General features: G+C 67.5%; 53 protein-coding genes and 1 pseudogene (2 of these 54 running past the window's edge). 23 read left to right on the forward strand and 31 right to left on the reverse strand.

Annotated features, from left to right (window positions below; all coding sequences use genetic code 11):
- The 7 genes from J2X09_RS20315 to J2X09_RS20345 all read left to right on the forward strand — a co-directional run.
- On the forward strand, positions 1–359 hold the 3' portion of the coding sequence (locus J2X09_RS20315; RefSeq protein ID WP_204735089.1) for a branched-chain amino acid ABC transporter permease. Its footprint begins 571 nt before the window's first position; 359 of the gene's 930 nt are visible here — the last part of the coding sequence; its start codon lies off the left edge, out of view; the stop codon is at positions 357–359.
- 89 nt (positions 360–448) lie between these two features.
- Positions 449–1525 (forward strand): branched-chain amino acid ABC transporter permease, encoded by a 1077-nt coding sequence (locus tag J2X09_RS20320; RefSeq protein ID WP_204735090.1) that lies wholly within the window; start codon positions 449–451, stop codon positions 1523–1525.
- 93 nt (positions 1526–1618) lie between these two features.
- Positions 1619–2956, forward strand: a complete 1338-nt coding sequence (locus J2X09_RS20325; protein WP_204735091.1) for an ABC transporter substrate-binding protein — start codon at positions 1619–1621, stop codon at positions 2954–2956.
- A gap of 189 nt (positions 2957–3145) precedes the next feature.
- The gene (locus J2X09_RS20330) at positions 3146–3955 is read left to right on the forward strand and encodes an ABC transporter ATP-binding protein (RefSeq protein ID WP_204735092.1); all 810 of its coding nucleotides are present in this window, start codon (positions 3146–3148) and stop codon (positions 3953–3955) included.
- A gap of 109 nt (positions 3956–4064) precedes the next feature.
- On the forward strand, positions 4065–5318 hold the full coding sequence (locus tag J2X09_RS20335) for a phenylacetate--CoA ligase family protein (protein WP_204735093.1): 1254 nt from the start codon (positions 4065–4067) through the stop codon (positions 5316–5318).
- Positions 5319–5491: 173 nt separating this feature from the next.
- A complete protein-coding gene (locus J2X09_RS20340) occupies positions 5492–6478 on the forward strand; it encodes a tripartite tricarboxylate transporter substrate-binding protein (RefSeq protein WP_204735094.1) in 987 nt (328 codons plus the stop codon).
- Positions 6479–6561: 83 nt separating this feature from the next.
- Positions 6562–7578 (forward strand): Bug family tripartite tricarboxylate transporter substrate binding protein, encoded by a 1017-nt coding sequence (locus J2X09_RS20345; RefSeq protein WP_204735149.1) that lies wholly within the window; start codon positions 6562–6564, stop codon positions 7576–7578.
- On the opposite strand, the gene J2X09_RS20350 is transcribed toward J2X09_RS20345, so the two are convergent.
- Positions 7558–8271 (reverse strand): N-acetyltransferase, encoded by a 714-nt coding sequence (locus J2X09_RS20350; protein ID WP_310309166.1) that lies wholly within the window; start codon positions 8269–8271, stop codon positions 7558–7560. The two genes, J2X09_RS20345 and J2X09_RS20350, sit on opposite strands and share 21 nt — an antisense overlap.
- Before the next feature lie 329 nt (positions 8272–8600).
- Positions 8601–8924 carry a DUF1840 domain-containing protein gene (locus tag J2X09_RS20355; protein WP_204735095.1) on the reverse strand — a complete coding sequence of 108 codons (324 nt, stop codon included), beginning with the start codon at positions 8922–8924 and terminating at the stop codon, positions 8601–8603.
- Between the two features lie 182 nt (positions 8925–9106).
- On the opposite strand from J2X09_RS20355, the gene J2X09_RS20360 reads away from it, so the two are divergent.
- From J2X09_RS20360 to J2X09_RS20385, 6 genes and pseudogenes are all read left to right on the forward strand, one after another.
- A complete protein-coding gene (locus J2X09_RS20360) occupies positions 9107–11467 on the forward strand; it encodes a bifunctional salicylyl-CoA 5-hydroxylase/oxidoreductase (protein WP_204735096.1) in 2361 nt (786 codons plus the stop codon).
- Positions 11464–11922: pseudogene (locus J2X09_RS20365) on the forward strand (MarR family winged helix-turn-helix transcriptional regulator); the annotation flags it as partial. The gene J2X09_RS20360 and the pseudogene J2X09_RS20365, both read left to right, overlap by 4 nt.
- A 117-nt stretch (positions 11923–12039) precedes the next feature.
- The gene (locus J2X09_RS20370; protein ID WP_204735098.1) at positions 12040–12897 is read left to right on the forward strand and encodes an enoyl-CoA hydratase family protein; all 858 of its coding nucleotides are present in this window, start codon (positions 12040–12042) and stop codon (positions 12895–12897) included.
- A 13-nt stretch (positions 12898–12910) separates the two neighbouring features.
- Positions 12911–14104, forward strand: coding sequence for an acyl-CoA dehydrogenase family protein (locus J2X09_RS20375; protein WP_204735099.1), 1194 nt, complete (start codon positions 12911–12913; stop codon positions 14102–14104).
- Positions 14101–15750, forward strand: coding sequence for an AMP-binding protein (locus J2X09_RS20380; protein WP_204735100.1), 1650 nt, complete (start codon positions 14101–14103; stop codon positions 15748–15750). Before J2X09_RS20375 ends, J2X09_RS20380 begins: the two co-directional genes overlap by 4 nt.
- 11 nt (positions 15751–15761) lie before the next feature.
- Entirely contained in the window at positions 15762–16157 is a 396-nt protein-coding gene (locus J2X09_RS20385) for a RidA family protein (RefSeq protein ID WP_204735101.1), read from the forward strand.
- Positions 16158–16179: 22 nt separating this feature from the next.
- Here J2X09_RS20385 and J2X09_RS20390 read toward each other — a convergent pair whose 3' ends face one another.
- On the reverse strand, positions 16180–16404 hold the full coding sequence (locus tag J2X09_RS20390; protein ID WP_204735102.1) for a hypothetical protein: 225 nt from the start codon (positions 16402–16404) through the stop codon (positions 16180–16182).
- 75 nt (positions 16405–16479) lie between these two features.
- On the opposite strand from J2X09_RS20390, the gene J2X09_RS20395 reads away from it, so the two are divergent.
- Positions 16480–17082, forward strand: coding sequence for a hypothetical protein (locus J2X09_RS20395; protein ID WP_204735103.1), 603 nt, complete (start codon positions 16480–16482; stop codon positions 17080–17082).
- Positions 17083–17224: 142 nt separating this feature from the next.
- Here the strand turns inward: J2X09_RS20395 and J2X09_RS20400 are convergent, their stop codons facing one another.
- The 4 genes from J2X09_RS20400 to J2X09_RS20415 form a co-directional block, all read right to left on the reverse strand.
- Positions 17225–17473 carry a PsiF family protein gene (locus J2X09_RS20400; protein WP_204735104.1) on the reverse strand — a complete coding sequence of 83 codons (249 nt, stop codon included), beginning with the start codon at positions 17471–17473 and terminating at the stop codon, positions 17225–17227.
- A gap of 88 nt (positions 17474–17561) precedes the next feature.
- Positions 17562–19193, reverse strand: coding sequence for a VWA domain-containing protein (locus tag J2X09_RS20405; protein ID WP_204735105.1), 1632 nt, complete (start codon positions 19191–19193; stop codon positions 17562–17564).
- A 9-nt stretch (positions 19194–19202) separates the two neighbouring features.
- Entirely contained in the window at positions 19203–20003 is an 801-nt protein-coding gene (locus J2X09_RS20410) for a CbbQ/NirQ/NorQ/GpvN family protein (protein WP_310309170.1), read from the reverse strand.
- 2 nt (positions 20004–20005) lie between these two features.
- Complete coding sequence (locus J2X09_RS20415) at positions 20006–21046, reverse strand: aliphatic amidase (protein WP_204735107.1); 1041 nt, start codon at positions 21044–21046, stop codon at positions 20006–20008.
- Positions 21047–21180: 134 nt separating this feature from the next.
- Between J2X09_RS20415 and J2X09_RS20420 the strand changes: the two genes are divergently transcribed.
- On the forward strand, positions 21181–21657 hold the full coding sequence (locus J2X09_RS20420; protein ID WP_204735108.1) for a hypothetical protein: 477 nt from the start codon (positions 21181–21183) through the stop codon (positions 21655–21657).
- Between the two features lie 5 nt (positions 21658–21662).
- On the opposite strand, the gene J2X09_RS20425 is transcribed toward J2X09_RS20420, so the two are convergent.
- Complete coding sequence (locus tag J2X09_RS20425) at positions 21663–22574, reverse strand: LysR family transcriptional regulator (RefSeq protein ID WP_204735109.1); 912 nt, start codon at positions 22572–22574, stop codon at positions 21663–21665.
- A 102-nt stretch (positions 22575–22676) separates the two neighbouring features.
- Between J2X09_RS20425 and J2X09_RS20430 the strand changes: the two genes are divergently transcribed.
- Both J2X09_RS20430 and J2X09_RS20435 read left to right on the forward strand, forming a co-directional pair.
- On the forward strand, positions 22677–23696 hold the full coding sequence (locus tag J2X09_RS20430) for a Bug family tripartite tricarboxylate transporter substrate binding protein (protein ID WP_310309171.1): 1020 nt from the start codon (positions 22677–22679) through the stop codon (positions 23694–23696).
- Between the two features lie 4 nt (positions 23697–23700).
- Positions 23701–25380: an FAD-dependent oxidoreductase gene (locus J2X09_RS20435; protein WP_204735110.1), complete on the forward strand. Its 1680-nt coding sequence runs from the start codon at positions 23701–23703 to the stop codon at positions 25378–25380.
- Here J2X09_RS20435 and J2X09_RS20440 read toward each other — a convergent pair.
- From J2X09_RS20440 to urtA, 7 genes are all read right to left on the reverse strand, one after another.
- Entirely contained in the window at positions 25370–25711 is a 342-nt protein-coding gene (locus tag J2X09_RS20440; protein ID WP_204735111.1) for an FmdB family zinc ribbon protein, read from the reverse strand. The two genes, J2X09_RS20435 and J2X09_RS20440, sit on opposite strands and share 11 nt — an antisense overlap.
- A 110-nt stretch (positions 25712–25821) precedes the next feature.
- A complete protein-coding gene (fmdA, locus tag J2X09_RS20445) occupies positions 25822–27048 on the reverse strand; it encodes a formamidase (RefSeq protein ID WP_204735112.1) in 1227 nt (408 codons plus the stop codon).
- A gap of 39 nt (positions 27049–27087) precedes the next feature.
- Complete coding sequence (urtE, locus tag J2X09_RS20450) at positions 27088–27777, reverse strand: urea ABC transporter ATP-binding subunit UrtE (RefSeq protein ID WP_204735113.1); 690 nt, start codon at positions 27775–27777, stop codon at positions 27088–27090.
- Between the two features lie 10 nt (positions 27778–27787).
- Positions 27788–28531: an urea ABC transporter ATP-binding protein UrtD gene (gene urtD / locus J2X09_RS20455; protein ID WP_204735114.1), complete on the reverse strand. Its 744-nt coding sequence runs from the start codon at positions 28529–28531 to the stop codon at positions 27788–27790.
- A 16-nt stretch (positions 28532–28547) separates the two neighbouring features.
- Positions 28548–29756, reverse strand: a complete 1209-nt coding sequence (urtC, locus tag J2X09_RS20460) for an urea ABC transporter permease subunit UrtC (RefSeq protein ID WP_204735115.1) — start codon at positions 29754–29756, stop codon at positions 28548–28550.
- Positions 29757–29780: 24 nt separating this feature from the next.
- Complete coding sequence (urtB, locus tag J2X09_RS20465) at positions 29781–30695, reverse strand: urea ABC transporter permease subunit UrtB (protein ID WP_204735116.1); 915 nt, start codon at positions 30693–30695, stop codon at positions 29781–29783.
- 148 nt (positions 30696–30843) lie between these two features.
- Entirely contained in the window at positions 30844–32121 is a 1278-nt protein-coding gene (gene urtA / locus J2X09_RS20470; RefSeq protein WP_204735117.1) for an urea ABC transporter substrate-binding protein, read from the reverse strand.
- Between the two features lie 148 nt (positions 32122–32269).
- Here urtA and J2X09_RS20475 point away from each other — a divergent pair, with 148 nt between their 5' ends.
- Together J2X09_RS20475 and J2X09_RS20480 are read left to right on the forward strand one after the other, a co-directional pair.
- Positions 32270–35698: a hybrid sensor histidine kinase/response regulator gene (locus tag J2X09_RS20475; RefSeq protein ID WP_204735118.1), complete on the forward strand. Its 3429-nt coding sequence runs from the start codon at positions 32270–32272 to the stop codon at positions 35696–35698.
- Complete coding sequence (locus J2X09_RS20480; protein ID WP_204735119.1) at positions 35682–36614, forward strand: response regulator transcription factor; 933 nt, start codon at positions 35682–35684, stop codon at positions 36612–36614. Before J2X09_RS20475 ends, J2X09_RS20480 begins: the two co-directional genes overlap by 17 nt.
- Before the next feature lie 198 nt (positions 36615–36812).
- Here J2X09_RS20480 and J2X09_RS20485 read toward each other — a convergent pair whose 3' ends face one another.
- From J2X09_RS20485 to queE, 8 genes are all read right to left on the reverse strand, one after another.
- Entirely contained in the window at positions 36813–37154 is a 342-nt protein-coding gene (locus tag J2X09_RS20485) for an SEL1-like repeat protein (protein WP_204735120.1), read from the reverse strand.
- A gap of 24 nt (positions 37155–37178) precedes the next feature.
- A complete protein-coding gene (locus J2X09_RS20490; RefSeq protein ID WP_310309175.1) occupies positions 37179–38108 on the reverse strand; it encodes a hypothetical protein in 930 nt (309 codons plus the stop codon).
- 23 nt (positions 38109–38131) lie between these two features.
- On the reverse strand, positions 38132–39028 hold the full coding sequence (locus J2X09_RS20495) for a patatin-like phospholipase family protein (protein WP_204735122.1): 897 nt from the start codon (positions 39026–39028) through the stop codon (positions 38132–38134).
- A gap of 3 nt (positions 39029–39031) precedes the next feature.
- On the reverse strand, positions 39032–39964 hold the full coding sequence (locus J2X09_RS20500; RefSeq protein WP_204735123.1) for an alpha/beta fold hydrolase: 933 nt from the start codon (positions 39962–39964) through the stop codon (positions 39032–39034).
- A gap of 131 nt (positions 39965–40095) precedes the next feature.
- A complete protein-coding gene (locus tag J2X09_RS20505; protein ID WP_204735124.1) occupies positions 40096–41838 on the reverse strand; it encodes an ATP-binding response regulator in 1743 nt (580 codons plus the stop codon).
- Positions 41835–42494, reverse strand: coding sequence for a response regulator transcription factor (locus tag J2X09_RS20510; RefSeq protein ID WP_204735125.1), 660 nt, complete (start codon positions 42492–42494; stop codon positions 41835–41837). The genes J2X09_RS20505 and J2X09_RS20510 overlap by 4 nt, the downstream gene beginning before the upstream one ends.
- Positions 42495–42598: 104 nt before the next feature.
- Positions 42599–42973 (reverse strand): 6-pyruvoyl trahydropterin synthase family protein, encoded by a 375-nt coding sequence (locus J2X09_RS20515; protein WP_204735126.1) that lies wholly within the window; start codon positions 42971–42973, stop codon positions 42599–42601.
- Positions 42970–43605 (reverse strand): 7-carboxy-7-deazaguanine synthase, encoded by a 636-nt coding sequence (queE, locus tag J2X09_RS20520; protein ID WP_204735127.1) that lies wholly within the window; start codon positions 43603–43605, stop codon positions 42970–42972. Before queE ends, J2X09_RS20515 begins: the two co-directional genes overlap by 4 nt.
- A 625-nt stretch (positions 43606–44230) precedes the next feature.
- On the opposite strand from queE, the gene J2X09_RS20525 reads away from it, so the two are divergent.
- Positions 44231–45286: a helix-turn-helix domain-containing protein gene (locus J2X09_RS20525; protein ID WP_204735128.1), complete on the forward strand. Its 1056-nt coding sequence runs from the start codon at positions 44231–44233 to the stop codon at positions 45284–45286.
- A 251-nt stretch (positions 45287–45537) separates the two neighbouring features.
- On the opposite strand, the gene J2X09_RS20530 is transcribed toward J2X09_RS20525, so the two are convergent.
- On the reverse strand, positions 45538–47295 hold the full coding sequence (locus J2X09_RS20530) for an alkaline phosphatase D family protein (RefSeq protein ID WP_204735129.1): 1758 nt from the start codon (positions 47293–47295) through the stop codon (positions 45538–45540).
- A gap of 143 nt (positions 47296–47438) precedes the next feature.
- On the opposite strand from J2X09_RS20530, the gene J2X09_RS20535 reads away from it, so the two are divergent.
- Positions 47439–47642 carry a putative motility protein gene (locus tag J2X09_RS20535; protein WP_204735130.1) on the forward strand — a complete coding sequence of 68 codons (204 nt, stop codon included), beginning with the start codon at positions 47439–47441 and terminating at the stop codon, positions 47640–47642.
- A gap of 18 nt (positions 47643–47660) precedes the next feature.
- Here the strand turns inward: J2X09_RS20535 and J2X09_RS20540 are convergent, their stop codons facing one another.
- Complete coding sequence (locus tag J2X09_RS20540; RefSeq protein WP_204735131.1) at positions 47661–48563, reverse strand: LysR family transcriptional regulator; 903 nt, start codon at positions 48561–48563, stop codon at positions 47661–47663.
- A gap of 122 nt (positions 48564–48685) precedes the next feature.
- On the opposite strand from J2X09_RS20540, the gene J2X09_RS20545 reads away from it, so the two are divergent.
- The gene (locus J2X09_RS20545; RefSeq protein WP_204735132.1) at positions 48686–49129 is read left to right on the forward strand and encodes a PACE efflux transporter; all 444 of its coding nucleotides are present in this window, start codon (positions 48686–48688) and stop codon (positions 49127–49129) included.
- Positions 49130–49274: 145 nt separating this feature from the next.
- Here J2X09_RS20545 and J2X09_RS20550 read toward each other — a convergent pair whose 3' ends face one another.
- The 6 genes from J2X09_RS20550 to J2X09_RS20575 all read right to left on the reverse strand — a co-directional run bounded on the left by J2X09_RS20550 (position 49275) and on the right by J2X09_RS20575 (position 54949).
- On the reverse strand, positions 49275–50090 hold the full coding sequence (locus J2X09_RS20550; RefSeq protein ID WP_204735133.1) for a crotonase/enoyl-CoA hydratase family protein: 816 nt from the start codon (positions 50088–50090) through the stop codon (positions 49275–49277).
- Between the two features lie 2 nt (positions 50091–50092).
- Positions 50093–50722 carry a TetR/AcrR family transcriptional regulator gene (locus tag J2X09_RS20555; protein WP_204735134.1) on the reverse strand — a complete coding sequence of 210 codons (630 nt, stop codon included), beginning with the start codon at positions 50720–50722 and terminating at the stop codon, positions 50093–50095.
- Between the two features lie 113 nt (positions 50723–50835).
- A complete protein-coding gene (locus J2X09_RS20560; protein ID WP_204735135.1) occupies positions 50836–51810 on the reverse strand; it encodes a PDR/VanB family oxidoreductase in 975 nt (324 codons plus the stop codon).
- 47 nt (positions 51811–51857) lie between these two features.
- The gene (locus J2X09_RS20565; RefSeq protein ID WP_204735136.1) at positions 51858–52637 is read right to left on the reverse strand and encodes an SDR family NAD(P)-dependent oxidoreductase; all 780 of its coding nucleotides are present in this window, start codon (positions 52635–52637) and stop codon (positions 51858–51860) included.
- Between the two features lie 6 nt (positions 52638–52643).
- Complete coding sequence (locus tag J2X09_RS20570; protein WP_204735137.1) at positions 52644–53627, reverse strand: Bug family tripartite tricarboxylate transporter substrate binding protein; 984 nt, start codon at positions 53625–53627, stop codon at positions 52644–52646.
- Between the two features lie 47 nt (positions 53628–53674).
- Positions 53675–54949 (reverse strand): aromatic ring-hydroxylating dioxygenase subunit alpha, encoded by a 1275-nt coding sequence (locus J2X09_RS20575; RefSeq protein WP_204735138.1) that lies wholly within the window; start codon positions 54947–54949, stop codon positions 53675–53677.
- 152 nt (positions 54950–55101) lie between these two features.
- Between J2X09_RS20575 and J2X09_RS20580 the strand changes: the two genes are divergently transcribed.
- Positions 55102–55849, forward strand: the 5' portion of a protein-coding gene (locus J2X09_RS20580) for an IclR family transcriptional regulator (RefSeq protein WP_204735139.1). The gene runs 2 nt beyond the window's last position; only the first 748 of its 750 coding nucleotides appear in the window; its start codon is at positions 55102–55104; the stop codon is cut by the window's right edge — 1 of its three bases falls inside, at position 55849.

Consider the following 55849-nt stretch of genomic DNA (forward strand, 5'->3'; position numbering starts at 1 on the left):
AGGCGGCACAGTCCATCGGCATTCCGCTCAACCGCATCTGGGTGATCGTGTGGTGCGTGGCCGGGCTGGTCGCGCTGGTGGCGGGAATGATCTGGGGCTCCAAGCTGGGCGTGCAGTTCTCGCTGACCACGGTGGCGCTGCGCGCCCTCCCGGTGGTGATCCTGGGGGGCCTCACCTCGGTGCCCGGCGCAATCATCGGCGGCCTGATCATCGGCGTGGGCGAGAAGCTCTCCGAGGTCTACCTTGGCCCCTTCGTGGGTGGTGGCATCGAGATCTGGTTCGCCTATGTGCTGGCGCTGGTGTTCCTGCTGTTCCGGCCTCAGGGGCTGTTCGGCGAAAAAATCATTGATCGCGTATGAAATACGCGGGCAATGATTTTTCAGCAGAGGCTCACTTTGCGCAGCAAAGTGATGCCGTAGCCAAAAGATCATCGATCTGAAAGAAGAACATGTTCTATCGTGAAAACGGCCAGTTCAAGACCACGTACCGCGCGGACCAGCAGATCTTCCCGATCGCGCAGGACCGCTGGCTCATCCTCGGGCTCATCGCCTTCGCCTTCATCGCCGTGCCGATGCTGGCCAGCGACTACCTGATGCGCGCCATCCTGATCCCGTTCCTGATCTTCTCGCTCGCCGCCGTGGGCGTGAACGTGCTCGTGGGTTACTGCGGCCAGATCAGCCTGGGCTCGGGCGCCTTCATGGCGGTGGGCGCGTACGGTGCGTACAACTTCTTCGTGCGGGTGCCCGGCATGCCACTCATTCCGGCGCTCATCCTGGGCGGCCTGTGCGCCACCTTCTTCGGCATCCTGTTCGGCCTGCCGAGCCTGCGCGTGCGCGGCCTGTACCTGGCGGTGGCCACGCTCGCGGCGCAGTTCTTTGCCGACTGGATGTTCCTGCGCATCAAGTGGTTCACGCTGGACACGCCATCCGGCTCGGTGGCCGTGTCCAACCTGCAGGTGTTCGGTCTGCCGCTGGAGAGCGCGGCGAGCAAGTACCTCTTCTGCCTGGCGGTGCTCACCCTCATTGCGCTGCTGGCCAAGAACCTGGTGCGCAGCGCCATCGGCCGCGAGTGGATGGCGATCCGCGACATGGACGTGGCCGCCGCGGTGATCGGCATCCGCCCGATGTACGCCAAGCTCAGCGCCTTCGCGGTCAGCAGTTTCATCATCGGCGTGGCCGGTGCGCTCTGGGCCTTCGTCTACCTCGGTGCCTGGGAGCCTTCGGCCTTCTCGGTGGACTACTCCTTCCGCCTGCTCTTCATGGTGATCATCGGCGGCCTCGGCTCCATCATGGGCAGCTTCTTCGGTGCGGCATTCATCGTGGTGCTGCCCATTGCGCTGAGCCAGTTCCTGCCTTTCGTGGCGGGTCTGTTCGGCTTCGAAATCTCCACCACCGCGGTCTCGCATGCCGAGCTGATGATCTTCGGTGGGTTGATCGTGTGGTTCCTGATCGTCGAACCGCATGGACTGGCGCGGCTGTGGTCCATTGGAAAACAGAAGCTGCGCCTGTGGCCCTTCCCGCACTGAAGGGGAAGGTGTTCGCAAGTGCCCTGTTTTCCGAGGTGTTTGCGCGTTAACCGAGTGAGTGTGTTTCAACCTTTCAACGAGATGGAGACAGTAATGAAACTTCGCAAGATCGTCGTCGCCGCCACGCTGGCCATCGCAGGCTCCGCCTCGCTGGTCTCCACGGCCGCCCTGGCCCAGGCCAAGGAACAGTACCTGCCGGTGCTCTCGTACCGCACCGGCGCCTACGCGCCCAACGGCACGCCCACCGCCAATGGCATCGTCGACTACTACAAGCTGGTCAACGAACGCGGCGGCATCAACGGCGTCAAGCTGCTGGTGGAAGAGTGCGAGACCATGTACGACACGGCGCGCAGCGTGGAATGCTACGAGCGACTCAAGGGGAAGAATGGCGGCGCAACGCTGATCCACCCCTGGGCCACGGGCGCCACCTTCGCGCTCACGGAGAAGGCCGCGGTCGACAAGATCCCGCTGATCACCACCGGCTATGGCCGCAGCGAGAGCGCGGACGGCACCATCTTCAAGTGGAACTTCCCGCTACTGGGCACCTACTGGGTGGCGGCCGACGTGATCGTGCAGGCCATCGCGCAGAAGGAAGGCGGCCTGGACAAACTCAAGGGCAAGAAGATCGCCCTGGTCTACCACGACTCCCCGTTCGGCAAGGAACCGATTCCGCTGCTGCAGGAGCGCTCCAAGATGCACGGCTTCGAGTTGCAGCTGCTGCCCGTGGCCGCACCGGGCGTGGAACAGAAGGCGACCTGGTTGCAGATCCGCCAGGCGCGTCCGGACTACACGCTGCTGTGGGGCTGGGGCGTGATGAACTCCACCGCCCTCAAGGAAGCGCAGGCCACCGGCTATCCGCGCGAGAAGATGTACGGCGTGTGGTGGTCCAGTGCCGAGCCTGACGTGAAGGACGTCGGCCAGGGCGCCAAGGGCTACAACGGCGTCACGCTGCAACACGGCACGGACAAGAACGCGCCCGTGATCAAGGAGATCCTGGCCAAGCTGCACGACAAGAACAAGGGCACCGGTCCGCGCGACGAAGTCGGCGAAACGCTGTACCTGCGCGGCGTGGTGAGCGCGGCCATGGGCGTGGAAGGCATCCGTGCCGCTCAGGAGCGTTTTGGCAAGGGCAAGGTCATGACAGGTGAGCAGGTCCGCTGGGGCCTGGAAAACCTGAACCTGACGCAGGCCAAGCTGGACGCCCTCGGATTCAAGGGCGTGCTGCGCGGCCCGATCAGCACCTCGTGCGCCGACCACGTGGGCGCGGGTGCGGCACGCATCCACACCTGGGACGGCACCAAGTGGGGCTTCACCACCGACTGGATCGAAGCCGACCAGCAGATCATCAAGCCTCTGGTGAAAGCCACTGCCGCCAAGTACGCGACCGAGAAGAAGCTGACGCCGCGCACGCCGGCGGACTGCCAGAGTTAAACACCCCCGCCGCACTGCGCGCGACCCCCTCAAGGGGGCGACACCTCGGGCCGGCAAAGCCGGACCCTTGGTGTCCCTGGAGGGGATGCCGCGCTCCGGTGAGGTTCGTTTTCGCGGCTGGTTTTGCCAGCCGCCATTTGCAAGGCCGGCGTGCCGTGCCTTGCAAATGGTCCAGAAGGAAAGCACTTCATGAGCACATCCAACACCGTTCTCAACGTCAACGGCATCGAGGTCATCTACAACCACGTGATCCTGGTGCTCAAGGGCGTCTCGCTCACGGTCAGCGAGGGCCAGATCGCGGCCATCCTTGGCGGCAATGGCGCGGGCAAGACGACCACGCTGCGCGCCGTCTCCAACCTGCTCCGGGGAGAGCGGGGCGAGGTGACCAAGGGCAGCATCGAGTTGCGCGGTGAGCGCATCGAGAACCTGTCGCCGGCCGATCTGGTGCAGCGCGGCGTGGTGCAGGTGATGGAGGGGCGTCACTGCTTCGCCCACCTCACGATCGAGGAGAACCTCATGACGGGCGCCTACACCCGCAAGAGCAAGGCCGAGATCGCCGCGAACCTGGAGAAGGTATACGCCTACTTCCCTCGCCTGAAGACGCGACGCACCAGCCAGGCTGCCTATACCTCGGGCGGCGAACAGCAGATGTGCGCCATCGGCCGCGCGCTCATGACCAACCCCAGCGTGATGCTGCTCGACGAGCCGTCGATGGGTCTCGCGCCGCAGATCGTCGAAGAGGTGTTCGAGATCGTGAAGGACCTCAACCAGAAGGAGAAGGTCACCTTCCTGCTGGCCGAGCAGAACACCAACATGGCACTGAAGTACGCGGACTACGGCTACATCATGGAAAGCGGCCGCATCGTGATGGATGGCGTCGCCAGCGAGCTGCGCAACAACGAGGACGTGAAGGAGTTCTACCTCGGCATGGGCGGCGGCGAGCGCAAGTCCTTCAAGGACGTCAAAAGCTACAAGCGCAGGAAGCGCTGGCTGGCCTAGAGCTCCCCCGCGCCGCTGGCGCGTCACTCCTCAGGGGCGACGCCCGCGGCCCGGCAAAGCCGGTTCCGCGGCGTCCTGGTTTCAGTCACCTCACTCACACATTTCAGCCATGGCACAGACCGAATTCTTTGATGCACTGGAGGCGCGCCCGGCCGATGAGCGCGAGGCGGCGCTGATGGCCGCGCTGCCCGCGCAGGTGGCGCATGCGCAGAAAAGCGCGCCCGCTTTCGCCGGCCTGCTGGCGGGGGTGGACGCCTCCACCGTGGCCTCGCGCGCCGCGCTGGCGAAACTGCCTGTGATCCGCAAGCACGAACTGCTGGAGCGGCAGAAGGCGCAGCGCGCCACGGACCCATTCGGCGGCTTCTCGGCGCTGCGCTGGGGCCCGGGCATGAGCCGGGTGTACGCCAGCCCGGGCCCGATCTACGAACCCGAGGCGGCCACGCGCGACTACTGGCGCGCCGCGCGCGCGCTTTTCGCGGCGGGGTTCCGCAGCGGGGAACTGGTGCACAACGCCTTCAGTTACCACATGACGCCCGGGGCCTTCATCCTCGAGTCGGGCGCGCTGGCCGTGGGTTGCACCGTGTTCCCGGCCGGCACCGGCCAGACCGAACAGCAGCTGCAGGCGATCAGCGAACTCCGGCCGCAGGCCTATACCGGCACACCCAGCTTCCTGCGCATCCTGATCGAGAAGGCGGCCGAAGCCGGCGCCGACGTCAGCAGCCTGCGCAAGGCCTCGGTCGGGGGCGAGGCCTGCCCGCCCAGCCTGCGCGACTGGTTCGGCGAACGCGGTGTGGCGGTCTTCCAGACCTACGCCACCGCCGACCTCGGCCTGGTGGCCTACGAAACGCAGGCGCGCGAGGGCCTGGTGATCGACGAAGGCGTGATCGTCGAGATCGTGCGACCAGGCACCGGCGAGCCCGTGCCCGATGGCGAGGTGGGCGAACTGGTGGTGACCACGCTCAACCCGGCCTACCCACTGGTGCGTTTCGGCACCGGCGATCTCTCGGCCATCCTGCCGGGTGCCTGCCCCACCGGGCGCACGGGCCAGCGCATCAAGGGCTGGATGGGCCGCGCCGACCAGACCACCAAGGTGCGGGGCATGTTCGTGCACCCGTCACAGGTGGCCGACATCGCACGTCGCTTCCCGCAAGTGAAGAAGGCGCGGCTGGTGGTCAGCGGCGAAATGGCGAACGACCAGATGTGCCTGCGCGTGGAGGCCAGCGAGGCCGACAGCGGCCTGCAGCAGCAGATCGAGGCGGCCGTGCGCGACATCACCAAACTGCGCGCGCAGGTCGAACTGGTCCAGCCCGGCTCCCTGCCCAACGACGGCAAGGTGATCGAGGACGCGCGCAGCTACCAATAGCGGCACCCCGGAAGCCAGGAAACGCGCACAACACGACCGGAACTGACGCCAAACTGACTGAAAAGACCGGTGGCGAGGGTTTTCCCAGGCGTTGAGCTAAGTAATTTCCGCGATACCCGGCGAGGCCGCGCGCACTACCATGCGAGGGTTATCCAACCCTTAAGGAGCACCGTATGAAAAAGATCCTTGCACTGGCTGCCCTGACGGCGGCCGTGTCGACTGGCGCTTTCGCCCAGGCTTTCCCGAGCAAGCCCATCACCTTCGTGGTGCCCTTTGCCGCAGGTGGCCCGACCGACCTCGTGGCCCGCCGTCTGGCCGAATCCATGCGCAAGCCCCTGGGCGGCGCCAACATCGTGGTGGAAAACGCCGCCGGCGCTGGCGGCACCATCGCGGGCACCAAAGTCGCCCGCGCCACGCCCGATGGCTACACCCTGCTCGTCTGGCACATCGGCATGGCCGCCACCACCAGCCTGTACCGCAAGCAAACCTTCAAGCCCCTGGAAGACTTCGAGTACCTGGGCATCATCAACGACGTGCCGATGACGCTGCTGGGCACCAACAAGCTCAACGCCAACACCTACCGCGACTTCGAGGCCTACATCCGCGCCAACGGCGGCAAGCTCAACCTGGCCCACGCCGGCCTGGGTTCCGCTTCGCACATCTGCGGCCTGATGTGGCAATCGGCCGTGAAGCTGGACAAGTCCATGACCACCATCGCCTACCGCGGTACCGGCCCGGCCATGAACGACCTGATCGGTGGCCAGGTGGACGTGATGTGCGACCAGACCACCAACACCACCGGCCAGATCGAAGCCGGCCGCGTGAAGGCCTTCGCCGTGACCACCGCCAAGCGCCTGGACAAGCACAAGCTCCTGAAGGACTACCCTTCGCTGCAGGAAATGGGCCTCAAGGACTTCAACCTGACCATCTGGCACGGCCTGTACGCCCCGAAGGGCACGCCGCCTGATGTGCTGAAGAAGCTCAACGACGCGCTCGTGGTGGCCCTGAAGGACCCTGAGTTCATCAAGAGCCAGGAAGAGCTGGGCGCCCTGGTCGCCACCGACAACCGCGTGACGCCTGCGGGCCACAAGGCTTTCGTTGCCAGCGAAATCAGCAAGCTCAAGACCGCCATCGAAGCGGCCGGCCAGTTCGCGGACTGATTTCCGCACCGCTCGCCCGCAAGGGCGGCTCCATGCAAGCCGCCCTCGGGCGGCTTTTCTTTTTGTCACCCGAGGAGACCATGATGGACAGCAAGAAGTTTTCCGCATCGCGCCGCCACCACCTGCAGACGCTGGCCTCGGCCGGGGCCGCGCTGTGCCTGCCGGGCCTCGCGCTCGGCCAGGGCGCCTGGCCGAACAAACCGGTGCGCATCGTCGTGCCCTTCGCGCCCGGCGGCACCACCGACATCCTGGCGCGCGTGATCGCGCCCGAGCTGAGCAAGGCCTTCGGCCAGAGCTTCGTGGTGGAGAACCGGGCTGGCGCGGGCGGCAACATCGGCGCGGAGGTGGTGGCCAAGTCGCCCGGCGATGGCTACACCCTGCTCATGGGCACGGTCGGCACGCACGGCATCAACAAGTCGCTCTACGACAAGCTGCCATACGAACCGCAGAAGGACTTCGCACCGATCACACTCGTCGCGGGCGTGCCAAATGTGATGGTGATGAGCGCGCGTCGCGCGCAGTCGCTCGGCATCACCAGCGTGGCCGAGTTCGTGAAGTACGCCAAGGCCCACCCGGGCCGGCTCAACATGGCTTCCAGCGGCAACGGCACCTCGATCCACCTGGCGGGCGAACTGTTCAAGTCGCGCACCGGCGTCTTCATGACGCACATCCCCTACCGCGGCTCCGGTCCGGCGCTGACCGATCTGCTGGCCGGTGCGGTCGACGTGATGTTCGACAACCTGCCTTCGGCCATGCCGCACATCCAGTCGGGCGGGCTCAGGGCCTTCGCCGTCACCAGCGCAGTGCGTTCTGCCGCCCTGCCCGATGTGCCGACCGTGGCCGAAGCGGGCAACCTGCCAGGGTTCGAGGCCAGCTCCTGGTTCGGCCTGCTCGCACCGGCAGGCACACCCCCCGAGGTGGTGAACCGCATCCAGCAGGAAACCGCGAAAGCGCTGAACCAGCCAGCAGTGAAAGAACGCCTGCTGGCGCAGGGCGCCATTCCCAGCGGAAACACGCCCGCAGAGTTCGCGCGCCTGATCGACGCCGAGACCACCAAATGGGCGGCCGTGGTGAAGGCCTCAGGCGCCCGCGTGGACTGACGCACCACCCGCTCCGGCACAATCGGCCTCGGCGTGGAAGCGGGGCCAGTCCCAGCCCGCGCCGAGCAGCACCATGCGGGTGTGGAAGTCTTCCAGCGTGGCGACATCGATGTCGGTGCCCAGCCAGTGCAGGGTTTTGTCGATCAGCGACACGAAGCCCATCGGGTGCCGCCGCGACAACGATTGCCACAGGGCGTGCGCACCGGGCGACTGGCGCGGCCCGCTGATGAAACACAGACCCGCACCCAGCGCCCATTCGTAGACCCCGCGCGCCAGCCCGCGCCGCTGGTAGGCCGGCGCGTAGCGCGAGTGTGGGCCACGCAACATGCGGTCGGCGCGGCGGTCGAGCTCGATCAGGCGGTTGAACACGGTGTAGCCCGCCAGGCAGTCCTGCGCGGTGTCCTGCACATAGACGTAGTGCTCACCGTCCGCCTCCCGGTGGCGCAGCACCAGCCCCGGCCATGGTGAACGCAGCGTGCCGCAGCGGTGCAGGGCATCGCCCGGCGTGCGCAGGCGCCGCTGCAGGCGGCGCAGATCGGCGTCCACGGCCGCGATGGGCAGGTCCACATCAATGCGCAGCTCCGCCGGGCGCGTCCATGGCAGGCGCAGGCCCCGCGAGAAACGCAGCAACGGATTCGGGTGGGCAGGAACCCACCCCGTGGGGATGCCCCCACCCAGGACAAGGGATGTCATCGAAGACGCCTCCGGTTCGCAAGGGCCGATCAGGCCCGGGCGCGGTTCGCACGGAGCGGGGCCCGGCGATGGAAGGTGTGCGTTCGAGGAGAGAGGGTTATCGCCGGGCGGAGGAATGTGCGGCGAGCGGGCGCGGACCGAGCCAGGCCGCAGACCGGACCGGCATGCAACGAACACACGCCGGCATGCACGCGCTAGCGCGGCTCGAGGAGGCGTGGCTTCGTTGCAGGAACATGGGCGGCGAGTCTAGGAAGGCGGGTGGTGGCCGTCAACCCCGGTGCACCATGCCGCACTGCGGCGTGGGGTTGAACGCCAGGAGCGAAGAGGCGTCAGACGCCCCAGACAATCTCCACGCCGGCCTTCTCGCAACGCTGCAGCATCTCGATGAAGGGCGCCGCGCGCATGCGCAGGCTGACCGTGTCCGTGGGAGTGTCGTCGTCGTCCTGCCCCTCTTCTGTTTTCTGCCGCTGGCGCGCGGCATCGTCTGCCTCGACCGCCGCACGGATCGCCTGGATGGCACCGGTCATCTCGGCGGGCTGGATGATGCCCGGGCCGGACGTGCTCTTGCCCAGAATCTCGAGCATGCGTTGGCCATGCTGTTGCAGCATGACGAGATCGCCCGTTTCACGGGACTTGAATCGATAGACAGACATGATGCCTCCGTTGGTCTGAGGTGAAAGCCATTCTTGCACCGACGCGCCGCCAGAAACCAGCGGGTTTGTAGGACGCCTGTCCGGGGGGATGTAGGACAGATGGCCGGGGCGTCGCCCGCAGCGTGATGGGCTACGGGTTTACCCGATTGGATCGCTATATTTTAAGCCTAAACTAATTAGGCATGAAACCCTACACGTCACAGCTCCAGCGCGTTCTCTGCATCGGTGGGGGACCGGCCGGCCTGTACTTCGCCCTGCTGATGAAGCGCCGCGACCCGTCGCTCACCGTCACGGTGGTGGAGCGCAACCGGCCGTTCGACACCTTTGGCTGGGGTGTGGTGCTATCGGACCAGACACTGGCCAACCTGCACGAGGCCGATCCCGTGTCGGCCGCGCTCATCGGCGAGGCCTTCAACCACTGGGACGACATCGAGGTGTTCTTCAAGGGAGGGCATGTGCGCTCGGGTGGCCACGGTTTCTGCGGCATCGGTCGCAAGAAGCTGCTCAACATCCTGCAGGAGCGCTGTCTGGCCCTGGGGGTGAACCTGGTGTTCGAAACCGACGTGACAGACGATCAGGCGTTGGCCGCGCAATACGGCGCCGACCTGGTGATTGCCAGCGACGGCCTCAACAGCCGCATCCGCACGCGCTACGCCGACACCTTCAAGCCCGACATCGACACCCGCCGGTGTCGCTTCGTCTGGCTCGGTACGAAGAAGACCTTCGACGCATTCACCTTTGCCTTCGTGCAGACCGAACACGGCTGGTTCCAGGCGCACGCCTACAAGTTCGACGGCGATACCTCCACCTTCATCGTGGAAACGCCCGAGGAAGTGTGGAAGGCGCACGGCATCGACCAGATGAGCCAGGAAGACGGCGTGGCCTTCTGCGAGAAGCTCTTCGCCCCCTACCTCGATGGCCACCGGCTCATCAGCAATGCCGCGCACCTGCGCGGATCGGCCATCTGGATCCGCTTCCCGCGCGTGATCTGCAACACCTGGGTGCATCAGCAGGACATTGCCGGCCGCAAGATCCCCATCGTGCTCATGGGCGACGCCGCGCACACCGCGCACTTTTCCATCGGCAGCGGCACCAAGCTCGCACTGGAAGACGCCATCGATCTGGCCGACGAGTTCTCGCGCCACGCCAACGCGGACGTGGCCGAGGTGCTGCAGGGCTACGAAGCGCGCCGCAGTGTCGAGGTGCTCAAGATCCAGAACGCGGCGCGCAACTCCACTGAGTGGTTCGAACACGTGGACCGCTACACCGGCATGGAAATCGAACAGTTCGCCTACTCGCTGCTGACACGCAGCCAGCGCATCAGCCACGAGAACCTGCGCCTGCGCGACGCGAAGTGGCTCGAAGGTTATGAAAACTGGCTGTCGCAGCAGGCGGTGCCCGGTATGCCGCCGAAAAAGCACCCCACGCCGCCGATGCTGCTGCCGCTCAAGGTGCGCGGCCTCACCCTCAAGAACCGCATCGTCGTCTCGCCGATGGCGCAGTACAAGGCGGAAGACGGCGTGGTGGGCGACTACCACCTGGTGCACCTGGGCGCGCGCGCGCTGGGGGGCGCCGCGCTGGTGATGGTGGAGATGACCAGCCCCACGCCGGAAGGCCGCATCACACCCGGTTGCCCGGGTCTGTGGAACGACGCCCAGCAAGCGGGCCTGCGGCGCATCGTTGACTTCGTGCACGGCAGCAGCAGCGCGAAGATCGGCCTGCAGCTCGGCCACAGCGGCGCCAAGGGTTCCACCCAGCTCGGCTGGGAACAGATCGACGAACCGCTGGCCAGCGGCAACTGGCCCCTGCTCTCGGCCAGCGAGCTGCCCTACGGGGAACAGAACCAGGTGCCGCGTGCGATGACACGCGCGGACATGGACACGCTCACGGCGGCCTTCGTCGCGTCCACGCAGCGCGCCGCCGACACCGGCTTCGACTGGCTCGAACTGCACTGCGCCCACGGCTACTTGCTCTCGGCCTTCCTCTCGCCACTGACCAATCAGCGCACCGACGAATACGGGGGTTCGCTCGCCCACCGCTGCCGCTACCCGCTGGAGGTGTTCAGGGCGATGCGCGCCGTGTGGCCGGCGGACCGGCCGATGAGCGTGCGCATCTCCGCGCACGACTGGGCACCGGGCGGCAACACCCCGGACGACGCGGTCGAGATGGCGCGCCTGTTCAAGGCCGCCGGTTGCGACGTGATCGACGTGTCGTCCGGACAGACGACGCGGCAGGCGAAGCCGGTCTATGGCCGCATGTACCAGACCCCGTTCGCCGACCGCGTGCGCAACGAGGCCGGCATCCTCACCATGGCCGTGGGCGCGATCACCGAAGCCGACCACGCCAACAGCATCATCGCCGCCGGCCGCGCCGACCTGTGCGCCGTGGCCCGCCCGCACCTGGCCGACCCGGCCTGGACGCTGCACGAAGCCGCGAAGCTGCAGACCCGCGCCATCGAATGGCCGCGTCCTTATGAAAGCGGACGCGACCAGCTCTACCGTGAGATCGCCCGCCAGCAAGCCCTCAACGCGAACACGCCATGAACACCTCTCCGCTTGATCTTGAAGCCCGCGCCCACAGCGAACATGCGCACGAACTGCGCCTCTGGCTTCGGCTGCTCACCTGTTCGCAGCTGATCGAAAAGCGCGTGCGCGCCGGCCTGCGCGAGCAGTTCGACACCACGCTGCCGCGCTTCGACCTCATGGCCCAGCTCGAACGCCACCCCGACGGCCTGAAGATGAAGGAGCTCTCACACCGGCTCATGGTCACGGGCGGCAACGTCACCGGCATCACCGACCAGCTCGTCAACGAAGGCCTGGTGGAGCGCATGGGCGTGGACGGCGACCGGCGCGCGTTCCGTGTGCGCCTCACCGACCGGGGCCGCGCCAGCTTCGTCGACATGGCGCGCCAGCACGAGCTGTGGATCGTCGAAGCCTTCGAAGGCCTGAGCCCGCGCGACCTGGAGAGCCTCCACAAACTGTTGGGCAAGGTCAAGGAGATGAACTCCCCCGCCGTGCTTCGCACGCCCCCCTCAAGGGGGCGCCCCCTGCGGCCCGGCAAAGCCGGTTCCGCGGCGTCCCTGGAAAAGCCATCACACGCCGGAAAGGCTTCCTGAATGAAACACCCCATCCCCGATCACAACCCGATGCGCGGCCAGTACGGCCCCAAGGCCACGCCGGCCCCCACGCACTTTGCGTTGAGCATGGGCGACGATGGCGTCGCCACCGTCACCCTCAACCGGCCCGAGCGCAAGAACCCGCTCACGTTCGACTCCTACGCCGAACTGCGCGACTGGTTCCTGACCCTGCAGAAAGCCACCGACGTGCGCGCCGTGGTGCTCACCGGCGCGGGCGACAACTTCTGCTCGGGCGGTGACGTGCACGAGATCATCGGCCCGCTCACGAAGATGACCATGCCCGAGCTGCTGGCCTTCACGCGCATGACGGGTGCCCTGGTGAGCGCCATGCGCGCCTGCCCCCAACCCATCGTGGCAGCCATCGACGGCGTGTGCGCCGGCGCCGGCGCGATGATGGCCCTGGCGTCGGACCTGCGCCTGGGCACGCCGCAGACCAACACCGCGTTCCTGTTCACCCGCGTGGGCCTGGCCGGTGCCGATATGGGCGCCTGCGCGCTGCTGCCGCGCATGATCGGCCAGGGCCGTGCCAGCGAGCTGCTGTTCACCGGTCGCGCCATGACGGCCACCGAAGGCCACGCATGGGGCTTCTTCAATGCACTGCACGACAGCGCCGCCCTGCTGCCCGCCGCGCACAAGCTGGCGGCCCAGCTCGCACAAGGACCCACCTTCGCGCATGGCATGACCAAGACCATGCTGCACCAGGAATGGGCCATGACGCTGGACCAGGCCATCGAAGCCGAAGCGCAGGCACAGGCCATCTGCATGCAGACGCAGGACTTCCGCCGCGCCTACGAAGCCTTCGCGGCAAGACAGCGCCCGGTCTTCGAAGGCGATTGAACAGGACACGCACATGGTCGCCTTCGAGCACCCGCACGTGGAGCCGCCACAGACACAGTGGGAGCTGCCTTTCTTTGACAGCCACCACGGCGAACTGGCCTCGCGCCTCGCGGGCTGGGCCGCGCTGCAACGGGTGGACGAAGCCGACGACCGCGCCGCGTGCAAGGACTGGGTGGCGCGCCTCGGACGCGACGGCTGGCTGCGCTACTGTGTGCCGCAAGCCCACGGCGGCGCGCTGCCGGCGCTGGACTCACGCTCGCTCGTGATCCTGCGCGAGACGCTGGCCTTCCACTCGCCGCTGGCCGACTTCGCCTTCGCCATGCAGGGCCTGGGCAGCGGTGCCATCACGCTCGCGGGCACACCGGCACAGCAATCGAAATATCTGAGCGCCGTCGCCACCGGCGAGAAGATCGCCGCCTTCGCGCTGAGCGAAGCCGAGGCCGGCTCCGATGTGGCCGCCATGGCCACGCGCGCCACGCCGGCCGCCAGCGGCTGGACACTGAACGGCAGCAAGACCTGGATCAGCAACGGCGGCATGGCGGACTTCTACGTTGTCTTCGCCAAGACCGATCCGGACGCCGGCTCGCGCGGCATCAGCGCCTTCATCGTCGACGCACTGCAGGCGGGCCTGGACAGCAGCGGGCACATCCACGTGATGGCACCGCACCCGCTGGCCACACTGCACTTCCAGGACTGCACCATCGGCAGCGACGCCATGGTCGGCCCGCTGAACGGCGGCTTCAAGCTCGCCATGCAGACGCTGGACATCTTCCGCGCATCGGTTGCCGCCGCTGCCCTCGGCATGGCGCGCCGCGCGTTCGCCGAAGCGGTGGCGCACGCGAAGCAGCGCAAGATGTTCGGCCAGACGCTGGCGGACTTCCAGCTCACGCAGGCCCGCCTGGGCGAGATGAGCGCGCTGATCGACGCCGCCGCCCTGCTCACCTACCGCGCCGCCTGGCAACGCGATGGCAGCACCACACAAGGCGCGGGCACACCCGCCTACACCGCCGCGGCGGCCAGCGCCAAGCTCACCGCCACGGAGAACGCGCAGCGCGTGATCGACATGGCCCTGCAGATGTTCGGCGGGCGCGGTGTGCGCGTGGGTGAGAAGGTGGAAAGCCTGTACCGCGACATCCGCTCGCTGCGCATCTACGAAGGTGCGAGCGAGGTCCAGTTGTTGATTCTTGGCAAGGCTGCACTGAGATGAACAAGATCGCCGTCCCTTCCGCGCAAGTCGACCACTTCGTGCACGACCGCCTGCCACCGCCCGGGCAGTGGCCGGAACTGCGCTTCGACCGGCCCGAGCTGCAACTGCCCGCGCAGGTGAATGCGGTGCAGGCGCTGTTCGAGCGCGCCATCGCGGCGGGCCATGGCGATCGCCCGATGCTGCGCAGTGACGACCGCACCCTGACTTACGCGCAGGCGCAGGCGGAGGTCAACCGCATCGCCAACGCGCTCACGGTGGAGCTCGGTCTGGTGCCGGGCAACCGCGTGCTGCTGCGCGGCGGCAACTCGGTGGCCATGGCGCTGGCCTGGCTGGGCACGGTGCAGGCGGGTCTGGTCGCGGTGGCCACCATGCCGCTGCTGCGTGCGAAAGAACTGGGCGCCATCATCGCGAAAGCCAGGCCCTCGATCGCGCTGTGCGACGTGAAGCTGCAGGACGACCTGAAGACCGCGCTTGCGGCCGACACCGAAACGGCAGGCATCCAGATGCTGGTGTTCAACACGGGCGAGTCCGAGGCGCGTTCGCTCGAAGCCGTGGCGCGCCGCCAGTGCGAGCACTGCACGCCCTGCCCAACGGCCGCCACCGACATCGCGCTGCTGGCCTTCACCTCGGGCACCACCGGCACGCCCAAGGCCGCCGTGCACACCCACCGCGACGTGCTCGCTGCCTGCGAGACCTGGCCGCGCCACGTGCTGCGCGCCACGCCCGACGACATCGTCATGGGCACGCCACCGCTGGCCTTCACCTTCGGCCTGGGCGGCCTGCTGGTGTTCCCGATGTGGGCCGGCGCCTCCGTGTACTTCCCGGCCATCCCGTACACGCCCGAGGCCATGGTGCAGCTGATCGGCCGCGTGGGCGCGACCATCTGCTACACCGCCCCCACCTTCTACCGCCAGATGGCCGCGTTCGCGCAGAAGCACGGCATCGGCCGGCTGCGCATGAGCGTGAGCGCGGGCGAAGGCCTGCCCGACGCCACGCGCCAGCTCTGGAAGGAAGCGACCGGGCTGGAGATGATCGACGGCATCGGCGCCACCGAGATGTTCCATATCTTCATTTCGTCGCCCCCCGAGGCGGTGCGACGCGGCGCCATCGGCCAGGTCGTGCCGGGGTACGAGGCCCGCGTGGTGGGCGATGACGGCCAGCCGCTGCCGCCGGGCGAGGTGGGCAAACTCGCCGTCATCGGTCCCACGGGTTGCAAGTACCTCGACGAGCCGCGCCAGACGCAATACGTGAAGGGTGGCTGGAACTACCCCGGCGACGCCTTCCGGCAGGACGCCGACGGCTACTTCTTCTACCAGGCGCGCACCGACGACATGATCATCACCGCCGGCTACAACGTGGCCGGCCCCGAGGTGGAAGCCTCGCTGCTGCAGCACCCCGCCGTGGCCGAGTGCGGCGTGGTCGGCAAGCCCGACGACGAGCGCGGCCAGATCGTGCTGGCCTATGTGGTGCTCAAACCCGGCCAGGCCGGTGACGCCGCGCAGGTCAAGGCGCTGCAGGACCACGTCAAGCAGAACATGGCGCCCTACAAGTACCCGCGCGAGGTGGTCTTCGTCACCCAGCTCCCGCGCACCGAAACCGGCAAGCTGCAGCGCTTCGCGCTGCGCCAGCAAGCCCAGCAACACTGACAACCCACAACATGCTCAAACACCTCCAACCACCCGGCTGGGCCACGCCCAAGGGTTATGCCAACGGCATCGCCGCGCGCGGCACCCACGTGTACGTGGGTGGACAGATCGGCTGGAACGCCGCCCAGCAGTTCGAAAGCGACGACTTCATCGCCCAGACACGGCAGACGCTGCTGAACGTCCGCGAGTTGCTCGCCTGCGCCGATGCGGCACCGCAGCACATGGTGCGCATGACCTGGTACGTGGTCGACCGCGAGGAATACAACGCCCGCCTGCGCGAACTCGGCGAGGTCTATCGCGAGGTGATGGGCAAGAACTTCCCGGCCATGGCCTGCGTGGAAGTCAGCGGCCTGATGGAAGCGCGCGCCAAGGTGGAGATCGAGGTCACGGCCGTCGTGCCGGACTGAGCGCGCCCCGGCACGCTGACGCTCACCAGAGCGCGGAGTCGCGCATGTCCTGCAGCTTGCGCCGACGGCGTTGCAGGCGACCCTGCACGATCACCGCGACCACCGCCAGCAGCGCGCCCCCCACGAGAACCGTCTCCCAGGTGGTGAGCGCGCGGTCCAGGAACACAGCCGCCAGCAAGGCGATACCCGTCAGGCTGATGGCCCAGCCGGCGGCGGCGGCGAGTAGCAAAGGGAGGTGGTGCGGCATGAATTCATTCTCGCATTCCCGGCCGATTCCAGGTGACTACACTGGCGCGCTCTGCCCCTTTCCGAGCCGTATTTCATGGACATCCTCATTCTGGTGCTGGCGATCCTCGCCGGCATCGCCTTTCTGAACGCGCAGGAACAGAAAAAGCGCATCGCCCTGCTGGGCCACCACCTCCACCAGTACCAGATCGAAACCCTGATGGAAAAGCTGTCAGACGGTTACCTCCGCGCGCTGGGCGAGGAAGACCCGGAGCGCCGCGAGCAGATCTGGAGCATGCTGGCCACGGCCGAGCAGGCCATCGCACAGCAGTTCGGCCGCTTCGCGGCCGATTTCGCCCGGGTGGACGCCGCCCAGGCGCGGATCAGCACCCTCGCCATCGCCCTGCCAGGGGCGAGCCGCTGGTGGCCAGGCGCCAGCTTCGACGCGCGCGAGGCCTTCCGCCTGCACGCGGCCGGCATCGCCGACGCCGCCGCCAGCCAGGGGCGGTCGCTGCGCGACAAGGCCTTCACGCTGTCGGCCGAGCTGTTCCTGATGCAGCACACCTGCCACTGGTTCTGCCGCTCGCGCGCCATCGCCTCGGCGCGCCTGCTGCGCCGCCACCAGACCACGCACGAGCAGGTGCTCGAAGCCGTCACCCCCCGCACGCGAGACGCCTACCGCGCGCTAACGGGTGTGTAAGCGAGCGGGACACGCACCGCACGAGGTGACCCATCCAGAGGCGTCGAGGGTCCGGCTCCGCCGGCCCGAGATGCCGTCCCCCCTCGAAGCGCCGAAGGCGCGCCACGGAGGGGGGAAGCCGCGTCAGCGGCGCAGGGGGGAGTCAACCTACAGCGTCGCGGTTGCACTTCTTGGTGAAGCTGGTCTTCGCGGCACCCGACAATTTCTTCTCGGCGGCGGCGGTGTCGCAGGTGGCGGCGGCGTCCTTCTCGCATTTCTTCAGGAACGAGGTCTTGGCCGCACCGGCAAGTTTCTTCTCGGCGGCGGCGGCGTTGCAGCTCGGGCCCTCGGCAAAGGCAGCGAGGGGCATGAGAGCGGCAACGGCGAAGGAACACAGGACAACGAGGCGCATGAAGTTCTCCGGGGACGAAAGCTCCATTGAAGGCCCTGGCCGTGACGCTGTCAAGAATACCCTCCCGGGGTACAGCACCCGACAAACCCTAGGGTGACACCGCCGACAAGGTGTGGAACAGCGCGGCGGGCAAGGCCGAGGGATCGTGCACCCCCACACCGTTGCCATGGCCCAGGGCGGCATCGAGCGACCGGGCCTCGCCCGGGCTGAACACGAGCGCACGCACCGCCACGCCCTGCACCGTGGCTTCCTGTGCGGCCCGCTGCAGATCGGCCGGCAGATAGTCGGGGTCGTGCACATCCACGTCGTGCAGTTCCCCATCGGTCAGCAGCACGATCACGCGACGCAGGCCCGGGTGCCGGCGCGCATCCGTGATCGACAGCCACAGACCGTGGCGCAACGCGGCGCCCATGCGCGTGGAACCCTCGCCGCGCAACGCGGGCCACGCCAGCGAGGCCACCGTGTCATTCCAGTGCTTCAGGCAGGGCATGTTCACGCGGTGGCGGCCCTGGCTGGAAAACGCCCACAAGGCGCTGCGGTGGCCAAGGCGCTGCAGGGCCAGGGCTGCGGTGAGGGCGGCCTGCTGCATGCGCGCCAGAGCGCCGTCGCGCGCAGTGGAGGCAGAGGCATCCAGCAGCATCAGCACCGCCCACGGAGGGCTGGGCCGGTCCTGGCGCACATGCACGCGCGCGTCGGGTGTGCGGCCTGCGCGCAGGTCGGCCCAGGCATCGGCCATGGCCACCGGGTGCAGGTGCTCGCCGTGGTGCGCCCGGCCACCGGTGCGTTCGGCCCGGCCTTTCAACCCCGCGAGGCGTGCGGCCAGGTGGCGCGCCAGCGCATCGGCATCGGTGGCCGCGATCCGTTCACCGGCGGCCGGCGCCGGTGCGTGCACGCTGCACCAGTCGGGCCGGTAACGTCGGATGCGGTGGTCCCACTCGGCGTGCATGGCCACCGGGGTCTCGGCCACGGGCTCTTCGAGCCCGGCCGGTGCCGAGGTACCCGCCGGTGCGCCGCCCGCGCCCGCAGGCCCGGTCGATTGCGCCAGCTCCGCATCGGAAGGCGGCAGGCTGTCGTCGGGCAGCCAGAGGTGGCTGTTGTCGTCGCGGCAGGCCGCATGCACCGCGTAGGTGCGCGCGTTGAACGGCAGGCGCATCTGGCCGATGTCGTTGCCCAGCACCGAAGCCGCGCGCCGCACCTCGTCGGCCGTGGCCAGTGCCAGCGTGCGCCCATCGGCCTTGAAGAACATGGCCTTCACCCGGGCGATCCAGGGATGGGGGTCGTGGTGAGACGGGTCGAGCAGGCACGCCGAGAGGCGCGCCAGCAGGTCCTCGAAACTGCCCCCGCCCGCCACCGCCCGGCCACCGTGATACGGCCACCACACGCGGCGCAGGCCGGGCAGTTCCTGCAGCGCCAGCCATTCCACGCGGGCGTCTTCGAGCACGCCGCGCAAGGCCTGCTGCACCGGCTTGAGGCCGGCGCGGCTCTGGGGTTCGGCACCGAAACGCAGGTGGGCCGCCGCGTGCGCCGCGATCGCGAGCGCATGCTCCTGCGGCGTGTGGTCTGCGATGGGCAGGTGCAGCACGTGCCCGATGTCACCGTTGCCGGTGATCACCGCGCGGGCCGTGTCGCCTTGCCGCAGCTGGGGTTCGACCCGCAGCGGCTGACCCCACAGGGCCTGTGCGATGGAAGCGATCAGGCCGGCGGGGTTGTCGGTGGACACGATGGGGCGTCAGAAACTCGCGCACACCAGCGCGTTCAGCGCAGCGAGCAACTCGGCGTCGTCGCTCAGCGGATCGGCGATGGCCTGCCGCGCGGCCAGGGCGGGTGGCAGGCCTGCGCGCACCAGCCGCGCCGCGTGCACCAGCATGCGGGTGGACGCGCCCTCTTCCAGGCCCTGGTCCTGCAGGCGCCGGGTGCGTTCGGCAAGCTGCACCAGCCGCCGCGCGAGCGACTCGTCGATGCCTCCTTCCCGGACCACGATGGCCGCTTCGACCGTGGGCTCGGGGTAGCGGAACTCCAATGCCACGAAGCGTTGCCGGGTGGACGGCTTCAGGCGCTTGTGCACGCCCTGGTAACCCGGGTTGTAGCTGACCACGAGCTGGAAATCGGGGTGCGCCTGCAGCAGTTCGCCATGGCGCTCCAGCGGCAGGGCGCGGCGCGTGTCGGCCAGCGGGTGCAGCAGCACCGTGGTGTCCGACCGCGCCTCCAGCAATTCGTCGAGGTAGCACAGCGCGCCGTGGCGCGCGGCCATGGCGAGCGGGCCATCCATCCACCGCGTGCCCTGTGCGTCGAGCAGCCAGCGCCCGGCAAGGTCGCCCGCCGTCAGGTCCTCGTGGCAGGCCACGGTCACCAGCGGCACCTTCAGGCGCCAGGCCATGTGCTCGACGAAGCGCGTCTTGCCGCAGCCCGTCGGCCCCTTGAGCAGCACCGGCAGGCGCGACGCACGTGCCGCCTCGAAGGCCTCGATCTCGCGGCCCGCCGGCTGGTAGTAGGGTTCCTGATCGAGGCGCCAGCCGGCCAGGGGATCCACGGTCAGCGGTGACCCACGGTGGACGGGTTGGGAATGCCCTCGATGGGGCACTCCTCGGTGCCCACCATCGGGCGCGTGATCGCTTCCACCGCCTTCTGCGTGCCTTCGGGGTCGTTGACCCAGTTCGCGTAGAAGCCATAGGGGCACGCGGCCGCTCCCTTGTCGCCCTCGCGCGAGTTGATCATGCCGGTGTAACCCCGGTGCAGCAGCTTGAACAGGTGGTTCTCGCTCTGGGCGTTCTTGCGGAAATCGCGGATCAGGCTGGTGGAGAGCGCGGCGTACTGCACGCCGTAGTCTTCCTCGCCGCACTCGCCGAGCGTGCGCCCGTCGAAGCCGATGATGGCACTGTGGCCGAAGTAGCTGTAGACGCCGTCCCAGCCCGAGGCGTTGGCCACGGCCACGTAGCTGTTGTTGGCCCAGGCCATGGCCTTGGCCATGAGCACCTGCTGGTCTTTCGCGGGATACATGTAGCCCTGGCAGCGCACGATGAGTTCGGCGCCCTTCATGGCGCAGTCGCGCCAGATCTCGGGGTAGTTGCCGTCGTCGCAGATGATGAGGCTGATCTTCAGGCCCTTGGGGCCTTCGCTCACGTAGGTGCAGTTGCCGGGGTACCAGCCTTCAATGGGCACCCACGGCATGATCTTGCGGTACTTCTGCACGATCTCGCCCTGGTCGTTCATCAGGATGAGCGTGTTGTACGGCGCCTTGTACGGGTGCTCCTCGTGCTGTTCGCCGGTGAGCGAGAACACGCCCCACACCTTCGCCTTGCGGCAGGCCTCGGCGAAGATCTCGGTCTCCGCGCCCGGCACGGTGGACGCGGTGTCGTACATCTCCCTGGCGTCGTACATGATGCCGTGCGTGCTGTACTCGGGAAAGATCACGAGGTCCATGCCCGGCAGGCCGGTCTTCATGCCGACGATCATGTCGGCGATCTTGCGCGCGTTGTCCAGCACCTCGGCTTTCGTGTGCAGCCGGGGCATCTTGTAGTTCACCACGGCCACGCCGACCGTGTCCTTGCTGCTTGAAATGTCGCCGTGCATCATGGCAATACAACCTCGATTGGGGATTGGTGAAGGGGTTGCCGGCCATTGTGGGAGGCGCCTCGGGCTCGGTGTATACGTCAATTGACGTAGCCCGGGACGGCACCAGAATGGGCCGCACACGGGAGACAGTCACCATGCGCCACCCGAAACCCCTGGGGGCAGCCGCCCTCGCGTTCACGGCCGTCACGGCCTTGCTCGCACACGCGGGTTCGACGCTGGACGGCCACCCCTCCGTCACCCAGTACCTGAAGAACGACGCGCCCTTCGTCGTCTTCGGCGTGACCCCCACGCAGCTGGACACGGCGTCCAGCGGCCTCACGCTCAGCTTCATCGCCACCGAACCGCTGTCACAGGTCAGCGTGTTTCCCTACGTGCGGCGCCTGCCCGACAAACCGTCCGGCCTGCGAGATCCGGTGAACTGCGGCCCGCGCGACATGGGCTCGTGGAACTGCCGCATCCCGATCGCTGCCCTCCTGCAGGAGCTGCGCGACCATGAGGGTGAGCTGGGCCTGCGCATCGAGGCGCATGGCGATGTGCGCGAACGCAACCAGCACAGCACCGTGGTCATCACGGTGCCGGTGCGCCACCTGCCGGCCAGCGCGAGCCGGTGAGGCGTTCAGCGCGCACGGCGCACCAGCGTGCCGCGCAAGGTCTCGATGAAGCTGAGGCTGGCGGCCGACAGCGAACGCCCCCGCTTGGTGACCACCGACACATCGCGCGACACCCGTGGTGCCGAAATCGGCCGGATCACAAGGTCCGGGTTGCCTTCGGCGTGCGCGAAGGCCGAGGGCATGATGGCCGCGCCCATGCCACTGGAGGTCATCCACAGCGCGGTGGAGAGGAACGACACCTCGTTGCTCACCTCCAGGCTCACCCCGACCTGCGCCGCGGTGTTCTCGATCAGCGACCGGATGCCGTACCCCGGTCGCACCGTCACCAGCGAGTGCCCGGCCAGGTCGGTCCAGCGCACGTTGCGCAGCCGCGCCAGGGGGTGCCCGGGCAGGCAGACGAGCGCCAGGTGGTCGCGCAGCAGGGTCTGCACATCGATCTCGGCACCCGGGCGCTCCGGCGTGCCGATCCCGAAGTCCACGTGCTCCCCCAGGATGCGCGAGACGAACTGATCGGGCGCGCAATCGTCCACCAGCAGCCGCACATGAGGGTGCTTCTGCATGAAACGCTGGATGGCCTCGGGCAGGAGGAAGGAGGCCAGCGTCGGCGTGATGGCCACGCTGATGCGCCCACGCTCGAGCTGCGCGAGGTCACGAAAGCCGGCGGACAGCGCATCCACGTCGCGCAGGATGCGCTCGGCCATCGGCAGCATTTCGGTGGCGGCGGGGGTGGGCTGGAGTGATCGCGTGGTGCGGTCGAACAGCCGCGCGCCCAGGCCCTCCTCGAGCTGCCGCAGGAGCATGCTGACCGCGGACTGCGTGACGAAGAGCTTGTCCGCGGCCGCGCTGAGCTTGCGCAGGTGGTGCACCTGCACGAAGGCGCGCAGCTGGCGGATCGTCGGGCTGAAATTCGGATTCATCAGCAAACATCATATTTGGTTCTGAATTTATTGATTTACGAATGAATGCAGGGCGCGTTCAATGCGGCTTTCCCCGATACGACAACGAAGGAGACAACCACCATGATGGAAAAATCGACCGCCCCCGGGACGCCCTGCGGCCTCACCCGCCGCACCGCGCTTGCCGCCATGACGCTGGCAGGCATGTCGGCCACCGGTCTGGCGCGCGCCCAGGCCGCCTCGGACTACCCCAACAAGCCGATCCGCGTGGTCGTGACCTTCCCGCCCGGTGGCAGCGCCGACGCGGTCTTTCGCCTCCTGGTCCCCCGGTTGTCGGAGAAGCTCGGCCAGCCCGTGGTGGTGGACAACCGCCCCGGCGCCGGCGGCAACGTCGGCATGTCCCTGGTGGCCAAGTCGCCCAGCGACGGCTACACGCTCGGCCTGGGTGCCGCGGGCGCGCTGTCGGCCAACGCGAGCCTGTACGACCAGATGCCTTTTGACGTGCAGCGCGATCTCAAGCCGGTGGCCATGCTGGCAGGCATTCCCTTCGTGCTCGTCGGTCACCCGTCGGTGGAGCCGCGCACGCTCAAGGCCCTGATCGACCGGGCCCGGGCCGCACCCGACAAGCTGTCGATCGCGCACGGCGGCAACGGCACCGCCATGCACCTGTCGACCGCCCTGTTCATGCAGATGGCGGGCATCAAGCTGGTGGAAATCGCCTACCGCGGTTCCGGCCCGGCCGCGCTGGACACCCTGGGCGGGCAGGTACCGCTGGCCATTGTCGATCTGCCGGCGTCGCTGCAGCAGATCCAGGCCGGCAAGCTGATCCCGTACGCCGTGACCGGTACCCAGCGGCTGCCCACGCTGCCCGACGTGCCGACGATGGCCGAAGCCGGCCTGCCCGGCTACGACTCGACCGGGTGGTTCGGCATCGTGGCACCGGCCGGCACGCCGGACGCCATCGTCGCGCGGCTCAACGCCGAGATCAACGCCGGCCTGCGCGACGAACAGACGCGCGCCACGATGCACACCATGGGGGTCGCTCCGGCACCGGGCACACCCGCGCAGTTCGCCAGCTACATCGCCTCCGAAACCACCAAGTGGGCCAACGTGATCCGCACCGCCCGCATCAAGCTCGACTGACCCGATGAAACCGCAGACCCCCATCGCCGATGTGCTCATCGTCGGCGCAGGCCCCGTGGGCCTGACCCTGGCCATGGACCTCGCTTCGCGCGGCGTGCGCGTCGTGATCGCCGAAACCCGCCGCCGGGGCGAGCCCCCCAGCGTGAAGTGCAACCACGTGTCGGCCCGCACCATGGAACAGTTCCGCCGCCTGGGCGTGGCGCAGAAGGTGCGCCTGGCCGGCCTGCCCGAGGACTACCCGAACGATGTGGTGTTCCGCACCACCTTCACGGGGCAGGAGCTGACGCGCATTCCCATTCCCAGCCGGCGCGACCGTTACACCGCCGAGGGCGGCCCGGACACCTGGTGGCCCACGCCGGAGCCGCCGCACCGCATCAACCAGATCTACCTGGAGCCGATCCTGCTGGCGCACGCAGCGGCCTTGCCCGGTGTGTCGCTGCTCGACCGCACGCAGATCACCGGCTTCACGCAGGACGACGACGGCGTGGTGGCCACCGCCCTGGACCTGGACGATGGTCGCACGTTCGACATCCGTTGCCGCTACCTCGTCGGCTGCGACGGCGGCAGTTCGACCGTGCGCAAGATCATGGGCGCGAAGCTCGAAGGCACGCCGGTGATCCAGCGCGTGCAATCGACGTACATCCGGGCCCCCGGCCTGCGCGAGCGCGTGCCCGGCGCACCGGCCTGGTCGTGTTACGCGGTCAACCCGCGCCGCTGCGGCACGGTCTTCGCCATCGACGGGCAGGACCGCTGGCTGGTGCACAACCACCTCAACCCCGACGAGCCGGACTTCGAGTCCATCGACCGCGACCGTTCGATCCGCAACATCCTCGGCGTGGGACCCGACTTCGACTACGAGGTGATCAGCAAGGAAGACTGGGTGGGCCGGCGCCTGGTGGCCGACCGGTTCCGGCAGGGCCGCGTCTTTCTCGCGGGAGATGCCGCGCACCTGTGGGTGCCCTACGCGGGCTACGGCATGAACGCCGGCATCGCGGATGCGATCAACCTGGGCTGGCTGCTGGGTGCGTGCCTCCAGGGCTGGGCCGACGAACAGGTGCTCGACGCGTACGAACTCGAGCGCCAGCCGATCACCGAACAGGTGTCGCACTTCGCCATGGACCATGCGCAGAAGATGATCCGCGCCCGCAGCGCCGTGCCGCCGGACATCGAGGCGCCCGGCCCCCATGGCGAGGCCCTGCGCGCCGCCATGGGGCAGGAGGCCTACGAACTCAACGTGCAGCAGTTCTGCTGCGCCGGCCTGAACTTCGGCTACTTCTATGCGGACTCTCCGCTGATCGTGTCCGATGGCGAAGCGCCGCCCCCGTACACCATGGGCAGCTTCACCGCCTCCACCGTGCCCGGCTGCCGCGCCCCCCACTTCTGGCTGGAAGACGGGCGCTCGGTGTACGACGCCTTCGGCCCCGGCTACACGCTGTTGCGCAGCCACCGCCAGGTGGACATCGAACCGCTGCTGCAGGCCTCGCGGCAGGCGGGCATGCCCCTGGCCGTGATCGATGTGCCGGCCGCGCAGTTGCCCGAAGGCTACCGCCACCCGCTGGTGCTGTGCCGCAGCGACCAGCACGTGGTGTGGCGCGGCGAGCACCTGCCCGGGAACACCGAGGCGCTGGTGGCCCGCCTGTGCGGACGCGCCCGCGCGCTGGTGCCCGAGGCCCTCAGTGGCTGATCATCCAGGGCCGTTTTGACGGAAAGGCCTTGGCGCCATTCGGTGCGGTCACCGTCGCCTTGCTGCGCCCCGGGCTGCAGCAGCCGCAGCCCGCCGGGTGCTTGAGCCGCTGGTAGTCGCGCGACATCTTCGGCTCGTGACGCGCGCGCTCGTTGATGCCGATCGCCGCGCGCGTGCCGCCGTCCATGAGCGCCAGGCGCGGCGCGCTCACGAACACGCGCGGCGACGCGGTGCCGCAGTCCGGGCAGCAGGCGGGTTCGTTGCGTTCGCTCAGGGAGCGGAACGCATCGAAGCCACCGCAGGACGGGCAGTCGTAGTCGTAGGTGGGCATAACAGCTCCGAAGTTGACGTGCCTGCTCCAGCGCACACCACGGAACCGGCTTTGCCGGGCCGTTGGTGTGGCCCCCTTGAGGGGGTGACGCGAAGCGGCGCGGGGGTGTTTCAAAGATCCGGCGACAAGGGCATGACGACCGAACCGTCGAGGTGCTTGATCGGGCCGCTCGCGTTCGGGTTGATGTCGAAGTCGAAGATCTGCGTCGGCAGCCACAGCGTGGCGCAGGCGTTGGGCACGTCCACCACGCCGCTGATGTGGCCCTGCACCGGCGCGGTGCCGAGGATGGAGTAGGCCTGCGCGCCCGAATAGCCGAACTTCTTCAGGTACTCGATGGCGTTCAGGCAGGCCTGGCGGTAGGCCACGTTCACGTCCAGGTAGTACTGCTTGCCGCTCTCGTCGACGCTGATGCCTTCGAAGATGACGTAGTCGTTGTAGGTGGGCGTGATCGGGCTGGGCTTGAAGATCGGGTTCTTGATGCCGTACTTGGCCATGCCACCCTTGATGATGCTGACCTTCATGTGCACCCAGCCGGCCATTTCGATGGCGCCGCAGAAGGTGATCTCGCCGTCGCCCTGGCTGAAGTGCAGGTCGCCCACACTCAGGCCGGCGCCTTCCACATAGACGGGGAAGAAGATCTTGGAGCCGCGCGAGAGGTCCTTGATGTCGCAGTTGCCGCCGTGTTCGCGCGGGGGCACGGTGCGTGCGCCGGTGGCGGCGGCCTTGGCCAGTGCGTCGCCGGTGAGCTTGCCCATGTGGGCGGTGCCGGCGAAGGGCGGGTTGGCCAGGCCGCTGGTGGCGGGGTCGGAATCGATGAGCGCCTGCTCGCGCGTGTTCCACATCTCCAGCATCTTCGGGTCGGGCAGGCAGCCGATCAGGCCGGGGTGGATCAGGCCGGCGTACTTCACGCCGGGCACGTGGCGCGAGGTGGTGAACATGCCGTGGAAGTCCCAGATCGACTTCTGCGCCTGCGGGAAGTGCTCGGTCAGGAAGCCGCCGCCGTTCTTCTTGCTGAAGAAGCCGTTGAAGCCCCAGAGGCTGTCGTCCTTGGCGCCGATGTCGAGCAGGTCCACCACCAGCAGGTCGCCGGGCTCCGCGCCCTTCACGCCCACCGGGCCGCTGAGGTAGTGCACGGTGGTCAGGTCGATGTCGCGCACGTCGTCGGCGCTGTCGTTGTTCTTGATGAAGCCACCGGTCCAGTCGTAGGTCTCCAGCACGAAGTCGTCACCGGGGTTGACCCAGCAGGCCATCGGAATGTCCGGGTGCCAGCGGTTGTGCACCATCTCGTTGCTGGGTGCGGGGGCGTTCAGGTCGACTTTGATGAGGGTGTCGGGCATGGCTTGTGCTCCTTGGGTGGACGGAAAAGAAACGGGGAATCAGACGGAGAGGTAGGACTTGATGCGCTGCTGGTCGGTGTCGGCGCGGTCGGTCTCGTGCACCAGGCGGCCGCCTTCGATGACGAACAGGCGGTCGGCCACGTCCATGGCGAACGAGAGCACCTGCTCGGAGACCACAATGGTGATCTTGCGCATCTTGCGGATCTCGTTGAGCGCCTTGGCGATGTCCTTGATGATCGACGGCTGGATGCCTTCGGTGGGCTCGTCGAGCAGCAGCACCTTGGGGTCGGTGACGAGCGCGCGGGCAATCGCCAGCTGCTGCTGCTGGCCGCCCGAGAGGTTGCCGCCCTTGCGGCGGCGCATCTCCCACAGCACGGGGAACAGCGCGTAGATCTCCTCGGGTATCACCTTGTGTTTCGCGTTCTCCAGGCCGGTCTGGATGTTCTCTTCCACGGTGAGCGTGGGAAAGATCATGCGGCCCTGCGGCACGTAGGCAATGCCCTTGGCCACGCGCTGGTAACTCTCCAGCTTGGTCACTTCCTGGTCGGCCACCGAGATGTAGCCGCTCTTGGTGGGCAGCACGCCCATGAGGCTCTTGAACAGCGTGGTCTTGCCCATGCCGTTGCGGCCCATGATGGCCACCGCCTCGTTCTCGCGCGCTTCGAACGAAATGCCGTGCAGCGCCTGGCTCTGGCCATAGGCGACGACGAGGTCCTTGACTTTCAGCATGGTGGTTCCTTCAGTGGCCGAGGTACACGTCGATGACCTTGGGGTCCGCCTGCACCTGGTCCATGGGACCTTCGGCCAGGATCTTTCCCTGGTGCATGACGGTGACCTTGTGCGCGATCTTCTTGACGAAGTCCATGTCGTGCTCGATCACGATCACGGCGCGGTTCTGGCAGATGCGGTGCAGCAGTTCGGCGGTGAGGTCGCGCTCCTTCGCGCTCATGCCGGCAATGGGCTCGTCGAGCATCAGCAGCTCGGGCTCCTGCATCAGCAGCATGCCGATCTCCAGCCACTGCTTCTGGCCATGGGAAAGCAACCCGGCCTCGGTGTCCAGTTTGTCGCCCAGGCCGATGTCCTCGGCCACGGCTTTCACGCGGGCCTGGATTTCCTCCGTGGCGGTGAAGGCCAGCGCGCCCCACACCGAACGGCCCGAGGGGAACGACACCTCCAGGTTCTGCAGCACCGAGAGGTTCTCGTAGATCGACGGTGTCTGGAACTTGCGGCCGATGCCTTTGCGCACGCGCATGTGCTCAGGCACCTTGATGATTTCCTCGTTCTTGAACTTGATGCTGCCGCCGCTGGCCTTGGTCTTGCCGCAGATCAGGTCCAGCAGCGTGGTCTTGCCCGCGCCGTTGGGGCCGATGATCACGCGCAGCTCGTTCTTGTCAACGTAGAGCGTGAGGTTGTCGATGGCCTTGAAGCCGTCGAAGGAGACGGTGAGGTCTTCCACGGAGAGGGCGAAGTCGGTATTGCTCATGCTGTTCTCCGTGCGCTCACACGCCCTGGCTGCTCGTGCCGTCGGGCAGCTTCACGGTGGCATCGGCCTTGGGCTGTTTGGCCATGGGCGCATGCGGTGGCGGCGAAGGCGGCTGGGGCCGTGCGGCCGAGGCTTCGCGCAGCGCGGCCTGGCGCGACTTCCACCACGGCACGATCTTGCTTTCCCACAGGCCGGCCAGCCCCATCGGGAAGGCCATGGTCACGCCGATGAACAGGCCGGCCATGAGGAACAGCCACAGGTCGGGGAAGCTCTCGGAGAAGAAGGTCTTGCCGGCGTTGACGATGAGCGCGCCGTACACCGCGCCCACCAGGCTCATGCGACCACCCACGGCGGCGTAGATCACCATCTCGATGGACGGCACGATGCCCACGAAGCTGGGCGACATGAAGCCCACCTGCAGCGTGAACAGCGCACCGCCGATGCCCGAGAGCGCGGCCGCCAGGCAGAACACGAAGATGCGGAAGTCGGCCACGTCGTAGCCCGAGAAGCGCACGCGGTCTTCCTTGTCGCGCATGGCCAGCAGCAGCGTGCCGAGCTTGCTGGTCTGGATCCAGCGGCAGACCACGATGGAGAGCACCAGCATGCCCACGCAGACGTAGTACAGGATGTACTTGGCGCTGTCGGTGCGGGTGTCCCAGCCCAGCAACGTCTTCAGGTCGGTCATGCCGTTCACGCCGCCGGTGTAGCCCTGCTGGCCGATGATGAGCACCGTGAGGATCAGCGCCACGGCCTGCGTGATGATGGCGAAGTACACGCCACCCACGCGCCGCTTGAACATCGCGAAGCTGATGATCCAGGCCAGCAGCATGGGCACGACGATGACGGCGGCCAGCGCGAACGGGAAGCTCTTGAACGGCACCCAGAACGAGGGCAGCTCGGTGAGCTGGTTCCAGTCCATGAAGTCCGGAATGCCGGGGGTGGACTGGATCTTGGTGCTCTCGGGGTCGGACGCTTCCAGCTTGAGGAACATCGCCATGGCGTAACCGCCGAGGCCGAAGAACACGCCCTGCCCCAGGCTGAGCACGCCGCCATAGCCCCACAGCATCACCAGGCCGATGGCGACAAAGGCGTAGGTGAGGTACTTGCCGACCAGGTTGAGGCGGAAGATGTCGAGGCTGAGCGGCAGCACCACCGCGAGCAGCAGGGTGAGCAACACCAGGCTGGCGAGCTGGTAGCGGGCGATCCAGGCTTTCAGGGCGTTCATGAAGGACTCCGGGAGACTAAGAAATCAGCGGCGCACCTTGGATGCGAACAGGCCTTGTGGGCGCAGCATCAGGATCACGACGATCAGCGACAGGGTGAGCATCTTGGCCATGGAGCCGGCCATGAAGAACTCGGAGATCGACTGCGTCTGGGCGATGCCGAAGGCAGAGACCACGGTGCCCAGCAGGCTGGCCGCGCCGCCGAAGGTGACGACCAGGAAGGCGTCGACGATGTAGAGCGAACCCGAGGTGGGGCCGGTGGAACCGATGGTGGTGAAGGCCGCGCCGGCCACACCGGCGATGCCGCATCCGATGGCGAAGGTGAGGCGGTCGGTCTTCTTGGTGTCGATGCCGATGGCGTTGGCCATCACGCGGTTGCTCACCGTGGCACGCACCCGCAGGCCCCAGCGGCTCTTGTGCAGCGCGATCAGCACGCCGGCCGTGACCACGAAGGCCAGCGCCAGCACGAACATGCCATTGATGGGAATGTCCAGACCCTCGGCAGGCGCCCAGGAACCCATGAGCCACTCGGGCAGCGTGGGGCTCACTTCCTTGGGGCCGATGAAGGTGCGGAAGCATTGCTGCAGCGCCAGGCTGATGCCCCAGGTGGCGAGCAGCGTGTCCAGCGGGCGCTTGTAGAGGTGGCGGATCAGCGCCCATTCCACCAGCCAGCCCGCGATGAAAGCGAAGAGAAAAGCGGCCAGGATGGCGAACGGAAAGTACGCCGCCACCGCACCAGGGCTGATCTCGTTGGCCAGCGTGGAGCCCAGGAACACCGTGTAGGCGCCGATGGTCATGAACTCGCCATGCGCCATGTTGATCACGCCCATCTGCCCGAAGATGATGGCCAGGCCCAGCCCCATGAGCAGCAGCACCGCGAACAGGCTCAGGCCCGCAAAGCCCTGCATCAGGCCAATGTTGAGCATGTCGTTGAAGCTCATGTCCATGAGAAATCTCCAGGCAAAGAAAACGCGCAACGAGAGCCAGCGCTCAAGTCCAGAACGCCGCGGGTCCGGCTCCGCCGGCCCGCCAGCGTTGCCCCCTTGAGGGGGTCACGGCGCCAGCGCGCCGTGGCGGGGGTGGGTCAGATCACTGATATCCCTTGGGGAACGGATCGGGTTTGATCAGCTCGGGCGACTCGGCCACCACCTTGAAGGTGCCGTCGGGCATGCCCATGGCGATGCGCGACTTGCTCCACAGGTGGTGGTTCGGGTCGAGCTTCACGTAGCCCTCGGGCGCCGTGGTGAGTTCGATGCCGGTGCGCGAGGCGGCCACCACCTTGTCGACGTCGAAGCTCTTGGCCTTCTCGACCGCAGCCTTCCACAGCCAGGGGCCGAGGTAGCCGGCCTGGGTCACGTCGCCGATCACCGCGTCCTTGCCGTACTTGGCCTTGAACGCCGCCACGAACTTCTTGTTGTTCGGGTTGTCCAGGGTCTGGAAGTACTTCATCGACGAATAGAAACCGGCGAAGTTTTCGCCGCCCACGCCGGTCATCTCGTCTTCCGTCACCGACAGGGTCACCAGCGTCTGCTTGTCACCGGTGATGCCGGCGGCCTTGAGCGCCTTGTAGAAAGCCACGTTGGAGCCACCGACCACGGCGGCGAAGATGACGTCGGGCTTCTGCAGCTTGATCTTGTTGACCAGCGAGCCGAAGTTGGTGCTGCCCAGCGGGTAGTACTCCTCGCCGACGATCTTGCCCTTCTGGAAGTTCTCGACGTGCTTGCGCGCGATCTTCATCGAGGTGCGCGGCCAGATGTAGTCGGAGCCGATCAGGAAGAAGGTCTTGGCTTTCTTCTCTTTCTGTGCCCAGTCCAGGCTGTACAGGATCTGCTGCGTGGCTTCCTGGCCGGTGTAGATCACGTTCTTGGACTGCTCCAGGCCTTCGTAGAAGGTGGGGTAGTACAGCAGGCCGTTCTCTTTCTCGAACACGGGCAGCACGGCCTTGCGCGAGGCCGAGGTCCAGCAGCCGAACACGGCGGCGCAGCGGTCGTTGATCAGCAGCTTCTTGGACTTCTCGGCGAAGGTCGGCCAGTCGGAGGCACCGTCTTCCTTGATCACCTTGATCTTGCGGCCCAGGATGCCGCCCATGGCGTTGATCTCGTCGATGGCGAGCTGCTCGGCCTGGATGGAGCCCGTTTCCGAGATGGCCATGGTGCCGGTGGACGAGTGCAGCTGGCCGACGGTGACTTCGGTGTCGGTCACGGCCAGCTTGGTGGTGTTCACCGAGGCGGTGGGCTGGCCGAAGCTCCAGGCGGGCAGGCCGGCGAGGCCGGCCACGCCCAGCATCTGCAGCACGCGGCGGCGGCTGGCTTCCGGGGTTTCGAGGGTTTCGGGCAACTGGGCGTTCGGATCGGAAGGGTGCTTCATGGAGGGCTCCTGGGACGTTTGGGGCGGTGAGACCGGCGGGCTGCCGACTGGGGTGAAGACTAGGGTTAGCCCCTAAGACCGCCCATACGTCAAATAACGTAGGGCGCGTATCTGGCCGGCGGGGACGGTTCTTGCTAGCGTCCCTTTCATGCCCTCGCCCGAGCCCGCCACACCCGTTGCCACCCAGAAAATCTTCCGGTTCCGCCGGGAATACAACTCGTGGGTGGCCGACGAAACGATGGAGGACTACGCCCTGCGCTACACGCCGCGCAGCTTCCGCAAATGGAGCGAATGGCGGGTGGCCAACACCGCGTTCGGTTCGCTGTCCTTCCTGGCGCTGGAGGCGATCGGCGGCGCGATTGCCGTGAACTATGGGTTCGCCAATGCCATGTGGGCGATCCTGGTGGTGGGCCTGGTCATCTTCTTCACCAGCCTGCCCATTGCCTACTACGCCGCCCGCTACGGCCTGGACATGGACCTGCTCACCCGGGGCGCCGGCTTCGGCTACCTGGGCTCGACCATCACCTCGCTGATCTACGCGGTGTTCACCTTCATCTTCTTCGCCATCGAGGCGGTGATCATGGCGCTGGCGCTGGAAATGGCGACCGGCTGGCCGCTGGCCTGGTGTTACCTCATCTCGGCGGTGGTGATCGTTCCGCTGGTCATCCGGGGCATCACCCTCATCTCGAAACTGCAGGCCTGGACGCAGCCGCTCTACCTGTTCCTGCTGGTGCTGCCCTTCGTGTGGATCGGCCTCTCGCAACCCCAGCTCTACCGCGACTTCACCACCCTCACCGGCATCCGCTCGGGCAGCAACGAGTTCCACCCGCTGATGTTCGGCGCGGCGGCGGCGGTCATCTTCTCGCTGGTGGTGCAGATCGGCGAGCAGGTCGACTTCCTGCGCTTCATGCCCGAGCGCACGCGCCAGAACCGCGTGCGCTGGTGGATGGCGGTGCTCATCCCCGGGCCGGGCTGGATCGTCATGGGCATGCTGAAGATGGTGGGCGGCGCCTTCCTCGCCTTCGCCGCCATGCAGTTCGAGGTGGACCCGGAACGCACCGCCGAGCCCACGCAGATGTTCCTCGCTGGCTTCACCGAGGCGGTGGGCCACCCCGGCCTGGCGGTGGCCATGACGGTGGTGTTCGTGATCCTGGCGCAGGTCAAGATCAACGTGACCAACGCCTACGCCGGCTCGCTTGCGTGGAGCAACTTCTTCGCGCGCGTCACGCACAGCCACCCGGGCCGCGTGGTCTGGCTGGTGTTCAACGTGTGCATCGCCACGCTGCTCATGCTGCTGGGCGTGTTCACCGGCCTGGAGAAGGTGCTGGGCGTGTACAGCAACGTGGCCATTGCCTGGGTGGGCGCGCTGGTGGCCGACCTCATCATCAACAAGCCCCTGGGCCTGAGCCCCAAGGGCATCGAATTCCGCCGCGCCCACCTGTACGACTTCAACCCCGTGGGCATGGGCTCGATGATCATCGCCGCGCTGGTGGCCAGCCTGGCCTACACCGGCGTCATGGGCGAATACGCCGCCGCCTTCTCACCGTTCATCGCGCTCGGCCTGGCGCTCTTGCTGGCCCCGCTCATCGCCTGGGCCACCAAGGGCCGCTACTACCTGGCGCGCAAGCCCTCCACCGAATGGAAACGCGGCGAGGCGGTGCGCTGTTCGGTGTGCGAGAACCAGTTCGAGTCGGACGACATGGCCAGCTGCCCGGCGTACCAGGCGCCCATCTGCTCGCTGTGCTGCTCGCTCGAATCGCGCTGCCACGACCGCTGCAAGACCAACTCGCGCGCCATCGACCAGGTGCGCGCCGCGCTCACCGCCATCCTGCCAAAGGGCATGACGGTGCGCGTCAACTTCCGTGCCGGGCAGTTCCTCGCGGTGTGGCTCTCGCTCAGCGCGATCATGGCGTTCCTCATCGGCATGGTGTACGTGCAGGAAAGCCTGCACGCGCCGGCCGAGGCCTTGCAACTGCCCTTCCTCAAGATCTACGCCTTCCTCGTGCTGCTGGCAGCGGTGTGTGCGTGGTGGGTGGTGCTCACCACCGACAGCCGGCGCATGGCGCAGGACGAATCGGAACGGCAGACGCAGCTGCTGATGCTGGAAATCGACGCCCACCAGCGCACCGACGCCGAACTGCAATCGGCACGCGACCGCGCGGAGGCCGCCAGCCAGGCCAAGACGCGGTATGTGGCGGGCATGACACACGAGCTGCGCACGCCACTCACCAGCATCCTGGGCTACGCGCAGATCCTGCTGAAGAACAGCGACATTTCGGTGTGGGTGCGCGAGACCATCGCCACCATGCAGCGCAGCGGCCAACACATGCACGCGCTCATCGACGGCTCGCTCGACCTGGCCCGCATCGAGGCCGGCCGCCTGAAGCTCGACCCGGTGCCGCTGCCGCTGGCGCAACTGCTGGAAGACGTGGAACGCATGGTGCGCCCGCAGGCCGAGGCCAAGGGCCTGCGCTTCGTGGTGCAGCAGAAAGGCGAGCTGCCGCCGTGGGTGCGGGCCGACGCCAAGCGCCTGCGGCAGATCCTCATCAACCTGCTGAGCAACGCGGTGCGCTTCACCGACAAGGGCGAGGTCACGCTGCGGCTCGACTTCCGGCAGCAGGTGGCGCGCATCGACGTGATCGACACCGGCATCGGCATCGCCGCGCAGGACCAGAAGCGCATCTTCCTGCCCTTCGAGCGCGGCAGCGCCGGCCGGCGCGCGGCCGACACGGGCACCGGCCTGGGCCTGACCATCACCCACCTGCTCACCGACATGATGGGCGGCGAGCTGCTGCTCAAGAGCCGGCCCGGGCATGGCAGCACCTTCTCGCTGCGCCTGTACCTGCCACCGATCCCGTCCGACCCCAAACACCCGCTGCCCATCCCGTCCACCATGCGCGCGGTCACCGGCTACCTGGGCGAGCGCCGCACGCTGCTGGTGGTGGACGACCAGCCGCTGCACCGCCAGCTACTGGCCAGCATCCTGGTGCCGCTGGGCTTCGTGGTGCGCGAGGCGGCCAGCGGGCAGGAATGCCTGGAGATCATCGAACAGCACCCGCCCGACCTGCTGCTGCTCGACCTGACCATGGACGGGCTGGACGGCTGGCAGACCGCCGAGGCGGTGCGCGCGCTGCTGCCCGCTGCGCGCCTGCCTATCGTGTTCGTCTCGGCCAACCTGTTCGACAACCGGCCCGAGCGCCTCACCGCGCTGGACTGCCAGGGCTTCGTCGCCAAGCCGATGATGGAGTCGGAGCTGCTCGATGCACTGAAGCACGCGCTGGCGCTGGAGTGGGTGACCGAGCAGGCGCCCGCCACCGCGCCGGTGAGCTTCGAGCGCCACCGCGTCACCGGCCTGCCACTGCCCGAAGACCTGCGGGAGGAACTGCAGCGCCTGGCCCGCCAGGGCCAGGCCGCCGCCTTGCGCCAGCGCCTGTGGCAGGCCCAGACCGCCGAACCCGCCCACGCCGCCACGCTGGCGCTGCTGCAGTCCTGCGCGGACCGGTTCGACTTCCAGACCCTGATCGAATACCTGAGAGACACCGCGGAGCTGACGGAAGAAGATGACATCGACAACTGACCCTGTGGCCGCGCCACCCCCGGCGGCCACACAACCCGTGATCCTGGTGGTGGACGACGCCGTGGACACCCTGCGCATGCTGGGCGACGCCCTGGTGGCCGAAGGCTACGTGGTGCTGGCCGCGCGCGACGCCGCCGAAGCGCTGGAACGCTTCGAGGTCGCCGTGCCCGACGGCGTGCTGCTCGACGCCGTCATGCCCGGCATGGACGGCTTCGAATTCTGCGAACGCATCAAGGCCACGCCGACCTGGTCGCACGTGCCCATCGTCTTCATGACCGGCCTCTCCGAGAGCGACCAGATCCTGCGCGGTTTCGCCTGCGGCGGGGTGGACTACGTGGTGAAGCCGCTGCGCATTCCCGAGGTGATGGCGCGCCTGGCGACGCACGTGCGCAACGCCCGCGTGGCGCGGCTGGCGCAGGAAGCCGTGGACGTGGCCGGCATGGGCACGGTGGTGCTGGACACGCAGGGCCGCATGGCCTGGCGTTCGCCCCAGGCCACCGCCTGGCTCGACCTCGCCTTCGGCCAGGGCGAGGGCGCCAGCCAGCGCGCGGGCGAATGGCTGGGCAGCGCACTGAACCAGCCCGAGACCACGCGCGACCTGGGGCGCCAGGGCCGCCTGCTCGCGCGGCACATGGGCCAGGGCAACCTGGGCGAAGCCATGCTGCTGCTCACCCTGATGCCGCCCGACAGCGCCAGCGCGAGCGCACAACGCCTGCGCGACATCGCCCTCACCCCGCGCGAGACCGAGGTGCTCTCCTGGCTGGCCAAGGGCAAGACCAACCGCGACATCGCCGACATCCTGGGCATGAGCCCGCGCACGGTGAACAAGCACCTGGAGCACGTGTTCGAGAAGCTGGGCGTGGAAACGCGCTCGGCGGCAGCGGCCATCGCGGGCAGGCTGCTGCCGCAGGACTGAACGCGCCGTCCCTGTCCTACAAGCGCAGGTGGCGCCGGCTGACGCCACCGACTGCCGGGGTTTTCTACGATGGACTCACTACTTAGAGGAGTACCACCATGAACACCATCATCTACATCGTCGGTCTGGTCGTCGTCATCGGCTTCATCCTGAGCTTCTTCGGCCTGCGCTGAAGATCCACGCCCAGTCAATGCGCACTCAGTCCGTGCTGTTCGTCATCCCCAGTACGAACAGCGCGCTCGCGCGGCCTGCGTTTGCCGCCTGTTCCAACAGGGCCGTGGCACGCGCCGGATCGGGCCGCACCATCGGGCCGTAGATGCCAGCCCCGTGCATCAGCATGTAGCCCGCGCGCTCGGCGGCCTCGGCATCGCCCTGTGCGGCGAGTTGCTCGTACAGCGTCAGCGAGCGGTCGAACTGGCCCTGGTGGTAAGCCTTGTGGGCGAGTTCGAGCCGTGGCGGCTCCGCCTGTGCGATACCGGTGAACGCGAGGCACAGCGCGGCGGTGATGAGATGGGCACGGGAAGAGGTGGTGTATGACATGTCTTTTCTCGAAGATGAAGGGGTTCAGGCCACCAGCGCCGCGATCGCGGCCTGGATGCGTTGTTGCTGGTCGCGTGTGGTCATGGCGAAGAGGGTCTGGCGAAAGCGCGGGGCGTGCACGCCCGAGACGATGTACTGCCATCGGTAGGCGTCCAGCAGGCCAGCCTCGATGCGAGTAGCCTCTCCGGGGGTGAAGGCGTTCGGCGCGGTGTTGACGAAGTAGTGTGCGTCGGCCACGGCCTGCTGGTGGAGGATGCCGTCGATCGCGCCCACGAGTGCGATCAGGTCGTCCACTGCGGCGTCGCGCTCCTTGGGCGTGAGACGTGCGTTCTCTCTTTCCCATTCCAGTTCGTCGAGGATCGCATGCTGCGACTCTTCCTTCCAATGGAACAGGAACACATCCTTGTACAGCTCGGAGAGCCCGCCATCCGGGTCGATGCTCTCGCGGTAGTGCACCTGCGTGAACAGCTCGATGTGGCAGGCCAGCGCCAGCACGGCCCAGGTGGACGCCTCCAGCACCTCCGAGGCCACGGCGTTGGCTGTGGGCACGAACTCGTAGCCGGGTGCCATGCCCTCGGCGGTCAGCCGCTCGATGCGGCGGAACAGCTCCTGGTGCTTCAGTTCCTCGTCGGTGAAGCGCACCAGTGCCTCCAGCGCCACCTGGTCACCGAACCAGTGGTGGCGGCTGCACGAGAGCATCTGGATGCCGATGAAGCGCTCTACCAAGCCGAACATGTTGGCGTAGGTGCGACCCTGCACCTGGCTGAGCCGCACACGCTCGGCGGGCGGCAGGAATTCGAGCCGGCCCACGCGCGACAGGCCTTCGGGCAGGAAGGGTCGAGAGAAATCGAAGCGGCGCGTTCGGATCACGTCACGGTCGATGTCCCAGCGCACCCGGCGCGAGGCCGCGATGCAGTGCGCATAGCGCTCGGTGTTGATGGTGGTGAAGGTCATTCTTCTCAGCTCCATGGGCAGGTTCAATCGATGAAATCCAGTTGGGGTTGCGGCGCCTGCGCCCCTTCGAGCGCGGCCACTATGTCGAGCAAGCGCGCCTCGGCCGCGCGCCAGCCGGCATCGAACAGATAGGGCATGGCGGAGGTCTCCCACAGGCCGACACGGCGGTCCAGGTCGAGTTCGACGGTGATCACCTTCTGGCCACCGGCCTGTGCGGCCTCGGTGCGCGCCTGCATCAGGTTGTTGATGAGTGTGGTGCTGGTCTGCGCCACCAGGCGCGAAAGACGGTCGACGCGGCGCGGCATGCTGCCGTGGAAACCGAGCGACACCACCACCCGCGCGTCGGATGCGGCAGCAATGGGCAGCGGGTCGGACAGCACACCGTCCACCAGCATCCGGCCGTCGATGACCACGCCGGGAAACAGGATGGGCACCGCCATACTGGCGCGCAACGCGTCCACCACACTGCCATGCGACAGCACCACCGGCCACCCGGTGGCGGCCTCGGTGGCGGCCACGCGCATCGGCGTGGGCAGTTCTTCCAGGCGGTCCCCGCCGAACGCCCGGGTGATGCGCTGCACGATCAGCCGGTCGTCGCGCAACGAGAAGCCGGCGCCGAAGCCGGCAAGCTTCGGCACGATCAGCTGCAGGTAGGAACGCCAGCGCCGTTGCTCGGTGAGCTCGGCGGACCACAGCGTGGTGGCGAGCCGCAAGGCGCTTTCGCCGTGCATGCCCTTGGCGATCTGCGCGCCAAACAACGCGCCCGAGCTGCACCCCACGACGAGGTCGAACCGGATGCCCTCGCGCGCCAGGCGCTCGGCAATGCCCAGCCCGGCGATGCTGCGCACACCGCCGCTGCCGAGCACGAAGGCCAGACGGTGCGGTCGTGCTGGATGCGATGAAGGGGTCTGGTCGTGCATGGCTCACTCCTGTTCCGAAAGAAACGCCACCACGCGACGAATGACCTCGGGGTTGCGCACCACACAGTGGTGGCCCAGGCCGAGCGTGGCCTTGAACTGCGCCGCCGGCAGCGCGGCGGCGATGGCAAGGCCATGCGCGAAGGGGATCTCTTGGTCGTTCTCGTCGTGCACCAGCAACGCGGGGCATTGCGCCTGGCGCGCCATCTCCAGAACCGACATGCGGTGCCAGTCGAAGCGGCCGCTGTAGCGCTGCACGAACAGGTCACGCACGCGCTGCTGCACCTCGGGCGTGAGGCCCGCGTGCTGCGCGAACATCTCCACGAACCAGTTGCAGTGGTTGAACACGCTCACCAGCACCATGCGACGCGCGTCGATGCCCCAGTCGCGCGCGGCGAACAAGGCCATGGCCGCACCGAAGGAGTGCCCGATCACCGCGTGAAGAGGACCGGTGCGGCGCGCCACTGCGGCCACCGCGCCGGCGAAGGCCACCATGTCCGTGGTGCTGCCCGACGAACGTCCGTGCGCCGGCCCATCGAACGCGATCACGCGGAAGCCCTGCGCCAGCAACGGTGCCACCATGCGCCCCATGTGCGTGGCATTGCCGCCCCAGCCATGCACCAGCAGCACCGCCGGGCCCCACCCCCATTCGTGGACCACGAGCTCGCCCGCCCCACACGGCTCGCGGCGCGTGCGCACCTGCTCGCGCACGGCCAGCGGCCACTTGCCCAGCGGTGCACGCGGCGGGGTGGCGAGCTGGCGGTAGGCCAGGCGCGCGGCCACAGTGGGAGACCAGTGGCACAGCCACGCATAGGCGCGGCGCAGCGCGGGCGTGCCACGCGTTTCGGCAAAGCGGCCCATGCGGCGCGGTGCGTCCACGGGCATGGCCCCCGACACGGCGTGCGGGGATTCGAGATGGGGTGAGAACTGGTGCCTCATGGAGATTCCTTGGGTGACACCTCGCGCACGGTGCGCGGGGCATGCCCATGAATCTACGGATGGCGCCCTGTCGCAGCCATGTGAAATTGGTCATGCCAGCCACTCGGGCACCCCCTGCTGCGGGTGCGACGTCAAAGCCCCTGCAGGGCCGCGAGCAACTGCGCGCCCGACACGGGCTTGATGAGCAGCGTGAGCCCATGCCGTGCCGCCGCATCGCGCAGCGCCGCGTGCGTTTCGCCGCTGATGAGCAGCACCCTCTGCCCCATGGCGCGCAGCGCGAGCGCAACGTCCAGGCCCGACGCCGCGTGTGGCAGACGCACGTCGCAGATCGCCACCTGGCCAAAGGCGGCGCGTTCCATGGCCTCGGCCGCGGTGGCCACGTGCAGCACCTGCAGGCCCCAGGCAGTGAGCTGGTCTCGCGTGGCCTGCGCCACCAGCGAGTCGTCTTCCACCAGCATCACGCGCTCCATGGCGAGCGCGGGCAGCGCGGCGGGCCCGACCACGGGCAGCAGCGCGCCCGGGCCCGGGAAGGCCTCCGATCCGTCGGGCAGTTCGGGCTCGGTGTGCAGTGGTGGCTCGGCACGCGGCAACGTCAGCGTCATGCAGGTCCCTTGCCCCAGGGCCGAACGCACCGAGAGGCTGCCATTCATGAGCAGGACCAGCCGCCGTGCGATGGCCAGCCCCAGACCCAGGCCCTGGCGCCGGTCTCGCGCCTCGTTGTGCATCTGCACGAACTCCTCGAACACGCGCGCCTGCTCCTCCACCGCAATGCCCATGCCCGTATCGCGCACCTGCAGCCGCCAACGTTCGCTCGCCCCGCGCAAGGTCACCAGCACCGTGCCGCCCGGAGGCGAAAACTTGATGGCGTTGTCCATCAGGTTCGAAACCACGCGCACCAGCATCAATCCATCGGCCAGCGCATAGGTCCCTGGCCGCACCAGTGCCACCAGGCGGACACCCGCCGCCTCGGCCACGGCACTGTGTTGGCGCACCAGGTTCTGCACCAGTGGCGCGATCTCGGTGGGTTGCAGGTCGGCCTGCACCACGCCCGAATCCATGCGCGTGAGATCCAGCACCTGCGAGAGCAGGTCGTCCAACGCCCGCCACGACTGCCCGATACCGTCGATGGCGCGCAGTGCGGCACGGTCTTGCGCACGCTCGGCCAGGCTGGCTAGCGGCGCGAGGTACAGGCCGATGGCGTGCACCGGCTGACGCAGGTCATGGCTTACCGCCGCGAAGAAGCGCGACTTGGCCAGCCCCAGTGCCGCCAGCGTGTCGGCCGCCGCCTCGGCGCGGCGGCGCTGCTCCACCTGGCGCATCACCCCCAGCTCCTGCGCGCGCGAGAGGAACACCATGGTCACCGTCATGAGGATGCCGCCGATGCCCATGAGCGTGAGCAGGCGGTCGCCGCCCAGCCCGTCCACGATAAGCCGCAGCGAGGTAGGCAGCACCGCCAGGCACAGCGCGATGGTGGTGCGCATCACGTCGCCCGTGAGGCGCACCGCGATCAGCGTGGCGTTGCCCAGCAGGTAGCTCATGAGCAGCGCGAGGATGGGCACATTGCCCGGTACGTAGAGAAACCAGCACGAGCTGCCCACGAACGACATGAGCACCCACATGTAGACGCGGTACACGCGCTGGCGCCGCACCTTGGGCAACGCACGGAATGCTGGCCGGTTCACATGCCACCAGCGCAGCATGCCCATGCCCGCAATGATGGAAAACCACAGCGCCGGCTGCTGCCACGGCAACGCCGTGGCGAACATGAACACGCACAACAGCTCGCACGCACGCAGCGCCCACAGCGACGCCACCGTGTGCGCGCTGTCCTCCGGGTCCGGCTGGTCTTCCTGCCGTGGGGCGCTCGCGCTCACAGCTGGTCGGCGTCGAACTGCGCCGCCTGCGTGCGGTTGGACACCTGCAGCGCCTTGAAGATCTCGCTCATGTGGTTCTTCACCGTGCCCTCGCTGATGCCCAGCGTGCGCGCGATCAGCTTGTTGCTCATGCCCTGGCGCAGCAACTGGCGGATCTCTTCCATGCGCGGGGTCAGCACCACGTCGGGCCGGCGCGATTCGGGCGCGCGGTGCGCGAAAGGCAGCCGGCGCCCCTGCAGCGCGGCGCGAATGGCCTCCGTAATCTGTTCCGACGGTGCGCTCTTCGGCACGAAGGCGTGCACGCTCGGCAACTCCAGCGTGCGCCGCACCACGTCGGGCGAGGTGAGCGCGGAGATGACCACCAGCGGCAACCCGGGGCACCTGTGCGCCAGCTCCGCCAGCCGCTGGCCACGCTCCATGCCCGGCATGTTCAAGTCCACCAACGCCAGCCGCACACCCGGGTTCGCGCGCGCCGCGCGCAACAGCGCCTCGCCATCGGCCACCTCCAGGCAATGCACCCCGTCGCGGCCCAACACTTCGCCCAGCAGGCCGCGCATGCCATCGCGGATCAGCGCGTGGTCATCGGCAATGAGAACGGTGAGGCCGTCGGAGGAGGAGCTGTCGCTGCAGACAGAGGATGAGATTTGGAGGCACACCCCCGCATCTTCAAAGCCGTTGGGCACCGTGTCTTCGCAATGCGTGCGGGAAAGGTTCGCAATGCGTGCAGGCCGATGTACGGCGCCTCGAGGATGCCATTCTTTCAGGAGCGGGGCGTGCCGAGTCTCAAGGCGCAGGAGTCGCCAATGGAATCGCGCCAGACCTTTATCGATTGCAAGGTCGCGGTAGTCTGCAGCCTCTTCGCGATGAACAGGCAGAGGTTTTCCAGGGTGGGCGGTCCGAGGCCGTCGACCTCATCCAGCAATCGGTGGTCCAACGCGTCGCGCAATATGGCGATATCGCGCCGGAGCAGGCCAAGGTCGACCACCATGCCGGTCGACTCATCCTTCACGCCTTCGATGCTCACCTCGACCTGGTAGGTATGGCCGTGGATCCGTTTGCTCGGCTCGGTTTCGATTGCTCGACCAAGTGTGTGCGCGGCATCAAAGAAGAACCGCTGACTGAGTTCGTACTTCACCTGATTCCCAACATCTTGTGTGTCTGCACACTGAGTTGCCAACGCGGGTCGCGGAGGCAGTACTCCACTGCCCACCGTGTGTTCTCTATGACACGCGGCCCATCCATCGGCTGAAGCAGATGCTTGTCGAAGGGTAGATCAATCAACTGGTCCAGATCCAGGTCCGGCTGTGGCACCACCACCTTGAGCTCTTGGCCTTGACGCAGCTTCAACCCAGTGTGAGCCTTCGGACTCACACATATCCAGTCCAACCCCTGGGGGGCGCCCACCGTTCCGTTGGTTTCAACCGCGATCTCAAAACCTCTCTCGTGCAGGGCATGGACAAGACCGTCATCCACTTGCAGAAGTGGCTCGCCTCCCGTCAACACCACCAGCCGCCTGGCTGTGCCTGCCAGCGGCCAATGTGCTGCCACCTGGTCCGCGAGCGCCTCCGCCGAGGCGAACTTGCCACCGCCGGATCCGTCCGCTCCCACGAAATCGGTGTCGCAAAACCTGCACTGCGCCGAACTTCGATCCACCTCGCGTCCAGACCAGAGATTGCAACCCGCGAACCGGCAGAAGACAGCGGCGCGGCCTGCATTCCCACCCTCGCCCTGCAGGGTGTAGAAGATTTCTTTAACCGTGTAACTCATGCGCCTGACTTTTGTAGCTGACGCGCCGTGACAGCGCGGTGATGAACGAGTGACAAACACATCGAGCGTGCTCCTGCTCCGGAAGGTTGGAAGTAGGCCGCGAGAACGCGGCATCCGCGGTATCGGGTCCTGTTATTGGGATCGGGCGGCGTTCCCGGCCACCCGTGGCACTTGCAGGGCAGCGCCTCTAAAACCACGCCGACGGAGAGGGGCACCGGTCCGTGCCATGCCCCTGCCCCGACCTCTCCTGGTTGCTCCTGCACCAGAGGGTGCTGTCAGCGTTCATGGTTCTCATATGAAAGCCCCTTCAGCGCCACGAGATGTCGCCGGCAGCCAAATGGGTTGGGGCGGACGGATACCGCAGCGTGCGCTCCCTCTGGATTCACCGAGTTCGATTGTCGGCCGTGGCCGCGACACTGGCTAACGCTTCGGGTGTACGCGCTCCCACCGCGACTTCGGGTGCTCAGGTACTGCCGCGCCGCTCAGGGTTGGGCCATTCTGGAGAGCTGCGCCGCCGCGCGTGGAGTGGCCCATGGGTTCGCTACTGTGCATATTCACGCGTTATTGTTCGTTTTGACCGAACGGCGGATACTGGCACCGTCCCAACCCAGGAGACGGTTCCATCATGGTCACGGAGTGGTCCACCGACAGCGTGCCGGCCGCTGCGCGCTTCGACGAGTGGCGCGAGGCGTGTTGCGAGCATGTGTATGCGCTGACGCCGCAGCGGCAGCCTGCCTGGCAACGCCACCCGTTCAAAGGCGCGATCGCGCGGCGCCACCTGGGTGCGCTGGACGTGACGGACATCCGGTGCGACGGCCACTTGGTGCAGCGCCGCGAGCAGGACATTGCCGAGCGTCCGAGCGACACCTACTACATCTACCTGCAGCGCCAGGGCCGCGCGTGGTTTGACCAGCGGGGTCGCCGCTGCGTGGCGGAGCCGGGCGACATGGTGATTGCGGACCCCAACCTCGCGTTCAACACGGGCACGGACGGCACGTTCGATTTCCGGTTGTGGCGCATCGAGCGCGAGCGGTTGCGGCCCTGGCTGGCTTTGCGGCCGGGGGGTGAGTTGCCGATGCTGCGCATGGGCCGAGAGAGCGCGGAACGCGAGCTGATCGCCAACTTGCTGGACGGCCTGTTGCGCCAGCACGAGCGGCTGGCGCCGGCGAGCCTGGACGTGGCGGTGGGCACACTGTGCACGTTGGTGGCGAGTGCGACCCAGGTGGCAAGGAGCACGGCGGCGGATCGGGCTGCGGCGCTGGACGAACCCGGGAGGCCGGCGTGGCGCCGCGCGCAGTTGCTGCGGGTGCAGCAATGGGCCGAACAGCGTTCGGCAGACATGGGTTTGACGCCCCAGCAGGTGGCGCGCGAATGCGGCATTTCTCTGCGCGCGCTGCACCAGCTGTTCGCGCAGTCCGACTGCAGTTTTCATGAATTTCTCACCCGCGCGCGGCTGGCGCGCGCGCACGCGATGCTGCACGACCCGGCCTCGCGCCATCTGGGCGTGGCAGAGATTGGTTTCGCCGCGGGCTTTGGCGAGGTGTCGACGTTTTACCGGCGATTCCGGCATCGCTATGGGATGGCGCCGGGGGAATGCCGCGCTGGCAGTTGCACCGCCTCCCAGGCGCCATCGCGCGCAGGTCCAGAGTCCGTTCACCCGAGAAGCAGATCGGACCGATGAAAAAGCGATCCACCGAGGAACATCGCGATAGGGCTTCAAAGCTCCATTGAACCGAATCGTCGTACCGCAGGTATCTTCGAGACCAACAATCCGTCCGTCGCATCGACACCTTCTCGAACAGGGAGGGACGAATCAGATGCGGTCAACAACCCGGGTGCGATAGAGAGAACTGGGTAACTCAAGCCTTGAGCAAGGTGCCGCAGATCGCACCCAGCGGGGAACGACATTCCTCTCCCCTTGGCCCCGCGTTTTCATGGGATGGGCGCCACGGCCAGCAGGTGGTTGGAAAAGCTCGTCTCGGTTTCGCACCGCCAGGTGGCCCAGAGCTTGCAGCCTTCGGCGGACCCCATGTCCAGCTCCAGCGCGAGCCAGTTGCGCGCGGCCATCACGTGCTTGTCGTGCCCGGGGAAGGGCATGACTTCGGCGACGTATTGCACGTCGATGTTCTGCGGTTGTTTGGCGTTGCTGTTGAGCCAGGAGAGGAACAGCCGTTCCATGACGCCGATGAGCGAGGGGTGCACCACGGCGGACGAGGTGAACTGGTGGATTTGCGACCAGGTTTCGGTGGCGGGCAGGTCTTTGCGGTAGGCGGTGCCCCAGGCGGCCACGTGCACGTCGCCAGAGACGAGGGAGACGCGGATTTTCTTGTCGCGCGCGAGGCCCGAGAGCACTTCCAGCAGGCGCTTGCGTTCGCCTTCGTGGTCGTCGTGGGACCAGTGGTCTTTCAGGTCGTCGGCGTTGCTGTCGGTGACGTGGTCTTGCCCGAACTTGTCGAGCAGCAGCTCGGCCAGGGGCAGCTTGGGGTGCACCACGGGCACGGAGGACATAAACAGCAGGTGCTGGCAGGGGCCAGCATCAAGGCTGCCGGTCCATTTCTTGATCTGTGCCCAGGTGTCGGTGCCCATGACCTGGGCGCGGGAGCGTTCGGTGCGCAGGTCGGCCGCGACGATGGCGACGGGGCCGATGGCGTAGGCGGAGGTGAAGCCGGGCTGCTTGTCGAGCAGGGGGAGCGCGAGCGGGTCTTTGGCGAGCACCTGGCTCCAGGCGATGGGTTTGAGCAAGGGGTCTTGCCGGGAGAAGCCGGCCGGCGTGGTGTCTTCCAGCTCGGGCAGGTCGTCCAGCGCGTGCTGCATCTGAAAGACCCAGAAGGCGCGCCGGGCGTGGCGGAACAGGGTCTGGAAGAGCGGCGAGTTCTGCATTTCGCAGCTGTAGGAGCCCCAGCCGTCGAAGATGTCGTGGTCGTCCCACATCATGATGGTGGGCATGGTGGCCAGGGCGGCGCTGGCGTCGAGCGTGGCGGTGGCGGACGACCAGGCTTTTCGGTCCGGGGGCAGCCAGCGCGCCTTGTAGAGGCCGAGGTAGTAGTTCTCGATCTCGCGTTCGAGCGCCTTGCTCACCTTGAATTCCAGCTGGGCCTGACGAGGCAGCGCCACCCACTGGCGCAGGGGCTTGATGTCTTCCCAGATGGCGTCGAAGTAGATCTGGTCGCCGCCCATGAGCATGAGGTGGAAGCGCTGCAGGCCTTTGTCGTGGATGCGCTTTTCGTGCCAGAGCTGTTCCTTGTCGAGCAGCTTGGTGTCGCCGCTGCCCTGCTTTCGGCGGAGCTGGCGGTCGTGGCTGTAGAGCAGGTCTTCCCACACGGCGTCGGAGGTGCGGATGAGTTTGCGCATGACGGCGGGGTCGGAGAAGCCGTTGCAGGACACATAGGCCATGCGGGGGGCGAAGTCTTTGCCGGGCACGGTCATGTTCCATGACGGCCCGCCAGGAATGCCGTAGCTCACCCTGCGCTCGTTCTTGAGCACCTTGCAGCCAAGGTCGTAGCGCAGGTAGCGTTCGCCGCCGTGGAGCAGGAGTTCTTTGGGCGCGGGGCAGGCCTTGCCGTCCACCTCCAGCGCGGGAATGGGGGCGCTGGATTTGAGGCCGAGCAACGCGGTGACTTTCCAGACGTCGCCCTTGCCGACGCCGCGAAACGACAGCACGGGGCCGAGCAGCAGGTCTTTTTCGTTCATGTTCAGTGTCCTTCCCTGGGTTTCTGGTGTTCCTGGGCCGCCGGGCGGCACGGGCGACGATAGCGCGTGAAGCCCGGTCGTTGTCAAGATTGGACGGGGGCGGTCGATAAGAAGACATCCCCCTTTTTTGCAGGACCTTTCGCATGGACGTTTCTCCCGCCGCTCTTGTTCACGCCGTCGCCGAGATGAAGCGCGACCAGACCACCAGCGAAGTGCAGATGCAGGTGCTGAAGAAGGCGCAGGACATTCAGACCTCCAGCGCGATGGCGATGCTGAATGCGCTGCCGGCGAGCCTGCCGCTGGCGAGCGAGGGTTCGCTGGGCACGCAGGTGAACGCGCTGGTCTGAACCCCGCCGGGCCTGCGCTCAGTCGGCCTTGTTGTGCGCGGCCTGCTGCCGCATCAATTCAATGAAGCGTTTGGTGCCGAGGCCCATGGGCCGGTCGGTGTGCCAGACCACGTCCACCCACACCCGCAGCTGGTTGCTAATGTTGCCGAAGGCGATTTCGGCGAGCGTGCCGGCGGCCACCAGCGGCTCCACCAGGCTGCGCGGCAGGTAGGCCCAGCCGAGGCCGGCCTGCACCAGGCTGAGGGTGGCGAGGTGGCTGTCGGTGCGCCAGATGTGCCGGGCGAGCAGCAACCGGGGGTCGCGCCCGTGGGGGTCGCGGCTGACGACGGCGATCTGGCGGATGTCGATCAGGTCGTTCAGTTGCAGTTGGCCCTGGCGCGCCATTGCGTCGGGGTGCGAGGGCGAGATGACGGCGACCAGGATTTCCTGCCCCACTTCCTGAAAGCCTTCGCGCTCGTCGGTGCCGGGGCGTTCGAACACGAGCGCCAGTTGCGCGTCGCCGGCGTGCAGCATGCGCAGCGCGTCGGCCTGCGGGGCAGAGAGCACTTCCACAATGAGCGCGGGGTATTCGGCCGCGAGCACTTTCAGGGGCTGGCTCCACGGGGCGGAGAGCAGTTCGGGCGCGATGGCGATGGTGAGCTGGCGTTCCAGCCCCTGGTGCAGGCCTTCGGCGTGGGCCTGCAGCTGCCGCAGCTGGCTGGCGAGCTGGCGGGCCTGGGGCTCCAGGGCGCGGGCCACGTCGGTGGGCCGGGGTTCGCGGCCGCTGCGGTCGAACAGCACGAGATCGAGCTCGGCTTCGAGGTTCGCGATGGTCATGCTGACGGCGGAAGGCACCCGCCCGAGCTGGCGCGCGGCGGCGGAGAAGGAGCCGGTGTCGAGCACCGCCAGGAAGACGCGCACGTTGTCGCTGGAGAAGGCCATGGGCGCCAACTTATCAGATTTTCTGAAAGTATCTGACTTTTATCTTCAGCCAGGCCGCCATACGATGCACGCATTGCCCCGGCCCATTCCGGCCCGGGGCGCGTTTTTTCTGGAGTTCTGCCGTGCAAGGCATCAAGCGCAAAGTCGTCTACATCACGCTCTACGAGATCATTGCCATCGCCATGTCCACCACCGGGCTGGCGCTGCTGTCGGGCAACGGCATGGGCCACGCGAGCGTGGCGGCGGTGGCGGCCTCGGCCATCGCGGTGATGTGGAACCTGGTCTACAACACGCTGTTCGAGCGCTGGGAGGCGCGCCAGGCCACGCGGGGGCGCAGCGTGCTGCGCCGCGTGGCGCACGCCATCGGGTTCGAGGGCGGGCTGGTGATCACGCTGGTGCCGCTCTTCGCCTGGTGGCTGGAGATCACGCTGTGGCAGGCCTTCGTGCTGGACCTGGGCCTGATCGTGTTCTTCCTGGTCTACACCTTCGTGTTCAACCTGGCGTTCGACAAGATCTTCGGCCTGCCGGCTTCGGCGCAGGCCCAGCCCGCACCGCAGGGAGCCTGAGCCGGGGCAAGACCCGCCACGAAAGAAGAAACGCGGTCCAGAGGCATCAAGGGTCCGGCTTTGCCGGCCCAAGATGCCGTCCCCCCTCCAAGCGCCGCAGGCGCGCCAGGGAGGGGGGAAGCCGCGCAGCGGCGCAGGGGGGAGTTCAGATCGTCTTGAAATCGCCGCTGCGGCCCAGGCCGGCGGCGAAGCGGCCGGCGCCGGCCGCGCCTTCCTCGAAGTGCGCTTCCACGCCGTTGTGCCATTCGACACGCATGGCCTGGCGCAGCGGCAGGCCGTAGGCCTCGTGCACGGTGCGGCGGTCGGCGCGCACGGCGGCCTGCGGAAAACGGGCGATCTCGCGCGCCATGGCTTCGGCCGCTTCGCGCGCACCGCCCTCTTCCACCACCTGCTCGCACATGCCGATGGCCACCGCTTCCTGGGCGGGCACCTTGCGGCCGGTGAGGATGATTTCCATCGCGCGGCCCTGGCCCACCAGGCGTGGCAGGCGCACCGAACCGCCGTCGAGCAGCGGGATGCCCCAGCGGCGGCAGTAGACGCCGAAGTAGGCGGTCTGCGCCATGACGCGGATGTCGCACCACAGCGCGAGTTCCATGCCGCCGGCCACGGCGGGGCCTTCCACCGCGGCGATGACGGGCTTGGAGAGTTCGAGCCGCGTGGGGCCGAGCGGCCCGCGCGGCGCGGCGTTCGCGCCCTGGGGGAAGGCCAGACCGCGCGCGATGTCCTTGTCGAACTTGTCGCGGTCGGCCAGGGCGCTGGCGTACTTCAGGTCCCACCCGGCGCAGAAGGCACCGCCCTCGCCCCAGAGCACGGCCACCGAGGCCGAGGGGTCCTGGTCGAATTCAAGGAAGGCGGCCACGAGGGCGTCGGCGCTCTCGGGGTCCATGGCGTTGCGGGCTTCGTCAAAGCGGCTGTGGATGATCGTCCAGACCGCGCCGTTCTTCTCGGTTCTCACTGCCATCTTCATGTCTCCTGTGGGCCGGCGGCTCGCCGGCGGGTGGTCAAGGCATGCTCGACGAGCTGCCGGGGGGAAAGCTTGGAGAACTGCAGGCGCCCGGCCTGGTGCAGCACCAGCGTGCCGATGAGCTGCGCGAAGGCGGCCATTGCGTCGGCATCGGGCGGGCTGTTGCGGGTGCGGCGTTCGTGGGGTGAGAGCAGCACCAGGGTGTCGATCAGCGCCTTGTTGAGCGCGCTGTCGTGCGCTTTGCCCACGCCGAGCTTCTTGAGGCCGTTGAAGGCGTACAGGCCCAGGTTCACTTCGTAGGGACGGGCGAGGTAGTAATCCAGAAAAGCTTTTGCAGCGCGTTCGTGGGGCTGGCCAGCGCCTTTGCCTTGTGCGGCCGCGACCACATGGCTGTGCAGATCGGCGAGCGAGGTGGCGAGCAGTTCGGCGTAGATGAGTTCCTTGCTCGCGAACAGCGGGTAGATGGCGCCGGTGGTGCAGCCGGCGCGCTGCGCGATCTCTCGCATGGTGGCGCCCTGCAGGCCGTTCTCGCCAAACACCTCGCTGGCGGCGGCCAGGATGGCGACGCGTTTCATGTCGCGCACGTTGGCCGTCCAGGGGGCGGCGGCGCTGGGTGGCGGGGTGGCCATGGGGTGTCTCCTTGCGGTGTCTGGTGAATTTTGTATCGCCGGTACGATTCAATAACGTTGTTATTCTGGTGGCAAAAAAGAAGCCGCGCAAGTACCGCGCGGCGTTCAGGCTTTCAGGCGTCGAGCACGAGGCTGCCCGAGCGGCAGCCGGAGACGCAGATCATCATGGACTTGTTGGCGGCGCGCTCCTGCGTGCTGAGCAGGTGGTCACGGTGGTCGACGTCACCGGCAATCACTTTCGTCTCGCACGCGCCGCACACGCCTTCGCGGCAGCTGTACTCGGGGTTCAGGCCGGCGTCGAGCATCGCATCCAGCAAGGCCACGCCGGGCGCGACGTGCACCGTCTTGCCGGATTTGCGCAGCTCCACGCTGTAGCCGGTGGCGGGCACCGAGGGTGCCACGGGCGCGGTGGCGGCGAAGCGTTCCAGGTGCACGTGCGTCTGCCCAAGCTGCTCGCAGGCGCGTTCGTAGGCGTCGAGCATGGGGCCGGGGCCGCAGCAGTAGAAGTGGGTGCCCCTGTCGTGGCCGGCGAGCAGGCGGGGCAGATCGGGCGGCGTGCCGTGCTCGTCGTCGAAGTGGTACTGCACCGACAGCACCGACGGGCTCGCGCTCACCAGCGATTCGACGCTGGCCAGAAAGGCGGCCTCGGCGCGGCTGCGCGCGCAGTAGATGAGGTGTGCGGGTTGGCGCAGCACGCTCAGTCGCTGCAGCATGGCGTAGACGGGTGTGATGCCGATGCCGCCCGCCAGCAGCACGCTCTTCGGCGCGGTCTCGTCGAGCCGGAAGTGGTTGCGCGGCGCGCCGATGGTCAAGGTCTGGCCGACGCGCAACTGCTCGTGCACATAACGCGAGCCGCCCCGGCTGCGCTTGTCATTGAGCACCGCGACCACGTAGCGGTGGCTCTCACCCGGGTTGGTGAGCGAGTAGCTGCGCACCAGACCGTTGCCCAGGTGCAGATCGATGTGCGCGCCGGCCTCGACCGGTGGGAACGCGCTGGCCGGCGCGACGGGCCGCAGCTCGACGCTGGCGATGCCCGTGGCCTCGTGGCGCAGGTTGAAGACGAGCGCCTGCAGGGTGGATGAAGACATGGAAGATGCGGGAAGAAGGCGCCACGCGTGCCGCGTGGCGCCGGGGCTTACATGATGTGCAGCCCGCCATCGACCATCAGCGTGGTACCGGTGATGAAGGACGCTTCGCTCGAGGCCAGCCACACGATGGGCCAGGCGATTTCTTCGGGCGATGCCCAGCGGCCGATGAGCGAGGTGTCCTTCCGCTCGGTCTTGAGCTGCTCGACGCTCTTGCCGCTGGTCTGCGCACGGCCGACGTGGAAGTCGGTCAGCGTGGAGCCGGGGCACACCGCGTTGGCGCGCACGCCGTGCGGCGCTTCCTCGAAGGCCAGGCTGCGCGTGAAGGCGAGCTGGGCGGCCTTGGTCGCGTCGTACAGCGCCATGCCCTTGCGGCCGGTGACGGCGTAGCAGGACGAGACGTTGACGATGGCACCCGCGCCCGACTGCCGCAGCGCGGGCAGCGCCGCGCCGCAGTAGTTGGACATGCCCACCAGGTTCACGCCCACCATGGCCTGCCATTCGGCGGGTGTGGCGTTGGCGGCGGCGGTGTAGTTGCGCATGGCGGCGTTGTTGACGAGGATGTCCAGCCCATCCCACTGCGCAACGCACTGCTGCACGGCGGCCTTTGCGGCGGCCTCGTCGGCCACGTTGGCGGCGACGGTGACCACGCGCGCCGAAGGGATCGTCTCCAGCACGGAGGCCTTCGTGCGTTCGAGAGCCTCAGCGTTGGCGTCCACCAGCAGCACGGCCGCGCCTTCCTGGCAGAACAGGTGGGCGGCAGCGGCGCCGATGCCGGCTCCGCCTCCGGTGATGAGCGCGACCTTGCCAGCCAGTCTGGGTTCACGCATCTGGGCTCACTCCGCCTTCGCGCCGGTGGACTTGATGACCTTGCCCCAGCGTGGGATCTCGGTACCGATCCAGTCGCTGAACTGCTTGGGCGTGCTGGCGACGATCTCGAATTCCATCTCGTGCAGGCGCTTCTGGATTTCGGGCGAGTTCAGGATGCGCACCATCTCGTCGTGGTAGCGGTTGATGATGGCCGGCGGCGTGCCGGCGGGCGCGAGCAGGCCGATCCACGAGGTGGCCTCGAAGTCCTTCAGGCCCGACTCGGCGAGCGTGGGCACATCGGGCGTGCTGGGGAAGCGCTTGGTGCCGGTGGAGGCCAGCAGCTTCAGGCGCCCTTCCTTCACGAAACCCTGCACGTTGCCAGGCACGAAGAAGCCGGCCTGCACGTTGCCGGCAATGAGGTCGGTCACGGCGGGGCCCGCACCACGGTAAGGGATGTGGGTGGCGTGGAAGCTCGCGGCCGACTTCATCATTTCCATGGTGAGGTGTGAGGCGCTGCCCATGGCCACCGAGCCGTAGCTGTACTGGGTGGGGTTGGCTTTCGCCTTGGCGATGAAGTCTTTCACGTCGGTGAAGCCGGCGGCAGGGTTCACCACCAGGTACTGCGGCGCTTTCACGGCCAGCGTGATCGGGGCGAGTTCCTTCATCGGGTCGTACGGCATCTTGTCGAACAGCGTGACGTTGATCGCCAGCGGGCCGTTGTAGCCAATCAGCAGCGTGTGGCCGTCGGGCGCGGAGCGCACCACTTCGAGCGCGCCGATGTTGCCGCCCGCGCCGGGCTTGTTCTCCACCACGAAGGGCTGGCCGAGTGCCTTCTGCAGTTCGGGGCCGATGAGGCGGGCGAGCACGTCGTTGGTGCTGCCGACGATGGGCACGATGATGCGCACCGGCTTGCTCGGGCGCCAGTCGGACGCAGCGGTCTGCGCCCAGGCGGAGGTGGCCGCGCAAGCCGCGAGTGCGACCGTCGCCGCGAGTTTCAAGTGGGACTTCATGGGGTGTCTCCTGAGGTTGTCCGTCGTGGGAAAAAGGGAAATTCGCTTCAGAGGCTGAAGACCGGTTTCTTCGTGGCGTCTGCCAGTTCTTCACGGGCCCAGGCAACCGGGTCCTGCTCCTTGGGCAGCAGCACGCCGGCGGGGCGCACGTGCTGCGCGGCCGGGTCCAGCGCGGGCGGGGTCTGACCCTGTTCCAGGCCGAGCGCGGCTTCGTGCAGCATGCGGCGCGCCATGACGATGGCCTTGTCGGTGGGCAGCAGTTTTTCGGCTTCGTGGTCCTGGATGGTGCCCATGCTCTCCTGCAGCGAATAGTCCTGCGCGGAGAAGCCGAAGACGCCGCTGTACGAGCGCTCGTCGCGCTGCGCCTGGCGGTCCATGCCGTAGTCGTTGTCGCGGTTCTGCTTGGGGATGAAGCTGCCCGGTGCCTCGTACTCGACGTGGATGCCCTTGCCTTCTTCCATGGCGGTGCGCTCCTCTTCGGTGAGCGGGTGGGCTGGCTGCCAGTTGATGCTCCAGGCCCAGCAGCTGTGGTCGTCGATCGGCACCCACACGTGGCCACCCAGCGCGTGCTCGCCGAAGGGCGCGATGAGCGTGAACCAGGGGAACAGCCACTGCGTGATGCGCCAGTAGTACGAATCGGGTTCGCCGTTGCGGCGGCCGAACAGGCTCAGGCCGAAGGACGTCTGTTCGATCTCGAACTTCACGTTGCCGTCGGCCTTGATGTAGTCCAGCGCCTTCACGCCCTGGTGCATCGGATCGGTGTCGACCTCGTAGCGGTGCACGTAGGACACGTGGGCCGTGTCGATGCCGCCTTCCATGGCCTGGAGCCAGTTGCTGTATTGCAGGCGCTTGGAGACGAACACGTGCTCGGGCGGCAGCGTGCACCATTCCAGTTCGGGCGGTGCGGGCTGCTGATCGGCCGGGCCCATGTACGTCCACACGATGCCGCCGCGCTCGACGCAGGGGTAACCCTTGATGTGCATGCGCGCACAGGCCTGCGGCGCGGACGGCACGTCCACGCACTGGCCATTGCCATCGAACTTGACGCCGTGGTACGCGCAGCGGATGCCGTTCTCTTCGTTGCGGCCGAAGTAGAGCGAAACGCCGCGGTGCGAGCAGAACTCGCCGATCAGGCAGGCCTTGCCGTCGGTGTTGCGGAAGGCCAGCAGCTTCTCGCCCAGCAGCTGCACGCGCACCTGCGGCCCATCGGGTTCGGCGATCTCGCTCGACATGAGGGCGGGCACCCAGTAGCGGCGCATCAGGTTGCCCATGCGCGTGCCGGGACCGACGCGGGTGAGCGTTTCAGACATTTCCTTGTTCACTTGTGGGGCTCCGTGGTTTTCATTTGTACGTCTGGTGAGACGCGTGTCCATTCTAGGAACGGGGTTTGATCCATGTCAAAGAAAATGAGCAGCCTGTCCATCAGGCGGACGTATTTCATACAATGCGGCTTCCGATACCCCGGGAGATTCCGATGAGCACCGACAAGAACAACGAAGGCGTGCGGGCGGTGGACCGCGCGCTGGACATCCTGATGGCCTTCCGTGCTGGCGACCGGCAACTGAGTGCCAGCGAACTGCTCAAGCGGGTGGACCTGAGCCGGCCCACGCTGTACCGGCTGCTGCGCACGCTGGAGCTGCGCGGCTTCATCGTGTCGGTGGGCGAACCGCAGCGGTTCCAGCTCGGGCCATCGGTGGCACACCTGGCGCACATGTGGACCTCCGGCCTCGACCTGGCCACGCTGTCGCAGCCCATGATGCGGCGCCTGTGGGAGCAGACGGGCGAGACGGTGGCGCTGCTGGTGCACCACGGCGAGGAGCGCGTGTGCGTGGCGGAGATGCCGAGCGCGCAGCCCCTCAGTTTCAAGCGTGGCGTCGGCCACAGCGAGAAGGTGATCCTCGGCGCGAGCGGGCGTGCCATTCTGGCCTTCGTGCCCGATGCGCTGCAGTACATCGAGGGCCGCATTCCGAAGGCGCGCCAGAAGGCCTACCTGGACGAGCTGGTGCGCATCCGCGAGGCGGGCTACGCGATCAGCCGCGACGAGTTGATCCAGGGCGCGGTGGCCATTGCCGCGCCCTTCTTCTCGGCCGGCTCGAAAGTGGTGGGTTCGCTCGCCGTGTACGGCCCGGGCGCGCGCGTGGACGACAGGCAGGTGAAGCGCATCGCACAGGCGTTGCGGGAGGGCGCGCGCGAGCTCTCGCTGAAGGCCGGCGCTGAAGCCT

The sequence above is a fragment of the Hydrogenophaga laconesensis genome, from assembly GCF_031457235.1.
Taxonomy (GTDB): domain Bacteria; phylum Pseudomonadota; class Gammaproteobacteria; order Burkholderiales; family Burkholderiaceae_C; genus Hydrogenophaga; species Hydrogenophaga laconesensis.

Bases quoted from the DNA above. Each gene is read 5' to 3' on its own strand.
- J2X09_RS20380 (WP_204735100.1), top strand. From the start codon at position 14,101: ATGAACAAGATCGCCGTCCCTTCCGCGCAAGTCGACCACTTCGTGCAC.
- J2X09_RS20475 (WP_204735118.1), top strand. From the start codon at position 32,270: ATGCCCTCGCCCGAGCCCGCCACACCCGTTGCCACCCAGAAAATCTTC.
- J2X09_RS20500 (WP_204735123.1), bottom strand. From the start codon at position 39,964: ATGAGGCACCAGTTCTCACCCCATCTCGAATCCCCGCACGCCGTGTCG.
- J2X09_RS20530 (WP_204735129.1), bottom strand. From the start codon at position 47,295: ATGAACGAAAAAGACCTGCTGCTCGGCCCCGTGCTGTCGTTTCGCGGC.
- J2X09_RS20320 (WP_204735090.1), top strand. From the start codon at position 449: ATGTTCTATCGTGAAAACGGCCAGTTCAAGACCACGTACCGCGCGGAC.
- J2X09_RS20400 (WP_204735104.1), bottom strand. From the start codon at position 17,473: ATGCGCCTCGTTGTCCTGTGTTCCTTCGCCGTTGCCGCTCTCATGCCC.
- J2X09_RS20495 (WP_204735122.1), bottom strand. From the start codon at position 39,028: ATGCACGACCAGACCCCTTCATCGCATCCAGCACGACCGCACCGTCTG.
- urtE (WP_204735113.1), bottom strand. From the start codon at position 27,777: ATGCTGAAAGTCAAGGACCTCGTCGTCGCCTATGGCCAGAGCCAGGCG.
- J2X09_RS20345 (WP_204735149.1), top strand. From the start codon at position 6,562: ATGGACAGCAAGAAGTTTTCCGCATCGCGCCGCCACCACCTGCAGACG.
- J2X09_RS20425 (WP_204735109.1), bottom strand. From the start codon at position 22,574: ATGAATCCGAATTTCAGCCCGACGATCCGCCAGCTGCGCGCCTTCGTG.
- J2X09_RS20525 (WP_204735128.1), top strand. From the start codon at position 44,231: ATGGTCACGGAGTGGTCCACCGACAGCGTGCCGGCCGCTGCGCGCTTC.
- J2X09_RS20430 (WP_310309171.1), top strand. From the start codon at position 22,677: ATGATGGAAAAATCGACCGCCCCCGGGACGCCCTGCGGCCTCACCCGC.
- urtB (WP_204735116.1), bottom strand. From the start codon at position 30,695: ATGAGCTTCAACGACATGCTCAACATTGGCCTGATGCAGGGCTTTGCG.
- J2X09_RS20420 (WP_204735108.1), top strand. From the start codon at position 21,181: ATGCGCCACCCGAAACCCCTGGGGGCAGCCGCCCTCGCGTTCACGGCC.
- J2X09_RS20385 (WP_204735101.1), top strand. From the start codon at position 15,762: ATGCTCAAACACCTCCAACCACCCGGCTGGGCCACGCCCAAGGGTTAT.
- J2X09_RS20560 (WP_204735135.1), bottom strand. From the start codon at position 51,810: ATGTCTTCATCCACCCTGCAGGCGCTCGTCTTCAACCTGCGCCACGAG.
- J2X09_RS20565 (WP_204735136.1), bottom strand. From the start codon at position 52,637: ATGCGTGAACCCAGACTGGCTGGCAAGGTCGCGCTCATCACCGGAGGC.
- J2X09_RS20435 (WP_204735110.1), top strand. From the start codon at position 23,701: ATGAAACCGCAGACCCCCATCGCCGATGTGCTCATCGTCGGCGCAGGC.
- queE (WP_204735127.1), bottom strand. From the start codon at position 43,605: ATGAGTTACACGGTTAAAGAAATCTTCTACACCCTGCAGGGCGAGGGT.
- J2X09_RS20325 (WP_204735091.1), top strand. From the start codon at position 1,619: ATGAAACTTCGCAAGATCGTCGTCGCCGCCACGCTGGCCATCGCAGGC.
- J2X09_RS20330 (WP_204735092.1), top strand. From the start codon at position 3,146: ATGAGCACATCCAACACCGTTCTCAACGTCAACGGCATCGAGGTCATC.
- J2X09_RS20390 (WP_204735102.1), bottom strand. From the start codon at position 16,404: ATGCCGCACCACCTCCCTTTGCTACTCGCCGCCGCCGCCGGCTGGGCC.
- urtC (WP_204735115.1), bottom strand. From the start codon at position 29,756: ATGAACGCCCTGAAAGCCTGGATCGCCCGCTACCAGCTCGCCAGCCTG.
- J2X09_RS20350 (WP_310309166.1), bottom strand. From the start codon at position 8,271: ATGACATCCCTTGTCCTGGGTGGGGGCATCCCCACGGGGTGGGTTCCT.
- J2X09_RS20555 (WP_204735134.1), bottom strand. From the start codon at position 50,722: ATGGCCACCCCGCCACCCAGCGCCGCCGCCCCCTGGACGGCCAACGTG.
- J2X09_RS20360 (WP_204735096.1), top strand. From the start codon at position 9,107: ATGAAACCCTACACGTCACAGCTCCAGCGCGTTCTCTGCATCGGTGGG.
- J2X09_RS20340 (WP_204735094.1), top strand. From the start codon at position 5,492: ATGAAAAAGATCCTTGCACTGGCTGCCCTGACGGCGGCCGTGTCGACT.
- J2X09_RS20375 (WP_204735099.1), top strand. From the start codon at position 12,911: ATGGTCGCCTTCGAGCACCCGCACGTGGAGCCGCCACAGACACAGTGG.
- fmdA (WP_204735112.1), bottom strand. From the start codon at position 27,048: ATGCCCGACACCCTCATCAAAGTCGACCTGAACGCCCCCGCACCCAGC.
- J2X09_RS20570 (WP_204735137.1), bottom strand. From the start codon at position 53,627: ATGAAGTCCCACTTGAAACTCGCGGCGACGGTCGCACTCGCGGCTTGC.
- J2X09_RS20540 (WP_204735131.1), bottom strand. From the start codon at position 48,563: ATGGCCTTCTCCAGCGACAACGTGCGCGTCTTCCTGGCGGTGCTCGAC.
- J2X09_RS20370 (WP_204735098.1), top strand. From the start codon at position 12,040: ATGAAACACCCCATCCCCGATCACAACCCGATGCGCGGCCAGTACGGC.
- J2X09_RS20550 (WP_204735133.1), bottom strand. From the start codon at position 50,090: ATGGCAGTGAGAACCGAGAAGAACGGCGCGGTCTGGACGATCATCCAC.
- J2X09_RS20440 (WP_204735111.1), bottom strand. From the start codon at position 25,711: ATGCCCACCTACGACTACGACTGCCCGTCCTGCGGTGGCTTCGATGCG.
- J2X09_RS20355 (WP_204735095.1), bottom strand. From the start codon at position 8,924: ATGTCTGTCTATCGATTCAAGTCCCGTGAAACGGGCGATCTCGTCATG.
- J2X09_RS20395 (WP_204735103.1), top strand. From the start codon at position 16,480: ATGGACATCCTCATTCTGGTGCTGGCGATCCTCGCCGGCATCGCCTTT.
- J2X09_RS20490 (WP_310309175.1), bottom strand. From the start codon at position 38,108: ATGACCTTCACCACCATCAACACCGAGCGCTATGCGCACTGCATCGCG.
- urtD (WP_204735114.1), bottom strand. From the start codon at position 28,531: ATGAGCAATACCGACTTCGCCCTCTCCGTGGAAGACCTCACCGTCTCC.
- J2X09_RS20485 (WP_204735120.1), bottom strand. From the start codon at position 37,154: ATGTCATACACCACCTCTTCCCGTGCCCATCTCATCACCGCCGCGCTG.
- J2X09_RS20335 (WP_204735093.1), top strand. From the start codon at position 4,065: ATGGCACAGACCGAATTCTTTGATGCACTGGAGGCGCGCCCGGCCGAT.
- urtA (WP_204735117.1), bottom strand. From the start codon at position 32,121: ATGAAGCACCCTTCCGATCCGAACGCCCAGTTGCCCGAAACCCTCGAA.
- J2X09_RS20480 (WP_204735119.1), top strand. From the start codon at position 35,682: ATGACATCGACAACTGACCCTGTGGCCGCGCCACCCCCGGCGGCCACA.
- J2X09_RS20415 (WP_204735107.1), bottom strand. From the start codon at position 21,046: ATGATGCACGGCGACATTTCAAGCAGCAAGGACACGGTCGGCGTGGCC.
- J2X09_RS20535 (WP_204735130.1), top strand. From the start codon at position 47,439: ATGGACGTTTCTCCCGCCGCTCTTGTTCACGCCGTCGCCGAGATGAAG.